The sequence below is a fragment of the Mycobacterium sp. NGS27 genome (assembly GCF_059813005.1).
On the sequence record NZ_JCALDT010000001.1, the window covers coordinates 461373 to 517319 of the forward strand.

General features: G+C 67.8%; 54 protein-coding genes, 1 tRNA gene and 1 other RNA gene (2 of these 56 running past the window's edge). 24 read left to right on the top strand and 32 right to left on the bottom strand.

The annotated features are described in order from the left end of the window. On the top strand, positions 1-827 hold the 3' portion of the coding sequence (locus AC5Y30_RS01860) for a flavin-containing monooxygenase (protein WP_499915795.1). The gene continues 661 nt to the left of window position 1, outside the view; the window shows 827 of its 1488 coding nt (coding positions 662-1488); its start codon lies beyond the left edge, outside the window; the stop codon is at positions 825-827. On the opposite strand, the gene AC5Y30_RS01865 is transcribed toward AC5Y30_RS01860, so the two are convergent. The 3 genes from AC5Y30_RS01865 to AC5Y30_RS01875 all read right to left on the bottom strand — a co-directional run bounded on the left by AC5Y30_RS01865 (position 824) and on the right by AC5Y30_RS01875 (position 3163). Further along, positions 824-1378, bottom strand: coding sequence for an ester cyclase (locus AC5Y30_RS01865; protein WP_499915797.1), 555 nt, complete (start codon positions 1376-1378; stop codon positions 824-826). The genes AC5Y30_RS01860 and AC5Y30_RS01865 overlap by 4 nt on opposite strands. 92 nt (positions 1379-1470) lie before the next feature. After that, positions 1471-2778: a cytochrome P450 gene (locus AC5Y30_RS01870; protein ID WP_499915799.1), complete on the bottom strand. Its 1308-nt coding sequence runs from the start codon at positions 2776-2778 to the stop codon at positions 1471-1473. A 37-nt stretch (positions 2779-2815) separates the two neighbouring features. Next, the gene (locus AC5Y30_RS01875) at positions 2816-3163 is read right to left on the bottom strand and encodes an MmpS family transport accessory protein (protein WP_499915801.1); all 348 of its coding nucleotides are present in this window, start codon (positions 3161-3163) and stop codon (positions 2816-2818) included. An 82-nt stretch (positions 3164-3245) separates the two neighbouring features. On the opposite strand from AC5Y30_RS01875, the gene AC5Y30_RS01880 reads away from it, so the two are divergent. Together AC5Y30_RS01880 and AC5Y30_RS01885 are read left to right on the top strand one after the other, a co-directional pair. Beyond that, positions 3246-4331: an NAD(P)H-dependent amine dehydrogenase family protein gene (locus AC5Y30_RS01880; protein WP_499915803.1), complete on the top strand. Its 1086-nt coding sequence runs from the start codon at positions 3246-3248 to the stop codon at positions 4329-4331. Between the two features lie 108 nt (positions 4332-4439). Continuing rightward, entirely contained in the window at positions 4440-6110 is a 1671-nt protein-coding gene (locus AC5Y30_RS01885; RefSeq protein WP_499915805.1) for an Hsp70 family protein, read from the top strand. Positions 6111-6131: 21 nt separating this feature from the next. Here the strand turns inward: AC5Y30_RS01885 and AC5Y30_RS01890 are convergent, their stop codons facing one another. The 5 genes from AC5Y30_RS01890 to AC5Y30_RS01910 form a co-directional block, all read right to left on the bottom strand. After that, entirely contained in the window at positions 6132-6596 is a 465-nt protein-coding gene (locus AC5Y30_RS01890; protein WP_499915807.1) for a hypothetical protein, read from the bottom strand. Positions 6597-6667: 71 nt separating this feature from the next. Further along, positions 6668-7765, bottom strand: a complete 1098-nt coding sequence (locus AC5Y30_RS01895) for a class I SAM-dependent methyltransferase (RefSeq protein ID WP_499915809.1) — start codon at positions 7763-7765, stop codon at positions 6668-6670. Between the two features lie 28 nt (positions 7766-7793). Then, positions 7794-8750, bottom strand: a complete 957-nt coding sequence (locus AC5Y30_RS01900; RefSeq protein ID WP_499915811.1) for an SDR family oxidoreductase — start codon at positions 8748-8750, stop codon at positions 7794-7796. 30 nt (positions 8751-8780) lie between these two features. Continuing rightward, positions 8781-9404, bottom strand: a complete 624-nt coding sequence (locus AC5Y30_RS01905; RefSeq protein WP_499915813.1) for an MBL fold metallo-hydrolase — start codon at positions 9402-9404, stop codon at positions 8781-8783. After that, positions 9404-10489 carry an S-(hydroxymethyl)mycothiol dehydrogenase gene (locus AC5Y30_RS01910; RefSeq protein WP_499915815.1) on the bottom strand — a complete coding sequence of 362 codons (1086 nt, stop codon included), beginning with the start codon at positions 10487-10489 and terminating at the stop codon, positions 9404-9406. Before AC5Y30_RS01910 ends, AC5Y30_RS01905 begins: the two co-directional genes overlap by 1 nt. A gap of 117 nt (positions 10490-10606) precedes the next feature. On the opposite strand from AC5Y30_RS01910, the gene AC5Y30_RS01915 reads away from it, so the two are divergent. From AC5Y30_RS01915 to AC5Y30_RS01925, 3 genes are all read left to right on the top strand, one after another. Beyond that, positions 10607-11626 (top strand): class I SAM-dependent methyltransferase, encoded by a 1020-nt coding sequence (locus tag AC5Y30_RS01915; protein WP_499916726.1) that lies wholly within the window; start codon positions 10607-10609, stop codon positions 11624-11626. Further along, positions 11626-12444: a serine hydrolase domain-containing protein gene (locus AC5Y30_RS01920; RefSeq protein ID WP_499915816.1), complete on the top strand. Its 819-nt coding sequence runs from the start codon at positions 11626-11628 to the stop codon at positions 12442-12444. The genes AC5Y30_RS01915 and AC5Y30_RS01920 overlap by 1 nt, the downstream gene beginning before the upstream one ends. A 151-nt stretch (positions 12445-12595) precedes the next feature. Next, positions 12596-13108, top strand: a complete 513-nt coding sequence (locus AC5Y30_RS01925; RefSeq protein ID WP_067132670.1) for a DUF3145 domain-containing protein — start codon at positions 12596-12598, stop codon at positions 13106-13108. On the opposite strand, the gene AC5Y30_RS01930 is transcribed toward AC5Y30_RS01925, so the two are convergent. Both AC5Y30_RS01930 and AC5Y30_RS01935 read right to left on the bottom strand, forming a co-directional pair. Then, positions 13105-14037, bottom strand: coding sequence for a diacylglycerol kinase (locus AC5Y30_RS01930; protein WP_499915819.1), 933 nt, complete (start codon positions 14035-14037; stop codon positions 13105-13107). The two genes, AC5Y30_RS01925 and AC5Y30_RS01930, sit on opposite strands and share 4 nt — an antisense overlap. After that, complete coding sequence (locus tag AC5Y30_RS01935) at positions 14034-15614, bottom strand: FAD-binding oxidoreductase (protein WP_499916728.1); 1581 nt, start codon at positions 15612-15614, stop codon at positions 14034-14036. Before AC5Y30_RS01935 ends, AC5Y30_RS01930 begins: the two co-directional genes overlap by 4 nt. Before the next feature lie 47 nt (positions 15615-15661). On the opposite strand from AC5Y30_RS01935, the gene AC5Y30_RS01940 reads away from it, so the two are divergent. Together AC5Y30_RS01940 and AC5Y30_RS01945 are read left to right on the top strand one after the other, a co-directional pair. After that, positions 15662-16231, top strand: a complete 570-nt coding sequence (locus AC5Y30_RS01940; RefSeq protein WP_499915821.1) for a TetR/AcrR family transcriptional regulator — start codon at positions 15662-15664, stop codon at positions 16229-16231. Next, complete coding sequence (locus tag AC5Y30_RS01945; protein ID WP_499915823.1) at positions 16228-17769, top strand: glycerol-3-phosphate dehydrogenase/oxidase; 1542 nt, start codon at positions 16228-16230, stop codon at positions 17767-17769. Before AC5Y30_RS01940 ends, AC5Y30_RS01945 begins: the two co-directional genes overlap by 4 nt. 14 nt (positions 17770-17783) lie before the next feature. Here AC5Y30_RS01945 and AC5Y30_RS01950 read toward each other — a convergent pair whose 3' ends face one another. Continuing rightward, the gene (locus AC5Y30_RS01950; protein WP_499915825.1) at positions 17784-18155 is read right to left on the bottom strand and encodes a hypothetical protein; all 372 of its coding nucleotides are present in this window, start codon (positions 18153-18155) and stop codon (positions 17784-17786) included. Between the two features lie 192 nt (positions 18156-18347). Here AC5Y30_RS01950 and AC5Y30_RS01955 point away from each other — a divergent pair, with 192 nt between their 5' ends. Continuing rightward, positions 18348-19892, top strand: a complete 1545-nt coding sequence (locus tag AC5Y30_RS01955; RefSeq protein WP_499915827.1) for an FAD-dependent monooxygenase — start codon at positions 18348-18350, stop codon at positions 19890-19892. Positions 19893-19964: 72 nt separating this feature from the next. Here AC5Y30_RS01955 and AC5Y30_RS01960 read toward each other — a convergent pair whose 3' ends face one another. The 7 genes from AC5Y30_RS01960 to aceE all read right to left on the bottom strand — a co-directional run bounded on the left by AC5Y30_RS01960 (position 19965) and on the right by aceE (position 29715). After that, complete coding sequence (locus AC5Y30_RS01960) at positions 19965-21386, bottom strand: acyl-CoA carboxylase subunit beta (protein ID WP_499915829.1); 1422 nt, start codon at positions 21384-21386, stop codon at positions 19965-19967. 33 nt (positions 21387-21419) lie between these two features. Next, a complete protein-coding gene (gene kasB / locus AC5Y30_RS01965) occupies positions 21420-22679 on the bottom strand; it encodes a 3-oxoacyl-ACP synthase KasB (RefSeq protein ID WP_499915831.1) in 1260 nt (419 codons plus the stop codon). A gap of 26 nt (positions 22680-22705) precedes the next feature. Further along, positions 22706-23956, bottom strand: coding sequence for a 3-oxoacyl-ACP synthase KasA (kasA, locus tag AC5Y30_RS01970; RefSeq protein WP_499915833.1), 1251 nt, complete (start codon positions 23954-23956; stop codon positions 22706-22708). Next, positions 23953-24300 carry a meromycolate extension acyl carrier protein AcpM gene (acpM, locus tag AC5Y30_RS01975; protein ID WP_007770614.1) on the bottom strand — a complete coding sequence of 116 codons (348 nt, stop codon included), beginning with the start codon at positions 24298-24300 and terminating at the stop codon, positions 23953-23955. The genes kasA and acpM overlap by 4 nt, the downstream gene beginning before the upstream one ends. Positions 24301-24387: 87 nt before the next feature. Continuing rightward, complete coding sequence (locus tag AC5Y30_RS01980; protein ID WP_499915834.1) at positions 24388-25296, bottom strand: ACP S-malonyltransferase; 909 nt, start codon at positions 25294-25296, stop codon at positions 24388-24390. 143 nt (positions 25297-25439) lie between these two features. Further along, positions 25440-26762, bottom strand: coding sequence for a PucR family transcriptional regulator (locus AC5Y30_RS01985; protein ID WP_499915835.1), 1323 nt, complete (start codon positions 26760-26762; stop codon positions 25440-25442). A gap of 163 nt (positions 26763-26925) precedes the next feature. Beyond that, complete coding sequence (gene aceE / locus AC5Y30_RS01990) at positions 26926-29715, bottom strand: pyruvate dehydrogenase (acetyl-transferring), homodimeric type (RefSeq protein WP_499915837.1); 2790 nt, start codon at positions 29713-29715, stop codon at positions 26926-26928. Between the two features lie 183 nt (positions 29716-29898). On the opposite strand from aceE, the gene AC5Y30_RS01995 reads away from it, so the two are divergent. The 4 genes from AC5Y30_RS01995 (at position 29899) to AC5Y30_RS02010 (ending at position 31582) form a co-directional block, all read left to right on the top strand. After that, positions 29899-30486, top strand: a complete 588-nt coding sequence (locus AC5Y30_RS01995) for an Rv2240c family protein (RefSeq protein WP_499915839.1) — start codon at positions 29899-29901, stop codon at positions 30484-30486. Positions 30487-30569: 83 nt separating this feature from the next. After that, on the top strand, positions 30570-30992 hold the full coding sequence (locus tag AC5Y30_RS02000) for a DUF3052 domain-containing protein (protein WP_499915841.1): 423 nt from the start codon (positions 30570-30572) through the stop codon (positions 30990-30992). Then, positions 30992-31453: a peroxiredoxin gene (locus AC5Y30_RS02005; protein ID WP_499915843.1), complete on the top strand. Its 462-nt coding sequence runs from the start codon at positions 30992-30994 to the stop codon at positions 31451-31453. Before AC5Y30_RS02000 ends, AC5Y30_RS02005 begins: the two co-directional genes overlap by 1 nt. A gap of 57 nt (positions 31454-31510) precedes the next feature. Next, positions 31511-31582 (top strand) — tRNA-Val (locus AC5Y30_RS02010). A 43-nt stretch (positions 31583-31625) separates the two neighbouring features. Here AC5Y30_RS02010 and AC5Y30_RS02015 read toward each other — a convergent pair. Next, a complete protein-coding gene (locus tag AC5Y30_RS02015; protein WP_499915845.1) occupies positions 31626-31928 on the bottom strand; it encodes a DUF732 domain-containing protein in 303 nt (100 codons plus the stop codon). A 163-nt stretch (positions 31929-32091) separates the two neighbouring features. Between AC5Y30_RS02015 and AC5Y30_RS02020 the strand changes: the two genes are divergently transcribed. Both AC5Y30_RS02020 and AC5Y30_RS02025 read left to right on the top strand, forming a co-directional pair. Beyond that, positions 32092-33057, top strand: a complete 966-nt coding sequence (locus tag AC5Y30_RS02020) for a redoxin domain-containing protein (RefSeq protein WP_499915847.1) — start codon at positions 32092-32094, stop codon at positions 33055-33057. Positions 33058-33108: 51 nt separating this feature from the next. Beyond that, complete coding sequence (locus tag AC5Y30_RS02025; RefSeq protein WP_499915849.1) at positions 33109-34239, top strand: epoxide hydrolase family protein; 1131 nt, start codon at positions 33109-33111, stop codon at positions 34237-34239. A gap of 3 nt (positions 34240-34242) precedes the next feature. Here the strand turns inward: AC5Y30_RS02025 and AC5Y30_RS02030 are convergent, their stop codons facing one another. Beyond that, complete coding sequence (locus AC5Y30_RS02030) at positions 34243-34638, bottom strand: VOC family protein (protein WP_499915851.1); 396 nt, start codon at positions 34636-34638, stop codon at positions 34243-34245. 84 nt (positions 34639-34722) lie between these two features. Continuing rightward, positions 34723-35538 carry an oxygenase MpaB family protein gene (locus AC5Y30_RS02035; RefSeq protein ID WP_499915853.1) on the bottom strand — a complete coding sequence of 272 codons (816 nt, stop codon included), beginning with the start codon at positions 35536-35538 and terminating at the stop codon, positions 34723-34725. A 154-nt stretch (positions 35539-35692) separates the two neighbouring features. On the opposite strand from AC5Y30_RS02035, the gene AC5Y30_RS02040 reads away from it, so the two are divergent. Continuing rightward, positions 35693-36649 (top strand): cobalamin biosynthesis protein, encoded by a 957-nt coding sequence (locus AC5Y30_RS02040; RefSeq protein WP_499915854.1) that lies wholly within the window; start codon positions 35693-35695, stop codon positions 36647-36649. Here AC5Y30_RS02040 and AC5Y30_RS02045 read toward each other — a convergent pair. From AC5Y30_RS02045 to AC5Y30_RS02055, 3 genes are read right to left on the bottom strand one after another with little or no spacing between them, the layout of a single operon-like run. After that, a complete protein-coding gene (locus AC5Y30_RS02045) occupies positions 36631-37482 on the bottom strand; it encodes an SURF1 family cytochrome oxidase biogenesis protein (protein WP_499915856.1) in 852 nt (283 codons plus the stop codon). The two genes, AC5Y30_RS02040 and AC5Y30_RS02045, sit on opposite strands and share 19 nt — an antisense overlap. Then, positions 37482-37979 (bottom strand): low molecular weight protein-tyrosine-phosphatase, encoded by a 498-nt coding sequence (locus AC5Y30_RS02050; RefSeq protein WP_499915858.1) that lies wholly within the window; start codon positions 37977-37979, stop codon positions 37482-37484. Before AC5Y30_RS02050 ends, AC5Y30_RS02045 begins: the two co-directional genes overlap by 1 nt. Continuing rightward, positions 37972-38667 carry an HAD-IA family hydrolase gene (locus AC5Y30_RS02055; RefSeq protein WP_499915860.1) on the bottom strand — a complete coding sequence of 232 codons (696 nt, stop codon included), beginning with the start codon at positions 38665-38667 and terminating at the stop codon, positions 37972-37974. Before AC5Y30_RS02055 ends, AC5Y30_RS02050 begins: the two co-directional genes overlap by 8 nt. Positions 38668-38757: 90 nt before the next feature. On the opposite strand from AC5Y30_RS02055, the gene cobC reads away from it, so the two are divergent. Genes cobC through AC5Y30_RS02075 form a run of 4 tightly spaced genes read left to right on the top strand, consistent with a single transcriptional unit; the run spans position 38758 to position 42795 of the window. Next, positions 38758-39804: an Rv2231c family histidinol phosphate aminotransferase CobC gene (gene cobC / locus AC5Y30_RS02060; RefSeq protein ID WP_499915862.1), complete on the top strand. Its 1047-nt coding sequence runs from the start codon at positions 38758-38760 to the stop codon at positions 39802-39804. Then, positions 39801-40949 carry a Nif3-like dinuclear metal center hexameric protein gene (locus tag AC5Y30_RS02065; protein WP_499915864.1) on the top strand — a complete coding sequence of 383 codons (1149 nt, stop codon included), beginning with the start codon at positions 39801-39803 and terminating at the stop codon, positions 40947-40949. The genes cobC and AC5Y30_RS02065 overlap by 4 nt, the downstream gene beginning before the upstream one ends. Further along, a complete protein-coding gene (locus AC5Y30_RS02070; RefSeq protein ID WP_499915866.1) occupies positions 40946-41683 on the top strand; it encodes a zinc ribbon domain-containing protein in 738 nt (245 codons plus the stop codon). Before AC5Y30_RS02065 ends, AC5Y30_RS02070 begins: the two co-directional genes overlap by 4 nt. Then, on the top strand, positions 41680-42795 hold the full coding sequence (locus AC5Y30_RS02075; RefSeq protein ID WP_499915868.1) for a bifunctional RNase H/acid phosphatase: 1116 nt from the start codon (positions 41680-41682) through the stop codon (positions 42793-42795). The genes AC5Y30_RS02070 and AC5Y30_RS02075 overlap by 4 nt, the downstream gene beginning before the upstream one ends. 3 nt (positions 42796-42798) lie before the next feature. Here AC5Y30_RS02075 and AC5Y30_RS02080 read toward each other — a convergent pair whose 3' ends face one another. From AC5Y30_RS02080 to AC5Y30_RS02095, 4 genes are all read right to left on the bottom strand, one after another. Further along, positions 42799-44751, bottom strand: a complete 1953-nt coding sequence (locus tag AC5Y30_RS02080) for an aconitate hydratase (RefSeq protein WP_499915869.1) — start codon at positions 44749-44751, stop codon at positions 42799-42801. Between the two features lie 72 nt (positions 44752-44823). Further along, positions 44824-45018, bottom strand: a complete 195-nt coding sequence (locus AC5Y30_RS02085) for a ferredoxin (protein ID WP_499915871.1) — start codon at positions 45016-45018, stop codon at positions 44824-44826. Next, on the bottom strand, positions 45015-46193 hold the full coding sequence (locus AC5Y30_RS02090) for a cytochrome P450 (protein ID WP_499915873.1): 1179 nt from the start codon (positions 46191-46193) through the stop codon (positions 45015-45017). Before AC5Y30_RS02090 ends, AC5Y30_RS02085 begins: the two co-directional genes overlap by 4 nt. 49 nt (positions 46194-46242) lie before the next feature. Next, positions 46243-46818 carry a helix-turn-helix domain-containing protein gene (locus AC5Y30_RS02095; RefSeq protein ID WP_499915875.1) on the bottom strand — a complete coding sequence of 192 codons (576 nt, stop codon included), beginning with the start codon at positions 46816-46818 and terminating at the stop codon, positions 46243-46245. Between the two features lie 47 nt (positions 46819-46865). Between AC5Y30_RS02095 and AC5Y30_RS02100 the strand changes: the two genes are divergently transcribed. Then, a complete protein-coding gene (locus AC5Y30_RS02100; RefSeq protein ID WP_499915877.1) occupies positions 46866-47498 on the top strand; it encodes a class I SAM-dependent methyltransferase in 633 nt (210 codons plus the stop codon). Positions 47499-47503: 5 nt separating this feature from the next. Here the strand turns inward: AC5Y30_RS02100 and AC5Y30_RS02105 are convergent, their stop codons facing one another. Then, entirely contained in the window at positions 47504-48214 is a 711-nt protein-coding gene (locus tag AC5Y30_RS02105) for a 2OG-Fe(II) oxygenase (protein WP_499915879.1), read from the bottom strand. Between the two features lie 77 nt (positions 48215-48291). Between AC5Y30_RS02105 and rnpB the strand changes: the two genes are divergently transcribed. Next, positions 48292-48692: RNase P RNA component class A (rnpB, locus tag AC5Y30_RS02110), an RNA gene on the top strand. Positions 48693-48696: 4 nt separating this feature from the next. Here rnpB and AC5Y30_RS02115 read toward each other — a convergent pair. The 3 genes from AC5Y30_RS02115 to panB all read right to left on the bottom strand — a co-directional run bounded on the left by AC5Y30_RS02115 (position 48697) and on the right by panB (position 52634). Next, entirely contained in the window at positions 48697-50241 is a 1545-nt protein-coding gene (locus tag AC5Y30_RS02115) for a CYTH and CHAD domain-containing protein (RefSeq protein WP_499915881.1), read from the bottom strand. Positions 50242-50400: 159 nt separating this feature from the next. Continuing rightward, positions 50401-51588 carry a glycoside hydrolase 5 family protein gene (locus tag AC5Y30_RS02120; protein ID WP_499916730.1) on the bottom strand — a complete coding sequence of 396 codons (1188 nt, stop codon included), beginning with the start codon at positions 51586-51588 and terminating at the stop codon, positions 50401-50403. A 197-nt stretch (positions 51589-51785) separates the two neighbouring features. Then, positions 51786-52634 carry a 3-methyl-2-oxobutanoate hydroxymethyltransferase gene (gene panB / locus AC5Y30_RS02125; protein WP_499916732.1) on the bottom strand — a complete coding sequence of 283 codons (849 nt, stop codon included), beginning with the start codon at positions 52632-52634 and terminating at the stop codon, positions 51786-51788. Between the two features lie 229 nt (positions 52635-52863). Between panB and AC5Y30_RS02130 the strand changes: the two genes are divergently transcribed. Both AC5Y30_RS02130 and AC5Y30_RS02135 read left to right on the top strand, forming a co-directional pair. After that, positions 52864-54420 (top strand): alpha/beta hydrolase, encoded by a 1557-nt coding sequence (locus AC5Y30_RS02130; protein ID WP_499915883.1) that lies wholly within the window; start codon positions 52864-52866, stop codon positions 54418-54420. Positions 54421-54558: 138 nt separating this feature from the next. Continuing rightward, a protein-coding gene (locus AC5Y30_RS02135) for an alpha/beta hydrolase (protein WP_499915885.1) crosses the window boundary here: on the top strand, positions 54559-55947 show its 5' portion. 177 nt of this gene lie beyond the right edge of the window; only the first 1389 of its 1566 coding nucleotides appear in the window; it begins with the start codon at positions 54559-54561; the stop codon falls past the right edge of the window.

Consider the following 55947-nt stretch of genomic DNA (forward strand, 5'->3'; position numbering starts at 1 on the left):
GCCTGTTCGCTCGGGTGCCGGCGGCGCAGCGCGCGCTGCGCTGGGTGACCGACATTATCCTCGAGATCATCATGGTCGTGGGCGCGCTGCACTTCCGGGAGTCACGGGGGCGCGGCAACATTTCGGCCTCCGACCTGGCCAAGATGTCCCGATTCCGGTGGATCCGCGACAAGGAACTGCGCGCCAAGTTGACGCCGGACTACGACATGGGCTGCAAGCGGCCCACCTTTTCCAACGGGTTCTATCGCGCTTTCACCAAGCCGCACGTGCACCTGGAGACCAACTCGATCGAACGGATCGAGCACGACGGCATCGTCACCGCAGACGGGCGCAAGACCGTCATCGACACGCTGGTGCTGGCGACCGGGTTCGACCTGTGGGAGGCCAACTTCCCGGCCATCGAGGTGGTCGGGCGCAAGGGCCGCAATCTGGGTAAGTGGTGGCGAGAGACCAGGTTTCAGGCCTACCAGGGCGTCTCCATGCCCTACTTCCCGAACTACCTGGGCTTGGCAAGCCCGTTCGCCTTCTCCGGACTGTCCTTCTTCCACACCATCGAATACCAGATGCGGCACATGGACCGGCTGCTCGGCGAGGTCAAGCGGCGCGGCGCGACGACCTTCGAGGTGACCGAAGAGGCCACCGACCGATTCATGGAGCGGATGACCAAACTGCTGGACAACTCCGTGTTCTACGCCGGTAACTGCGCCACGTCGCGTTCGTACTACTTCAGCCCCAGCGGTGAGGCGTCGCTGCTGCGGCCGACGTCGACGCTCAATTCAGTGCGAGAAGCCCGGGCCTTTCCCCTCAGCGACTACATGATCTCCTAGCCCGCAAAGGCGCGCGTGTCGGTCAGCGCCGGGTCCGGCTTTTCAGACGACATCGACAAGAACCCGCGCAGGCAGCGCGCGGCCAGCCACCAATTGGCCGGCCTCTTCATGTCCAGCCCACCCAGCAGCTGCTTGATCATGGTCAGCGTGTCGAAGTAGATACGTTCGCAGACAAGGGTTTCCGTGTCGTCGAAGACGAAGTAGGCGGTCATGCGGACGCGGAACCGGCTGCCCGTGGGCGGGACCTTGCCCAGGTATCCGCGGTGCGTGCCCATCAGCCAGAACTCCACGATCACCGCGTCGGCGCTGTGGCGCACCGCGATGATTTCGTGGTCCTGGTCCGGAAACGCGGTCCGCGTATAGGCGTAGTACTCGCGCACCGCCTCGTCGCCGTCGTGCACCAGCATCTGGGGGATCAGCTCGTAACGCGGATGGGGAAAGGTCGACAAGACATCGTCCCAGGCTTGGCGAACCTCGTCGTGGAAGTGGTCGAGCACGAGTTTTTGGCGGGCGGCCAGCACCTCGGCGGCCGGAAACGCGGGAATGGTCACGTGGTCAGCGTAAGCCCCGATTCCGCTCGCGCATGCGCTGTCGGATTCGAGAAGGCGATATAGCTTCGCACAGAGGGGAATTGGGCCCGGGGCTACCGAGGCGGGGTCCAGGCCACCGGCAGGGTTTTGATGCCGTGGATGAACTGCGACAGCAGGCGCGCGGGCTCGTCCGTCGCGACGATGTCGGGTATCTCGCGGCGCAATTCGTCGAAGACGACCCTGATCTCGCGACGGGCCAGGTTGGCGCCGAGGCAGAAATGGGCTCCGCCGCCGCCGAAACCGAAGTGCGGATTGGGTGTGCGGGCGACGTCGAAAACCCAGGGATCGTTGAACGTCGACTCGTCGCGGTTTGCCGAGTTGTACCACAGCGTGGCCTTGTCGCCGGCCTTCATCTTGGTGCCGCCGAGCTTGAAGTCCCGGGTCAAGGTGCGTCGCATATAGATCACCGGGGAGGCCCACCGCACAATCTCCTCGACGGCGGTGGGGGTCAGGCGGTCGAAGTTCGACCACCACTTCTCCCGCTCGGCGGGGTAACGGGACAACGCCAGCACACCGTGGCTGATCGCGTTGCGCGTCGTCTCGTTGCCGGCTACCACCAGCAGGATGAAGAAGGACGCGATCTCCGCCGAGGACAGCCGTTCCCCGTCGACCTCGGCCTCCACCAGGCTGGTGGTCAGGTCGTCGTGGTGGTTGGTTCGCCGGTCCTCGGCCAGCGCGCTGGCGTAGGCGCCGATGTCCGTCGACACCTGAAGGAACTCGTTGAAATCCGTGGCCAGATCCGGGTCGCCGAACCCCAAAATCACATTGGTCCAATGGAATATGCGCTGATGGTCGTCTTCGGGGATGCCCATCATGTCGCAGATGACCTGCAAGGGCAGGGGACCGGCGAGCTCGCTGACCAGCTCGGCCTCTCCGTCGGGATGATTGGCGACCAGCGACGCGACCAGCCGGCGGGCCCGCTCGCGGACCGACGCCTCGATGCGCGCCACCACTTTCGGGGTGAACGCGCGGCTCACGATCGAGCGCAGCCGCTGGTGCCGCGGATCGTCCAGCACGATCATCGAGCCGAAGTATTCGCTGATCTCCGGCGTGTTGTCGTTGATGGTGATGTTGGGGCTGGAGCTGAAGATTTCGGGGTGACGGCTCGCGAAGTACACGTCGTCGTGTTTGGTCAGCACCCAATGCCCGCCACCGGGTTCGAAGCCCTCGTACTCGATCGCGGGCCAGAACGAGATCGGCGCCTCGCGGCGCAGTGTGGCGAAGGCGCCGTCGCGGATGTCGTCGTCCAACCCCCAGAAGTCCAGCGAGTCGAGATGGATGTCGGCGAGCGAAATGTCGGACGGTGGCGCCCCGTTCGTCCGCGGCGCCAGGGCGTTCTTGGGACCCGTCTTGAGGCTCATCTAGACCTCCTTCGAGGTGACAAAGGGGAGCGCTGGGTCAGTGCGTGCAGACCGTTCTGGCGGGCGTACCGGTGGTTGCCGTCGCGGCGCTCACCACGTTGCCGTCCAGCAGGATCTTGCAGGAGATGGGGCCGGGCCCCTGCGCGCTGATGGTGAACACTTCCCCGCCAAAGCCGGTGAACTCCGTCGACCAGGGCAGCGGCGCGTTCACCTGGTGCAGTTGCCCGTCGTCGGTTTGGTAGTAGATGAATTCGGCGACCGCGGGCCCGTTGACCTCATAGCGGACCTTCGGCATCTGGGGCAGGGCGTGGGCCACGCCGCACGCGTTCGCGAATCCGAAACCGACGGCCAACAGGACCGAAGGTCCGGTGAGGTGCTTCATCATGAATTGCATCGTGTCACCACGAGCGACGGTAGGGAAGCTTAATGTGAAGTTCGGCTGGTAACCGGAAAGGTGGCGTAAACGCATGGCGGAACACGGCTCAAAGCGAGTGGTGGTGTACGGAACCGGCTTCGTCGGCAAGATGGTGATCGCCGAGATCGTCAAGCATCCGTTGTTCGAGTTGGTCGGCGTCGGCGTCAGCAATCCCGGCAAGGTCGGCCGCGATGTGGGCGAGATCTGCGGGCTGCCCGAGCCGGTCGGGATCACCGCCACCGACGACGTCGATGCGCTGATCGCTTTCAAGCCCGACGCGCTGGTTCACTACGGCCCGACCGCGATGCATGCCAAGGAGAACATCTCGCTGATCACCCGGTTCCTGCGGGCCGGCATCGACGTGTGCTCGACGGCGATGACGCCGTGGGTCTGGCCGACCATGAGCCTCAACCCCCCGAACTGGATCCAGCCGATCACCGAGGCGTGCGAGTTGGGGGAGTCGTCCTGCTTCACCACCGGCATCGATCCCGGATTCGCCAACGACCTGTTCCCGATGACCTTGATGGGCCTGTGCTCGGAGGTGCGCCGGGTCCGGGCTTCGGAGTTGCTGGACTACACCAACTACGAGGGCGACTACGAATTCGAGATGGGCATCGGCCGCGAGCCCGAGTTCAAGCCGATGCTGGAAGACCGCGACATGCTGATCTTCGCCTGGGGCGCCACCGTCCCGATGATCGCGCACGCCGCCGGCATCATGCTCGACGAAATCACCACCACCTGGGACAAGTGGGTGACCCCGACGGAGCGCAACTCGGCCAGGGGCGTCATCAAGCCAGGGCACGTGGCCGCGGTCCGGTTCACCATCAACGGCGTCTACCGGGGCGAGACCCGCATCCAGCTCGAGCACGTCAACCGGATCGGGCTCGACGCGGCCCCCGACTGGCCCACCGGCCACGACAACGACGTCTACCGCGTGGACATCGAGGGCACCCCGAGCATCTTCCAGGAGACGGCGTTCCGCTTCACCGACGGTTCGGGCCGGGACGCGGCCGCGGCCGGATGCCTGGCGACCGGCCTGCGCGCACTCAATGCCGTCCCCGCCGTCAACGACCTGCGGCCGGGCTGGGTCACCCCCCTCGACCTGCCGCTGATCGCCGGCGAGGGCAGCATCCGCTGACGGCGCACAGCGGGCGCATAGCCGCCGCTGACACGGAATACAGACTGCGACGGCACAATGACGCCTAGCCGGATGCGAGTTGGTGCTGTGGATACGGGGAATCGGGATATGGCCAATGGAGTCGGGACAGCGCTGGGCTTGTCGATCGGAACCACCAACCTCGCGGCCGTCACCAGCGACAACGCCATCACTCGCAAGCCCGTTCTGACGCTCTATCCGGATCGTCCCGCCGAGGTCGGCATCCCCGCGGAGAACCCCGGACTGCGGGGGCCCGGCGTGGTGATCACCGGCTTCGTCAACCGTGTCGGCGACGCGCGTGGCGTCGTGGCGGTCGACGGCTCCGTGCACCGCAGCGAGATATTGATCGCCGACGCGTTGCGGGCGCTCGCGCACGCCGCCACCGGCGGCCATGCCGTGCCCGAGGACGTCGCGGTGACGTATCCGGCGCACTGGGAGTCACACGCTGTGGATGCCCTCGGCGCCGCCCTGAGCGAGGTCCCCGAATGGTCGCAACGGGCGCGCCCCATCCTGCTGATCCCCGACGCCGCGGCGACGCTGCTCGCCGTGCGCGCCAATCCGGGCATACCGCCGGGCGGAACCGTGGCGGTCTGCGATTTCGGCGGCAGCGGCACCAACATCACGTTGATGGACGCCGGCGGGGACTACCGCGCGCTGGCCCCGACCGTTCGGCACCGCGATTTCTCCGGCGACCTGGTCGATCAGGCGCTGCTGGGCGTCGCCATCGCCAACATGCCGACCACCGGTGCGTTCCCGACGGGCACCGCGGCGATCGGCTCGCTGAGCCGCCTGCGCAGCGCGTGCCGGATCGCCAAGGAACAGCTGTCCTCGAGCATGGTCGCCACGCTGACCGACGGGCTGACCGGTACGCGCGGTGAAGTCCGGCTCACCCGGCACGAACTTGACGACGCGATCCGCCCTCCGCTGGGCGGCGTGATCGCGGCGTTGGAAGAAGCGTTGACGCGTAACGGAATTCGCGACCTCGTCGCGATAGTCTCGACGGGTGGTGGGGCGAACCTGCCGACGGTCATCACCTCGCTGTCTAGGCATTTCCGCGTTCCCGTGGCAACGACGCCGCGCCCGCAGCTCACGGCCGCGGTCGGCGCCGCGTTGCGGGTGGCGCACGGCCCCGGCGACGCCGGCGCGACGCTTTCGGCACCCGCGGCGCCCGCCGCGCCCGCCGCGCCCGCCGCCGTGACCGCTCGGGCGTCGGCGCGGCCGGATCCGCGCACGGACGCGACCGCGAGCGCCGAGCCGACCCGGGTGGCCGAGGCCGCACCCGAAACCGCCACGCGTAAGAAGCTGTCTTCTCGAGGGCATCTGCTGCCGGCGGCGGCAATAATCATCGCGGTCGCGGCGGTGCTGCTGGTCGGGACCGCCGTGGCGATCGGCCTGACCTCGCAGAACAAATCGGCGACCACACCAACGCCGATCCGGAGCACGGCGCCGGCGGCGCCCAACAGCGCAACCGGCCAACCCGCCGCGCCGCCACCGGAAGTTCCGGTGCCGTCAACTTCCGACACCACGCCACCCGCCGAAACCGAGACGCCGATGACCACCACACCCGGGGCGACTCCCCAGGCGGCCCCACCGGCGGCGCCCGCGCGTCCTGCGACTCCGCGCAGGGTGGCGGCCCCACCGATTCCCCCCATACCGGGCGTCAACGAACCCCTTCCCGGGCTCGACCGGGTCAACGAGATCATTCAGGGGATCGCGGGCAACTTGGGAATCAGCGGATTGGGGCCGCTGCCCGGGCGTTGAGTTCGGGAATTTGCTTCCGGCTCAATCTTTTTCGCCCTTGTTCTCCTCCTGGGCGGCTTCTCTCAGCTTCTCGTTGAGGGCCTTGTCCTTTTCGATCTGCTCCTTCAACGCCTGTTCGTCGCGCTGGCCATCACCCTGCTCCGCGTCAGAATCCTGCGCATCCGAGCCTTGGGCGTCCGAGTTCTGAGCATCCGAACCCTCGGGTTCTTCGTGCTTGGGATTGCCGTCTTCGTCCAGCCAGTCGTTGACCGCGGTGCCGGACACGCTTCCGCCGGTGCCGGGCAGGACGATCGTGGGCTTTTCTTTGTAGGCCTCCATCATTTCGGCGGCCTTCTGCTTATCGTCGTCGTCCGGCTCGGGTTTCTCCGTAACCCGCTGCTCATCGTCCCCTTGATTGGTTTGATCAGCTTGCTTGGCTCGCTCCGACTGCGTATCTTCCTCGGTCGACTTGTCGTTCTCAGTCCCTTTATCGTCTTGCACGCTCATGCGTCTACCCCTTCGCGGTCGCAGGTTGACGATTGCTAGGGGTTACCCGCACTGCCGTTGTGCCGAAACTCTCATCGTTGCGCTGAGTCGCGCTTGACCAGCACGACCAACGCCTGCGGAATCCGCATCGGCTCGGGTGCGCTCGACAGGCGCTCGGCGAGCCCGGCCTCCAGCTGCTCGGCGAACTTCGCCGCTCGCCCGTCGTGGATCCCACCGTCGAGCGCGGCCACCAGGGAGGGGAACAGCGCGAAGCGAGCGAAGACCGCCCACTGCGCGCCGAAAGCCTCTGCGTCGCGGTCCAACCGGTAACGAGCCCAAAATCGATCCTCGGCGTTGAACATCTCGAGGTGCTCGATCATCAGGCCTTCGAACCGGCCCTTCGGCGCGAACGGGGCACGAAAATCCTTCTCGGCACGGGGAAACGCCGGAATCGTCATGCGCCGCAGCTCATCTGAGCTCAGCAGGCCGTCGCGCACCTGGTCGCCCAGCGCATCGACGATGGCATCGAGCAGCGGGGCGAAGCCCGCCGTGTCGTCCTCGTCGGCGGCCGGCGTCAACGCCACCAGTCGGCCCTCGGGGGCCAACTCGCGGCCGCGGAAGGCGACGAAGTTATGCCAATCCAGCGCGGCCTGGTCGGCGAAGGCCGACCGCACGGCCTCGTCCCTGCTGTGCGAGACGTGCACGTGATCGTGCACCTCGCACGGAGTTCGGCTCAGCCATTGGATTGCCCACGACGTCCAACCCAGGTTGACCGTCTTGGACGGCACGATCTGGTCATAGAACGATCGGCCGACCGCCGAGGTGAACGTCGCGGTGTCCGAGTGTAGATAGCTTTCCGGATCGTCGGCCACCGTCGAGAACAGCGCCGCGAAGTCGTTTCGTGGTACGTCGGTGTGCGCCACCAGGATTGCGTGATCGTGGCGGGTGCGGCGACGCAACACCGCGATTGCCGCCGACAGCGGCTTCAGCGAATTGTGGCCGTTGGCGGCGCCGTAGTCGGCGATGACGATGGGCTGCGGGGCTTTGGGCAGCGTCACCTCTTCGGCGGCCCGCTCGAACGCCGCGATCGCCTGTGCCAAACCGGCGGCCCGCAGCCGCGACGCCTCGGCGTAGTCGGGTTCGGGCCGCACCACGATGCTCGATTCGGGCATCTGGGGTTCGGGCCGCATGGATCAACGATAATCGTTGCGCTGATTATCAGTTCGTCGTCGGATAGCTCACGCCGGTAAGCTGCGCCGAAAGCTCCCACAGCCGCCGGCAGTCGTCTTCGTTGCGCGCGCGCTGGGGAACCTTCGCCAAAGCCACCCCGCCGCCGGCGGCCTCGAAGGGTCCCCGGGGCCCATAGAACGCGCCGCCTTCGGCGTGCGGCGCGGCCGCCGCGTACAACGCCGGCAGAATCCCCTCGTCGATCTCCTGCCACAGGAACGGCGTGAAGCGCCAGGACGCCTTGTACAACCGCTCCATCAGCGCGGGCTTCTCGCGACCGTGTGAAGGGCCGGCGACCTGCAGGTTGGTCTTGGTCAGGCCGGGGTGTGCGGCGTTGGACATGATGCCCCAGCCGGCCGCCCGGCTGCGCCGGTCCAACTCGAGGGCGAACATCAACACCGCGAGCTTCGACTGGCCGTAGGCCGACATCGCCGCGTAGGACTGCTCGAACTGCGGGTCGTCGAAGTGGATCTTGCCGCTTTGGCGCGCCGCGAGGCTGCTCAGCGAGACGACGCGAGGGCCCTGGGCGGCGCGCAACAGCGGCAGCAGATGCCCGGTCAGCGCGAAGTGCCCGAGATGGTTACTGCCGAACTGCAATTCGAAGCCGTCCGCGGTGGTGTCGCGCTCCGGCGGCGTCATGACCCCGGCGTTGTTGATCAGGATGTCGATCGGTCGGCCGTCGGCATTGAGCTGCTCGCCGAGCGCGGCGACGGAGGCCAGCGACGACAGGTCGAGCGATTTGATGGTCAGCTTGGCCCCGGGAACCGTGGTGCGGATCTCCTCGATCGCCCTTTCCCCTTTGGCCCGGTTACGAATGGCCATGACGACGTCGGCGCCCGAGGCCGAGAGTCGCCGAGCGAGCCCGAAGCCCAAACCGCTGTTCGCTCCGGTGACGACCGCCAGTTTTCCGGACAGATCGGGCAGGGTGGCGACGAGGTTGCTGGCCATGCGTATCACTCCTTAAACAGTGTGGAGTACTCAGTGGCCGCGGGCCACCCATTCCTCGTAGTGCACGATCTCCTCGCCGATCGTGGTGCTGTCCCCATGGCCGGTATGCACGACGGTCTCGCCGGGCAGCTTGCCCAGCCGCCCGGAAATCGACTCCAGAATCGTCGGGAAGTCGGAGTGCGAACGCCCCGTCGCGCCGGGGCCGCCGGCGAACAAGGTGTCGCCGCTGAATACGACGCCTAGGTCGTGCACGTACCAACACACCGATCCAGGGGAGTGACCCGGAGTGTGCAACGCTTTCAACTCGGTGCCGGCGATCTTCAACGTCTCACCATCGGATATGGTGCGAAAATCCTTGTCCGGGTGGGTCATTCGCCACAGAACGTCGTCGGCGGGGTGCAGCAGCACAGGTGCGTCCAGCGTCTTGCCGAGTTCGGGCGCCACCGTGACGTGATCGTTGTGGCCGTGCGTGCACACGACCGCCACCACATGGCGACCCCCCACCGCCTCGATGATCGGCGCCGCATCGTGGGCAGCGTCGAACACCACGACATTCGAGTTGTCGCCGACCAGCCAGATGTTGTTGTCGACTTCCCAACTGCCGCCGTCGAGTTCAAAGGTGCCGTGGGTGACCACCCGATCGATGTCGACCATCAGAGCACAACCACCGATCGCAGTACCTTGCCGCCATGCATCTTCTCGAACGCCTCCTCGATGCCGTCTAGCCCGATTCGCTCGGAGACAAACTTCTCGAGGGGAAGCCGGCCCTGCAGATACAGGTCGATCAGGGTGGGGAAGTCGCGTTCGGGCAGGCAATCGCCGTACCACGACGACTTCAACGCCCCGCCGTGGCTGAACAAGTCCACCAGCGGCATGTCCAGGCGCATGTCGGGGGTCGGAACACCCACCAGCACAACGGTTCCGGCGAGGTCGCGGGCGTAGAAGGCCTGCTTCCAGGTTTCGGGCCGGCCCACCGCGTCGATCACCACGTTGGCGCCGAACCCGTCGGTGAGGTCCTTGATCGCCTCGACCGCGTCGAGTTCGCGGGCGTTGACGGTGTGGGTGGCGCCGAACTTGCGGGCCCAGTCCAGTTTCGTGTTGTCGGTGTCGACGGCGATGATGCGCCGCGCGCCCACCAGCGCCGCACCGGCGATCGCGGCGTCACCGACGCCGCCGCAACCGATCACCGCGACGGTGTCATCCCGGGTGACCGCCCCGGTGTTGATCGCCGCGCCGAGTCCGGCCATCACCCCGCAACCCAGCAGGCCCGCCACCGCCGGGTCGGCCTCGGGATTGACCTTGGTGCACTGGCCGGCGGCCACCAGCGTCTTGTCGGCGAACGCCCCGATGCCCAGGGCGGGTGTGAGTTCGGTGCCGTCGGTCAGCGTCATCTTCTGCGTGGCATTGAAGGTGTCGAAGCACAGCTGCGGCCGGCCGCGCTTGCAGGCCCGGCACTGCCCGCACACCGCGCGCCAGTTCAACACGACGAAGTCGCCTGGCGCGACGGCGGTCACGTCCGGCCCAACGGCCTCGACCCGGCCGGCGGCCTCGTGGCCGAGCAGGAACGGATACTCGTCGTTGATGCCGCCCTCGCGGTAGGTCAGATCGGTGTGGCAGACCCCGCAGGCGATGACGTCGACCAGAGCCTCGCCGGGCCCGGGGTCCGGGACGACGATGTCGACCAGTTCGACGGGCTCGCCCTTCTTACGTGAAATCACGCCGCGCACTGTCTGACTCATGGGCTCCAACCTACTGACCGCCGCCATACATCTCTCGGCGGGTTGTCCAGCCATGGACCGGGTGTAGCGTCGCTGTGCGTGACGGCTTTGGAAACCACCGAAGAATTCACCGAACGGATGACCGCGGCGATCGACGGCGCCAGCCTGTCGCTGTTGCTGAGCATCGGGCATCAGACCGGCCTGCTGGACACGATGGCCGGGATGGCACCCTCCACCAGCGAGCAGATCGCCTCGGCTGCCGGGTTGAACGAGCGCTACGTCCGAGAGTGGTTGGCCGGCATGACCACCGGCCGCGTGGTCGAGTACGACCCCGGCACCGCCAGTTACTCGTTGCCCGCGGAGCGCGCCAAGGTGCTGACGCGCGAGGCCGGACCGGACAACCTGGCCCTGGTGACCCTGCTGTTTCCGGTGCTCGCCGAGGTCGAACAGAAAATCATCGGGTGCTTCCGCGCCGGCGGCGGTCTGCCCTACAGCGAGTTTCCCCGCTTTCACGCGTTGATGGCCGAGCAGAGCGGCGTCGTGTACGACACCGCGTTGGTCGACGTGGTGTTGCCGTTGGTGGGCGGCCTGGTGGAGCGCCTGCGGTCCGGAGCCGAGGTCGCGGATTTCGGCTGCGGCAGCGGACACGCCATCAACGTGATGGCACAAGCGTTTCCGGCCAGCCGCTTCACCGGGATCGACTTTTCCGAGCAGGCGATTGCCACCGGGATCCGGGAGGCCGAGGAGCTCGGCCTGACCAATGCGGCCTTCGAGAGCCACAATCTGGCTGACCTGGACAAGGCGGACGCCTACGACGTCATCACCGTCTTCGACGCCATCCACGATCAGGCGCAACCGGCGCGCGTCCTGGAGAACATCTACCGGGCGCTGCGGCCCCGCGGCGTGCTGCTGATGGCCGACATCAAGGCGTCGAGCCGGCTCGAGGAGAACGTCGGCGTGCCGATGAGCACCTACCTGTACACGACGTCGCTGATGCACTGCATGACGGTGTCGCTGGCGCTGGACGGGGCCGGACTGGGCACCGCCTGGGGGACGCAATTGGCCGTCTCGATGCTGGGCAATGCCGGATTCGCCGACGTGAGCGTGGCCGAGATCGAGTCGGACCCGATCAACAACTACTACATCGCCCGGAAGTGATGGCGGCCCTCGACGCCCTGAACGACTGGCCCGTCGGGGCCGCCGCCGCGGCGGTAATCGGACCCGATGGTGTGCTGGCCAGCCACGGCGACACCGGGCGGGTGTTCGAACTGGCGTCGGTGACCAAGCCGCTGGCCGCCCGGGCCGTGCAGGTCGCTATCGAGGAAGGGGCGGTCGACCTCGACACGGCCGCCGGGCCGCCCGGCGCGACCGTCCGCCACCTGTTGGCCCACACCTCCGGTCTGTCGATGCACTCCGACCAGGTGCTGGCCGCGCCCGGTGCCCGCCGGATCTATTCCAACCAGGGCTTCACCGTGTTGGGTCAGACCGTGGAGCAACAGACCGGCATCGAGTTCGCGCGCTACCTGACCGAGGCGGTATGCGAACCGCTGGGCATGGCGGCGACCGTCCTGGAGGGCGGCGCGGTGGCCGCCGGATTCGGGGCGAGGTCGACGGTGGCGGACCTGGCGGCGTTCGCCGGGGACCTGTTGCGCCCGGTGACGGTCTCGCCGGACCTGCACGCCGAGGCGACGACCGTGCAGTTTCCCGGTCTGGACGGCGTTCTGCCCGGTTACGGGGTGCAGCGGCCCAACGATTGGGGGCTGGGTTTTGAGCTCCGGGACACGAAATCGCCGCACTGGACGGGCGCGGGTAATTCCGCGCGAACGTACGGACATTTTGGCCAAGCAGGCGGTTTCATCTGGGCAGATCCCCAAAAAGACCTGGCGCTGGTGGTGCTCACGGACCGGGAATTCGGGGACTGGGCGCTGGGGCCGTGGCCGGCGATTTCTGACGCCGTGATAGCCGCTTACAGCTAGTGGGAAACGCACACTAGCGCAACAGGGGTATCACAAGGCACAATAGACACGCACGACACACAAAAAATCGAAGAATTCAGCACGCTGCCCTGTTTGTCGGGTCCGCAGGTCGTTGGGGAAGACGTCCCTCGTGGAACCGAAGGAGCAGGATATGCGAGCGTCGAACCAATTCGCCGACGTGACGACCGGCGTGGTGTACGTGCACGCGTCACCCGCGGCGGTTTGCCCGCATGTCGAGTGGGCGTTGTCGTCGTCCCTGGGCGCCAAGGCGAATCTGACCTGGACGCCCCAGCCGGCGATGCCCGGGCAGCTGCGCGCGGTCACCAACTGGGTCGGTCCGGTGGGCACCGGCGCCAAACTGGCCAACGCGCTGCGGTCCTGGTCCGTGCTGCGGTTCGAGGTCACCGAGGACCCCAGCCCCGGAGTCGACGGCCACCGCTTCAGCCACACCCCACAGCTCGGCCTGTGGAGCGGCGCGATGAGCGCCAACGGCGACGTCATGGTCGGGGAGATGCGCCTGCGGTCGATGATGGCCCAGGGCGCCGACACCTTGGCGGCGGAACTGGACTCGGTGCTGGGCACCGCCTGGGATGAGGCACTCGAGCCCTACCGCGACGGCGGCGACGTCGGAGAGGTGACCTGGCTGAGCCGGGGCGTCGGTTAGGTTTCCCGCTCGCCAGTGGGCCGCAGGATCTGCAGCGCGCCCGGCACCGCCGAGATCTCGGCCGGCAGCGCGCAGGCGAAGTCGCCGTCGGCGTAGACGTTGATGCCGGGGCACTCCACGTGGATTGACCGGGCCCTGGCCGTGCTCACCTCATCGAGGTTGACGTGGGTGCCCTTCATCACGGTGGGGAACAGTCGGACCAGCTTGGTGCGGGATGCCTCGTGCACCATGGTGATGTCGAGCAGACCGTCGGTGTAGTCGGCGCCGGGGCAGATCCGCATCCCCCCGCCGTAGCTGCGGGTGTTGCCGAAGGCGGCCAGCGTGATGTCCGCGTCGACCTCTTTGATGCCGTCGAGAATTAGGCGGAATGGCAAAAGCCGCAGCTGCGACAGCTCGGCGAGCATCGCGACGTAGTAGCGCAGCCGGCCGTGTGGCCAGGTCATCCGGTTGGCGCGGTCGGTGACCAGCGAATCGAAGCCGGTGGCCGCCACCGTGCCGAACCATTTCTCGACGCCGTTGCTGTCCCGAATCAGGCCCAGGTCAATGGATTCCGTGCAGCCGTCGACGACGATGTCCGCGGCGGCCTCGGCATCCTTGGTGGGAATGCCGAATTCGCGGGCGTGGTCGTTGCCCGTGCCGGCCGGAATGACGCCCAGCGGGATGTCGGTGCCGGCCATCACCTGCAGGGCGTTGGAGACGACGCCGTCGCCTCCGGTCACCATGACCGCGTCGGCGCCCTTCTCCAGGGCGGCGCCGACCAGGTGCCGCGCGTCTTGCGCATCGTCGCCGATGATTTCGACTACTTCCACGCCCCGGCGGTGCAGCCGGGCGATCGCGAGCTGGGCGGCGCGGACCGCGGCGCCGTGGCCCGACACGGGGTTGGTCAGCGCGATCACCTTGGCGATTTCTCGGCGGCGCGGCGGTGTCACGGAATCAGCTTGCCGGGGTTGAGAATTCCGGCCGGATCCAATGTCTGCTTGACCGCGCGTAACACCTGCACTCCCAGCTCGCCGATCTCGTCGCGCATCCACGGGCGGTGGTCGGCACCGACCGCATGGTGGTGGGTGATGGTCCCGCCGGTGGCCATGATGGCATCCGACGCCGCCTTTTTGGCGGCCTTCCATTGCTCGATCGGGTTGCCCCGTTGCCCGGCGACGACGGTGAAGTACAACGAGGCGCCTTCTGCGTAGACGTGGGAGATGTGGCACATCACCAAGGCGGGAGTGCCTGTCGCGGCGAGCGCGTCGGTAAGTGCTTGGGTGACAGCGGCTTTGAGCGCGGGAACGTTCGACCAGTTGGTGGCGGTCTCCAGCGTTTCGCACAGCGCACCCGCCGCGAGCAGGGAATCGCGCAGGTACGGTGCGCCGAACCGGCCGCGCTCCCACGCCTGCGCCGGACCGTCGCCAAACGAGGTTCCGCCCCGCGCCGCCAGCAGAGCGCTGGTTTCGGCGTGCCGGCTTTCGACGTGTTCCTTGGTGCCCTCGAAGGCGGTGATGGCCAGGCATCCGCCGGTGATCTGGGACTCGCCGATCGACTCGGTGGTGGCCAGGTTCACTCCGGTCTCGGCTTCGTCGGAGAGCCGAATGACGGTGGGGCCGGTGGCATTCTGGGTGACGGCGCGCAGGGCCGCGGCCCCGGTCTCGAAATCGGGGAACGACCACGCCTCGTAGCGGACGGCTTCCGGCGCGCGGTGCACGCGCAGCCGTACCTGGGTGATGACGCCCAGGGTGCCCTCCGAGCCGATCAACAGCTGGCGCAGGTCGGGACCCGCGGCGGATTCCGGCGCGCGACCCAGGTCCATGGTGCCCACCGGAGTGACCACCCGTAGCCCGCGCACCATGTCGTTGAACCGGCCGTAGCCCGCCGAGTCCTGACCGGAGGAGCGCGTCGCGGCGAAGCCGCCGATGGTGGCGTACTCGAAGCTCTGCGGGAAATGGCCGAGCGAAAAGCCTTGTGCGCCAAGGAGTCGTTCGGCTTCCGGGCCGGTGACCCCGGCCCCGAAAACGGCCTGGCCGGACACGTCGTCCAGCGAGATCAGTTGGTCGAAGCGCCGCAGATCCAGCGAGACGACGGCGGAGAACTCCCCACGGTCGGGGTTGAGGCCGCCGACCACACTGGTGCCTCCGCCGAAGGGCACGACGGCGATGCGGTGTTGCGTGCAGTGGCGCAGGATCGCGGCAACGGCGTCGTCGTCACCTGGCAGCAAAATCGCGTCGGGCGCATCCTGCACGCCACGCTGCGCGCGGTTGAGCAGGTCAATGGTTGACTTGCCGCCCGCATGCAGCAACCGATCGGGGTCCGCGGTCCGACAGTATTCGGCGCCGACGATGGCGGCCAGGGCCTTGTGATCGGACTGCGACAACGCCGACGGGCGCAATTGCACCTGGTCGGGTTGCAGTTCGGCCGTGCGGGACCCCTCGACCCCCACGGCCTGTTGCAGCAATGACCGGATCCCCTCCGACAGCGGCTTGGCCGCGGCGGGATCTCCCCATGCGTTCCATTTCATCGGTGGCAAAAGCCCCTGAGGGTCGGTCATGCGTTACAGTATTACACATGCTGTCAATCCGTAACAAAGAGCTGGACACCGGCGAGCGGATCCTCGCGGCGGCGGGCAGCTGCGTGGTGGACTTCGGCGTGGACCGGGTGACGCTAGCCGAAATAGCCCGACGCGCCGGCGTCAGCAGGCCGACGGTGTACCGGCGGTGGCCGGACACACAGTCGATCGTGGCGGCGCTGTTGACCCAGCACATCACCGAAGCGATGCGCGACGCGCCGTTACTCGGGGAGGATCGCGAATCGCTTGTGCGACAAATAGTCACGGTGACCAATCTGTTGCGGGCCGACCGATTGGTGATGTCGGTACTGCACTCGGATCTCGCGTCGACGTACATCACCGAACGCCTGGGGACGAGCCAGCGCATGCTGATCGACGCGCTTGCCGCCCGGCTGCGGGCGGCTCAACGGCACGGTAGCGTCCGGCGCGGGGACCCCGTCCAGATGGCGACCATGGTGCTGCTGATCGCGCAATCGACCATTCAGTCGGCCGGGATCGTCGAGTCGATGCTCGACGCCGATGCGCTGGTCACCGAACTTGCCCACGCACTGAATGGATATCTGTCGTGATACCTGACCCGACCGCCTTGAATGCCACGCGCCGCGCGGCCGATCTGACCGCACTCGCCGACGGTGAGCCGTTGGACGTGGTGGTGATCGGCGGCGGCATCACCGGTGCCGGGATCGCGTTGGATGCCGCGGCGCGCGGGTTGCGGGTGGCGCTGGTGGAAAAGCACGATCTCGCGTTCGGCACCAGCCGGTGGAGTTCCAAGCTGGTCCACGGCGGGCTGCGCTACCTGGCGACTGGCAACGTCGGCATTGCCCGCCGGAGCGCCATCGAGCGGGGAATCTTGATGACGCGCAACGCCCCTCACCTGGTTCGTGCGATGCCCCAATTGGTGCCGTTGCTGCCGTCGATGAGTTCGGGCAAGCGGGCGCTGGTGCGCGGCGGGTTTTTGGCCGGTGACGCGTTGCGGTTCCTCGCCGGCACCCCGGCGTCGACCCTGCCCCGCTCGCGCCGGATCTCGCCAGGGCGTGTCGTGCAGATGGCGCCCACCGTGCGACGCGACGGTCTGGACGGTGGCTTCCTGGCCTACGACGGTCAACTGATCGACGACGCCCGACTGGTCACCGCGGTCGCCCGTACCGCGGCGCAGCATGGCGCCCGAGTTTTGACCCACGTGTCGGCATCGCGGGCCACCGGGACCTCGGTGCGACTGACCGACATGCGCGGAGGGGGATCGTTCGACGTGTCGGCGGGCGCCGTCATCAACGCGGCCGGGGTGTGGGCGGCCGAGATCGACGGCTCGCTGCGGTTGCGGCCCAGCCGCGGCACGCACCTGGTGTTCGATGCCCAGGCCTTCGGGAATCCGACTGCGGCGCTGACCATTCCGATTCCCGGTGAACTCAACCGCTTCGTTTTCGCCATGCCCGAACAGCTGGGCCGCGTCTATCTGGGGCTGACCGACGAGGCGGCTCCCGGCGCCATTCCCGATGTGCCCGAACCCTCGGTCGAGGAGATCACGTTCCTGCTCGACACGGTGAACACCGGATTGGGGACCGGGCTCACCGCCACCGACGTGATCGGCGCCTACGCCGGGCTACGGCCCTTGATCGACACCGGCGAAGGCCGCACCGCCGACGTCTCCCGCGAACATGCCGTCGTGGAGTCGGCGTCGGGGGTGATCAGCGTGATCGGCGGCAAGCTCACCGAATACCGCTATATGGCACAGGATGTGCTGGACCGCGCGATCCGGGTACGGCGGCTGCGCGCCGCGAAATGCCGGACCCGCAATCTGCCGCTGATCGGAGCGCCGGCGAACCCCGGGGTGATCGCCGCGACGGACACCGCGCTGCCGGTGTCACTGGTGCAGCGTTACGGGGCTGAGGCGTCCAAGGTGATTGCCTCCGCCACCTGCGAACGCCCCACCGAACCGGTCGTCGAGGGAATCGACGTCAGCAGGGCGGAATTCGAATACGCGATAACCCATGAGGGCGCGCTGGATGTCTCCGACATCGTCGATCGGCGGACCCGGATCGGGTTGGTGGCGCGCGACCGGGAGCGCGTTGTTCCGGTGGCAACCGAGTTCTTGGCGCGCGTCGGCTAAGCGGCGCCAGGCGCCTAGTCCGACGACTTCTTGGAGTCCTTGGAGTCCTCGTCGTCCTCGTCGTCCTCGGAGTCATCGTCGTCGGAGTCGTCCTCGTCGTCATCGTCATTGGAGTCTTTGGAGTCGTCGTCCTTGGAGTCCTTGGAGTCCTCGTCGTCCTTCGAGTCCTTGGAGTCGTCGCCGCCCTTCGAGCCCTCGGTCTCGTCGGAATCCGCGGCCTCTTCGAGCTTGGTTGCGAACTTCGTCAACAGGCCGGCGAGGTCACGGGCCTCTTCGGCCGAGAGCGAATCATCGAATACACGCTCGTCGCCATCGGAGATGCGCTCGAGGCGAACCGCATTGTCCTGGATGCCGACGTCCCACCGGCCACCCTCTTCACGACCCATCCGATGCCCCTTTCGATTAGGACGTCACCAACTGCAGACGCGTTGAGCGTTGTTTACCCACTCCTGCTGATGGCGCAACGGCCTTTAGCTGGAATTTCTGGAAGCCGTCCGACACGCAGCAAACTGCGGCTATATGAGAGTCAATATCGAATGGTAGTCTCTGTCAAAATACTGCCTTCGGAGGTGAATGCGATGACGACGCGTGTCCCGGTTTTGATCGTCGGAGCCGGCGTCGGCGGCCTCGCGACGTCGACGCTGCTGGCCCAGCACGGCGTGCGCTCGCTCCTGGTCGAGAAGCGACGGGAATTCTTCCTCTACCCGAAGGCCCGCAACCTGAGTTTCCGCAGCTCGGAGATTCTGCGCGGCTTGGGGCTTGGCGACGAGGTGCGAGAAGTCGCCGAACACGTCTCGGCGCTGGTGCTCAAGCGCACGCTCAACAGCGCCGCGCAAGAGCCGGCGCTCGACGTCGACGCGATCTTCGCCGGCCTGGACGAGGTCAGCCCCGAGCCGGCGGCGCAGTATTGCCCGCAGAGCCGGCTCGAGCCGATCCTGCGCGACGCGACGAGACGGGGCGGCAGCGAAGTGCGCTATGGCACGGCACTGTCCTCGATCGAGATGGACGAAACCGGAGTCACCGCGGTGGTGCACGACGCGGAGTCGGGAGAGTCGGAGACCATCCGCGCCGACTATCTGGTGGCCGCCGACGGCGTGCACAGCCCCATCCGCGAATGGCTGGGCATCACCACATCCGGGTACGGCGCCCTGCCCATCTATGTCGTGTTCGTCTACTTCCGGGCGCCATGGCGGCACTTCATCCCGGAGTTGCACGACGGTGACGGCGTGCAGGTCAAAAACGACGACGTGGATGGCATATTCCTGGTCGCCGAGGGCGATCTCGGCATGTTCATCACCACCTACTTTCCCGGCGCAGGCGAGACGGCCGAACAGTTCACCCCGCAGCGCTGCCGCGAGGTGCTGACCAAGGCGATCGGCGAACCGATCGACATCGACATCATCGAGGTCGCGGCGTGGCAACCATACGAACGAGTGGCCGACCAATTCGATTGCGGGCGAGCATTTCTCGTCGGCGATTCGGCGCATACCATGCCGCCGTTCAAAGCCGGAGGTGCCAACACCGCCATCCAAAGCGCACACAACCTGGCGTGGAAACTCGCTGCCGTCCTGCGCGGCACCGCCGCGCCGGAGCTGTTGGCGACTTACCAGGCCGAGCGTCATCCGGTGGGCCGATTCGCCGCGCGTCAGTCGCTCACCGGGCCGTCGGCGGCGCTGCTGCGGGCGGGTGGCGATGCGCCGCAATTGCCGGCCGACGAGGAGCGCTCGATGTTCGCCCTGCTCATCGGGTACCGGTACCGTTCGGCCGCGGTGGTGACAGCTGACGCGGACGGCGGCGGCTTGGTGGAGGAATTGCGCGCCCAGCCCGGCACCCGGCTGCCGCACGTCTGGGTGCGCGAGGGAGTCTCGACGCTCGATCTGCTGGGACCCCGATTCACCGTGCTGTCCGGGGACGAGCGCTGGTGTGCGGCAGCGACTTCGGCGTCGCTGGCCGCGCACCGCTTCTACAGCGACGAGTGGGCGGCGGTCACCGGGCTGCCGCCGGAGGGCGCGCTGCTGATCCGGCCGGACGACTTCGTCGGGTGGCGCGCCGAGGAACTCCCCGTCGATCCCGAAGGGGAACTGCGGCAAGCCCTTTCGGCGATCCTGGGCCGCGGGCGCTAGGGCGCGAGCAGACGCAAAAGCCCCGCGACACGCCGTGCGTCGGGGGCTTTTGCGTCTGCTCGCGAGAAAAAGTTACAGCGGGATGTTCTTGTGGCGACCGCGGCGGGCGGGCGCCTGGGCCAGCGCCTCGGTGAGCTTGCTGCGGGTGTGCGACGGGTCGATCTTCTCGTCGACGACGCCGATCTCGATGGCGCTGTCCACGCCGCCCGCGATCCGCTCGTGCTCGGCGGCCAGCTCGTCGTGCAGCGCTTCGCGCTCGTGGTCCGCCGCGGCGGCCAGCTTCTTCTTGTGCAGAATGCCGACGGCGGCCTTGGCGCCCATCACCGCGACCTCGGCGTCCGGCCACGCGTACACCTTGGTCGCGTTGAGCGACCGTGAGTTCATCGCGATGTAGGCCCCGCCGTAGGTCTTTCGGGTGACCAGAGTGACACGCGGAACCGTGCACTCGCCGAACGCATGCAACAGCTTGGCGCCGCGGCGCACCACGCCGCCCCACTCCTGGTCGACACCGGGCAGGTAGCCGGGCACGTCGACGACCACGACCAGCGGAATGCCGAAGGCGTCGCAGAGTCGCACGAAACGTGCCGCCTTCTCGGCACTTTCGGAGTTCAGGCAACCGCCCAACCGCAGCGGGTTGTTGGCCAGCACGCCGACCGTGCGGCCGGACAGCCGGCCCAGGCCGATCACCATCGACGGCGCCCAGTTGGCCTGGAACTCGTCGAACGGCGTCTCGGCGTCGAGGATCGCGGCCACGATTGGGCGCACGTCGTAGGCGCGCCGCGACGACTCGGGCAACAGCGCGTGGATGTCGGTGTCACCGGCCTCGGCCTTGTCCCGGTCGAAATGCCCTTGCTGGCAGAACAACCCGACCAACCGGCGGCCGCGCTCGTAGGCGTCGAGCTCGTCGTCGGCGACGATGTGGCACACCCCGGACTTCTTGTGGTGGGTTTCCGGGCCGCCGAGCGAGCACATGTCCACGTCCTCGCCGGTGACGCTGCGCACCACGTCGGGCCCGGTGACGAACACCCGGCTTTCCGGGGCCATCACGATGACGTCGGTCAGGGCCGGCCCGTAGGCGGCGCCGCCGGCGGCGAAGCCGACGACCACCGAGATCTGCGGGATGTAGCCGGACGCCCGGATCATCGCCTCGAAGACCAGGCCGACCGCGTGGAGTGCCTTGACACCCTCGGCCAGCCGGGCACCGCCGGAGTGCCAGATGCCCACGATCGGGCTCTGCTCCTCGATGGCGGTGTCGTAGGCGTTGACGATGTGCGTGCACCCCTCGATGCCCATCGCGCCGCCCATGACGGTGCCGTCGGTGCAGAACGCGATGGTGCGCACGCCGTTCACGGTTCCCGCGGCGGCAAGCACGCCGGAACGATCGCGCTCGTGCAGCAGCTCGACGGAGTCATCGTCGAAGAAATTGCTCAAGCGCAACAGCGGGTCGCGAGGGTCGAGCGACTCGCCAACCGTCTCGGGGGCCGTGATTGTCATCGCAGGTCTCCTGATATTCGGTGTTGCTCGGGTTTAGTACCGCCCGAAGGCGATGGCCACGTTGTGTCCGCCGAACCCGAACGAGTTGTTGATCGCGTACTCGTAGTTGCCCGGCCGTGTTTTGCCGGCCACGACGTCGAGGTCGATTTCGGGGTCGAGGTTTTCCAGGTTGAGCGTGGGCGGGACCACCTGGTCGCGCAGCGCGAGCACGGTCAGGATGGATTCCACGGCTCCGACCGCGCCCACCGAGTGGCCCAGCGCGGCTTTGGGGGCATAGACGGCCGCGTTGCCGCCGTGAGCGCCCAGCGCGTTGTTGATGGCCTTGCTCTCGGCGACGTCACCGACGGAGGTGCCGGTGGCGTGGGCGTTGACGTGGTGAATATCGCTGGGGGACAGGCCCGCGAGCTGGATGGCCCGGCTCATGGCGTGCCCGGCGCGTTCGCCGTTGGGGTCCGGCGCCACCATGTGGTAGCCGTCGGAGGTGATGCTGGCGCCCATGATGCGGGCCAAGATGTTGGCGCCGCGGGCTTTGGCGTGTTCCTCGGTCTCGATGACCATCAGCGCGCCGGCCTCGCCGAACACGAAGCCGGTGCGGTCGCGGTCGAACGGGCGACACGCGCCCGCCGGGTCGTCGTTCTTGGTCGACATCACGATGCGCATCTGGGCGAACGCCGCAATGGGCACCGCTTCGATACGCGTTTCCACACCGCCGCAGATCGCGATGTCGGCCTCGCCGAACACGATGTTGCGCCACGCCTGCGCCACGCCCTCAGAACCCGACGCGCAGGCCGACACCGGCGTGATCACCCCGGCCTTGGCCTGGCGCTCGAGTCCCACCGCCGCCGAGGCGCCGTTGGGCATGTACTTCTGAACGCCCAGCGGAGAAACGGCCTTCATGCCACGAGCGCGCATGTCGTCGTAGCTGAAGACCATCTCCTCCGACGAACCCAGACCGGTTCCGATCGACACCATCAGGCGATTGCTGTCGACCTCGGGGGAGCCGGCGTTCTCCCAGACCCGGCGGCCCAGAATGGTGGACATCCGCTGCAGGTAGCCCGTCCGGCGCAACTCGATGCGGGTCATTTGGCTGTCGAATTCCTCCAGCAAATGCCCGCCGATGCGCACCGGCAGGTCGAACTCCTCGACGAACGGATCCTCGAGTTTGCGGATACCACTTTGGCTGTCCAACAACAGCTTCCAGGTGTTCTCGGCATCAGTAGCCAACGCGGTCGTCATGGCGATGCCAGTGACGACCACGTTCGGGAGCGTTTTCCCGGTAACCAGCTCTGTCATGGGTCTTGCGAACGTTCCTTCCGTGCTCAGTAACGCCCGAAGGCGAGTGCCACGTTGTGGCCACCGAACCCGAATGAGTTGTTGATCGCGTAACGGAAATCGCCGTAGCGGGGTTCGCCCGCGACAACGTCCAAATCGATCTCGGGATCGGGTGTTTCGTAGTTGAGTGTTGGCGGTATCACGCCGTCCCGAAGGCTCAATACCGTGAGAACAGACTCCAGAGCTCCGACGGCACCAATGGAGTGCCCCAGAGCCGACTTCGGTGCGTACACCGCCGCTTCCTGGCAACCGGCGACCCGAATGGCGTTGGCCTCGGCCGTGTCGCCGATCGGCGTCGCGGTGCCGTGCGCGTTGACGTGGTCAATGTCCGCCGGCGACAACCCCGCCAGCTCGAGCGACCTCGTCATCGCCCGGCCGGCACGGACGCCGTCCGCCGCGGGCGCCACCATGTGGAAGGCGTCCGAGGTGATGCCGGCACCCAGCAACCGGGCCAGTGGCTTGGCGCCCCGGGCCTTGGCGTGCTCTTCGGTCTCGATGATCATCATCGCCCCGGCTTCACCGAACACGAAGCCGTCGCGGTCCTTGTCGAACGGCCGCGATGCGCGCTCAGGCTCATCGTTGCGCGTCGACATGGCCCGCATCATCGAGAACGCCGCGATCGGCAGCGCTTCGATGGGACCCTCGACACCGCCGCAGACGGCGAAGTCGGCGTCGCCCATGACGATCTGACGCCACGCGTGCGCGATCGCCTCCGAGCCCGACGAGCAGGCCGAGACCGGGGTGATGACCCCGGCGCGAGCGCCGAGCTGCAGGCCCACCACCGCCGCGGCGCCGTTGGGCATGATCATCTGAACCGCGAGCGGCGACACCTTGCGGGGGCCACCCTCGTTCATCAGGTCGTAGCTCTCCACGATCCGTTCGGCGCCGCCGAGCCCGGTGCCGACCACGACCGAGAACCGGTCGGGGTCGACCTCCGGACTGCCGGCGCTCTCCCACAACTGACCGCTGAGCAGTTTGGCCAACCGCTGTACGTAGGACATGCGGCGCAAGTCGAGCCTGCTCATGTGTTCGTCGATGGGCTCCTTGAGGTGTCCACCGATCTTGACGGGCAGGTCCCACTTGGTGATGAACTCGTCTTCGAGGACGTGGATGCCGCTCTCGCCGGCCAACAAACCCTTCCACGTGCTCTCGATGTCCGGCGCGATCGATGTCGTCGCCGAGACGGCGGTTACCACAACGCTGGGGTAACCGCCATTAGCAGTGGAAGGCTTGCTCACTTGCTGTCCGCTTCCAGCCTCGACTTGACGTTCGCGACCGCCTCGGGGTTCTCGGTCTCCAGCTTGGCGCGCAGCGCCTCGGCAGCCTCGGGGTTCTCTTCCTCGAGCTTCTGGATGTAGGAGACGACGTCACCGACGGTGCGAAGACCGGCGAGGTCCTCGTCGGGGATCTTGACGCCGTACTTGTCCTCGGTCTGAACGGCGATCTCGACCATCGACAGCGAGTCGATGTCCAGGTCGTCGACGAAGGACTTCTCCGGGGTGACCTCGGAGGGCTCGATACCGGTTACCTCTTCGATGATCTCGGCGATACCGGCGATGATTTCTTCCTGGCTGACGGCCACAGCGTGCTTCCCTTCGTAATGTGTTGTGTGTTAGTCGAATTGACGTGCTATGCGGTTGTACTGGTTGTGCAACTGGTCGAGCTGGCTTTAGAGCTCGGCCAATGCGTCCAGGTCTGCGGGAGACTTGACGGCGCGAGCCGTGATCCCCCGAAGTTCTCGTTTGGCGATGCCGGTGAGCGTGCCCGCGGGCGGGAACTCCACGGCCGCAGTGACTTCCAGGTCACGCAGCGTCGCGGTGCACAGGTCCCAGCGCACCGGCTGGGTCAGCTGGGCGACCAGCGCCTCCATCGCCGCGGCCGCCGACGCGACCGGCTTGCCGTCGCGGTTCGACAGCAGGGTGGCGGTTGGCTCGGACGTCTGGACAGCGGCCGCCGCGGCGGCGTAGCCGTCGAGCGCCGACGCCATGTACTTGGTGTGGAACGCTCCGGCCACACCCAGGGCGCGCACCCGGGCCTTCTCCGGCGGGTCCTCGGCCAGCTTCTCCAGCGCGGACAGCGAGCCGGCGGCGACTATCTGGCCCGCGGCGTTGCGGTTGGCGGGAAACAGGTCGAGCTGCTCGAGCCGGGCAAGAACCTCGCCCTCGTCCCCGCCGAGCACCGCCGACATGCCGGTGGGCTCGACGGCGCAAGCCTTGGCCATCTCGGCGCCACGGGTGGCGGCCAGCGCGACGGCGTCGTCGGCGGCGATCACGCCGGCGATCGCGTATGCGGCGATCTCGCCGACCGAGTGGCCGGCGACGACCAGTTCCGCATCCGACAGCAGGCCACGTTTGGTCAGCTCCTGATGGGCCAGCAGCGTGGCGGCGACGACCAGCGGCTGGGTGACCGCAGTGTCGGTGATCTCTTCGGTCGATGCAGTGGTGCCCAGGCGCACGAGGTCGAGGCCACTGGCCTTGGACCACAGCGCCAACTGGTCAGCAGCGCCGGCGAGTTCGAGCCACGGCGACAGCATCCCCTCGGTCTGCGAACCCTGTCCGGGCGCAAGCAATGCAATCACGTGTTTAAGAGAACACTGTGGAAACGGTTTTGGCGGGTGTATCAGATTATGAACCTCGTCTTAGGTTTTTGTGAACTCCCTACAAAACAGCTCCTTAAGCTACGGGTTTGATATCGCGCCGCGATCTGTTGCCTGGGTCACTGTCACCCGGATTGGCGCGCGGCGACCCCTCTGACCGGCAGCGGAACCGCCGGCATGGCGTTGTTGTCGGCGCTTGGCGGATTGATGGGGTAGTTGAGCTGGCCGACCGTCGCCGCCACTCGCAGCACATATGCGTCTCGCGGCTGCATGGGATCGCGGCCGGTGAAGTCGGTGATCCGCTTGAGTCGGTAGCGCACGGTGTTTGGATGAACGAACAACTTTCTGGCACAGGCCTCAATCGCGCCGCCACAATCTAAGTAAGCGTCAAGCGTCTCGATCAGCGTGGGACCCGCGTCGGCCAGCGGGCCCATCACGTCGGTATGCAGGGCCACGATCGCGGACGCGTCGCCCATCAGGGCCCGTTCGGGCAGCAGCTCGCGGGCCGGCACCGGCCGCGGCGCACCGCGCCAGCCACCCACGGCGTTCATGCCGGAGATCGCCTCGCTGGCGCTGTGGTAGGCCGCCGTCAGCATCGGCGCGGTGGGTCCGACGACCACGGGGCCGTCGGCGAAGGCCGCCAGCAGGTCGCCGAGGAATTTGTCGGTTGGTGACAGTTGGCCGGACACGATCGCCACCAGCCAGGTGCCGTGCACGTCGGTGAGGGCCGCGCGCCCGTGCTGGGCCGCGATATCGCGGACGTGCTGACTGGCGCGCTCGCTGTCGTCCGGGCCGGTCGATCCGTCGCGGCCGGGGGCCGGGGTGCCGACGACGACCGTCGCCGGGGCGGTGGTGTCCCAGTTCAGCGCCGCGGCGCGGGACAGCAGCTCGGGGCCGGTGTCGCCGCGGACCACCGCGTCGACGACGCTGGCTTCCATCCGGCTGTCCCAGGTGCCGCGTGCTTCGGCCGCGTTCGCGTAGGCGGTGGCGGCGGTGAACGCCAGGTCGCGGCTGTATTTGAGGATGCCCACGGTCAGCGCGGTCAGCTGCTCTTCGGAGCGGGCCAGCAGCGGGACCACTTCCTCGAAGAAGTCCATGGTCACGCGCGCCATGTCGACGCTGTGGCGCAGCGCGATGCGGCGGGCGAGGTCTTGGGGTACCAGTTCGAAGGCCTGCGCGGTGTGGCTGACGTTGCTGTGCGGGTCCTGCATCCACTCCGCGAAGTTGTTGATGGCCGTCTGCACGACCAGCGCCATGCTGGCCCGCTGCGAGGCTTCCAGGTCGGCGAAGAACGGCAACCGGTCGCCCATCACCGAGACCGCTTCGGTGGCCAGCCGGCCGGAGTACTGCTTCAGCCGGCGCAGGACGGAGTCCGGCACGGTATCCAGCAGCTCCAGTGGCGATCGCGGCTGCTTGGCGAACGGACCGGCGAAGGGGTTGTCATTCACCCCTAAAACCTACGCGCCATTTCTGGAAGTTTCCCCCAAAGCCGGCGCGTGTTGTTCGCGGCGTTGGGGGCGGACGTCGAGCGTGAAGTTATCTTCACGCTCGGTGCCCAGCGTGAAGATAACTTCACGCTGGGCGGGCGGGTGGCCGGGGCCGTGCCGCCCGTCAGGCCACCCCCGGGTCCGACGTCTGCTCGGGGGCGGCCTGTACGTCGTCGATCTGGTACTGGCGGGCCGCGGCGATCGGCACCGAGGGGTCGATCTCACCGTCGCGCGCCAGCGCCTCCAGCACCGCGACGACCTGCGATTCGGCGTCGGTGTTGAAATACCGCCGCGCCGCCGGCCGGGTGTCCGAGAAGCCGAACCCGTCGGTGCCCAGGGTGACGTAGGTGCCTGGGACCCAGGGCCGGATCTGCTCGGGAACGGCACGCATCCAATCCGACACCGCGACAATCGGCCCGCTCGCGTTCTCGAGGGCCTCGGTGACGTACGGGACGCCGGCCGGCCGGTCCGGATGGCGCAGCCTCGCCCTGTCGACGGCCACACCGTCGCGGTTCAGCTCGCCCCAGCTGGTCACCGACCACACGTCGGCGGCGACGTCCCACTCCGCGGCGAGCATGTCGGCGGCATTGAGCGCCGACGGCATTGCCACCCCGGACGCCAGGATCTGCGCCTTATTGGTCCGCTGCTCGGTGGCGACGCGGTAACGGTAGAGGCCGCGCAGCACGCCCTCGGGGTCGAAGTTCTCCGGCTCGGGCGGCTGCACGTACGGCTCGTTGTAGACGGTGATGTAGAAGAACACGTCTTCGGGGTTCTCCCCGAACATTCGCGCCAGGCCGCTCTCCACGATGTAGGCGATCTCGTAGGCGAAGGCCGGGTCGTAGGCGACCACGGCGGGGTTGGTGCTGGCGAGCAGCAGCGAGTGGCCGTCGGCGTGCTGCAGGCCCTCGCCCGTCAGCGTGGTGCGCCCCGCGGTGGCCCCGAGCAAGAACCCGCGTGTCATCTGGTCGGCGGCGGCCCACAGGCCGTCGCCGGTGCGCTGGAAGCCGAACATCGAATAGAAGATGTAGATCGGGATCATCGGCTCGTTGTGCGTCGCATACGACGTGCCGACCGCAATGAACGACCCCACCGACCCGGCCTCGTTGATGCCCTCGTGCAGGATGTGGCCGCCTTCGCTTTCCTTGTAGGCCAGCATCAGCTCGGCGTCCACTGCGGTGTACAGCTGGCCGTTGCGGTTGTAGATCTTCAGCGACGGGAACCAGGAGTCCATCCCGAAGGTGCGCGCCTCGTCGGGGATTATCGGCACGATCCGCGGGCCAACTTCTTTGTCCCGCAACACTTCCTTGAAGGTCCGCACCGTCGCCATGGTGGTCGCGACCTCCTGGTTTCCCGACCCCTTTTTCAGCGCGGCGTAGGTTTCGCGGCCTGGCAGCCGCAGCGCCTTCGCCTTGGTCCGCCGCTCGGGCAAAAAGCCCCCGAGGGTGCGCCGGCGGTCGACCATGTAGCGGATCTCCTCGGCGTCGGAGCCGGGGTGATAGTAGGGCGGCAGGTAGGGATCCTCTTCCAGCTGGGCGTCGCTGATCGGGATCCGGATCGCATCGCGGAAGTCCTTAAGGTCTTGCAGCGCAAGCTTTTTCATCTGGTGGGTGGCGTTGCGGCCCTGGAAATGTGCGCCCAGCGAATAGCCCTTGATGGTCTTGGCCAGGATGACCGTGGGCTGGCCCTTGTGGTCGACGGCGGCGCGGTAGGCGGCGTAGACCTTGCGGTAGTCGTGGCCGCCGCGCTTGAGGTTCCAGATCTCGGAATCGCTCATGTGCTCCACGAGCGCCTTGGTGCGCGGGTCGCGGCCGAAGAAGTGATCGCGCACGTACGCACCGTCATTGGCCTTGTACGTCTGGTAGTCGCCGTCCGGGGTGGTGTTCATCAGATTGACCAGCGCGCCGTCGCGGTCGGCATGCAGCAGGGCGTCCCACTCGCGGCCCCAGACCACCTTGATGACGTTCCAGCCGGCGCCACGGAAAAACGACTCCAGCTCCTGAATGATCTTGCCGTTGCCGCGCACCGGGCCGTCGAGGCGCTGCAGGTTGCAGTTGATCACGAACGTCAGGTTGTCCAAGCCCTCCAGCGCGCCCACGTGCGCCAGGCCCCGGCTCTCCGGCTCGTCCATCTCGCCGTCGCCCAGGAAGCACCACACGTGCTGGTCGGACGTGTCCTTGATGCCGCGGTCGTGCAGGTAGTGGTTGAACCGCGCCTGGTAGATCGCGTTGAGCGGACCGAGCCCCATCGAGACCGTGGGGAACTCCCAGAAGTCGGGCATCAACCGCGGGTGCGGGTACGACGGCAGCCCGCCGCCGGCGTGGCTGTGCTCCTGCCGGAAGCCGTCCATCCGGTCGGCGGTCAACCGGCCTTCCAGGAACGCGCGGGCATAGATGCCCGGGGACGCGTGGCCCTGGATGAACACCTGGTCGCCGCCGCCGGGGTGCGATTTACCGCGAAAGAAGTGGTTGAACCCGACCTCGTAGAGCGCCGCCGACGAGGCGTAAGTCGAAATGTGGCCGCCCACACCGACTCCCGGGCGCTGGGCGCGGTGCACCATGATCGCCGCGTTCCACCGGATCCACGCGCGATAGCGCCGCTCCACGTCCTCGTCGCCGGGGAACCACGGCTCGAGTTCGGTCGGAATGGTGTTGACGTAGTCGGTGGACGTCAGCGACGGGACCGCGACGCGCTGCTCGCCGGCCCGTTCCAGCAATCGCAGCATCAGGTAACGCGCCCGCGACGGGCCGGAGCGCTCCAGCAGCTCATCGAAGGACTCCAGCCACTCCGACGTCTCTTCGGGATCGATGTCGGGCAGGTAGGAGGCCACCCCCTCGCGGATCACCCGAACGCGGTCGGGTTCGGTTGCGCTGTGGGGGTTTGTGGCCAGATCGTGGCGCACGAACTCAGTTGTCAACGCACTACTCCTGTTGTTGGCGGAATGTGTGCCGTAACGGGTGGGTCGCACCCTGCCACCATCGTGCCGCACCCGTGTCTCGCGCGGATAGCCGACGTCGGCTCGCCGGCGAAGCGTGGCGCGGCGAACACGAACTCGGCGGGTATGGGGCAGTCGGGCAACCCACCCGGTAACGTCAGCCGTGTGCTCATCCGGTGGGGTGCCGTCCCTCAGACGCAGGTGAAGGCTTTGCCCCAGCGCGGGGCCTTGGCGCTGGGATGTGTGGCCGTGGCCCTGATGGGCATCGTCGGGTGCACCTCCGTCACCAACGGCACGGCCACGCCCGACACCAAGGTGGCGCCGGCCTACCGGCAGTCGGTGTCCGCGTCGGTGTCGGCGTCGTCGGTGACCTCGAGCGTGCGGGAGTCACAGCGGCAGCAATCGCTGACCACCAAGGCCGTGCGCACCGCCTGCGCCACGCTGATCACCACCAGCAAGAACGCGATCGACAAGACCAACGAGTTCGTGAAGGCGTTCAACGCCGGCCGCGGCACCGGCCCGACCGAAGGCCCGGCCATCGACGCCCTCAACGACAGCGCCACCACGGTGGGCAATAGCTTCAGCGATGCGATGTCGCAGCAGATAAAGGACGCCTTCAACGCCTACATCGACGCCGCGCGCGCGGTGGCCAACGCCATCGGGACGCACGCGGGAACCGGCGAATTCAACAAACGGGTCGACCAGCTCAACGACACGAAGAAGAACGCGGTGAAACTGTGTCTGGCAACGTGATGGTGCGGAAGTATGGACCGGGTTCTGGCTGTGCGACGATAATCCTCAATCGCATCGCGTGCGGACATTAAGGAGGCTCCACGGTGGTCGCGGCGGATCACGCCCCGAGCTACGCTCGCAAATTGGGCATCCAACCCGACCAAGTTGTCCAGGAGTGGGGCTGGGATGAAGACACCGATGACGAGATCCGCGCCGCGGTCGAGGAGGCCTGCGGCAGCGACTTGCTCGACGAAGACACCGACGAGGTAGTCGACGTCGTTCTGCTGTGGTGGCGAGACGGTGACGGCGACCTGGTGGACACCCTGATGGATGCGATCGGCCCGCTGGCCGAGGACGGCGTGATCTGGGTGCTGACGCCCAAAACCGGCAAGCCCGGGCATGTGTTGCCGGCCGAAATCGCTGAGGCCGCGCCCACCGCCGGTTTGATGCCGACCTCGTCGGTCAACCTGGGGGACTGGAGCGCCAGCCGGCTGGTGCAGCCCAAATCCCGTGCCGGGAAGCGTTGATGCTGCCCGTCGGCACAGCCGCCCCGGATTTCACCTTGCGCGACCAGAATCAACAACGCGTCACGCTGAGCTCCTATCGGGACGCCAAGAACGTACTGCTGGTGTTCTTCCCGCTGGCATTCACCGGGATTTGCCAGGGCGAGCTGGACCTGTTGCGCGACCACCTGCCCGATTTCGAAAACGACGACAGCGCGGCGCTGGCGATCTCGGTGGGACCTCCGCCGACCCACCGGGTCTGGTCGCTGGACAGCGGTTTCACCTTCCCGGTGTTGTCGGACTTCTGGCCCCATGGCGCGGTCAGCCAGAGCTATGGCGTGTTCAACGAGGACGCCGGTTACTCCAACCGCGGGACGTTCGTCGTCGATCGGTCCGGGATCATCCGCTTCGCCGAGATGAAACAGCCCGGCGAGTCCCGCGATCAGCGGCTCTGGACCGATGCCCTGGCCGCACTGCGGGGCTGAGCGGGGCTGGAAATTTTGGGAACTTGGCCTTCGGACGGGTAGCCTGCCCGGGGCAACGGGCGCGTAGCTCAGTGGTAGAGCTCTGGTTTTACACACCAGCGGTCGGCGGTTCGATACCGTCCGCGCCCACCGACATTTGCGCGCGGCGGCGTGACCGCGCCGAATCGCTCGCTTACGAACTGGCGGCCGTCGTCGTGGTGGTCGACGAGATCGCGTCCGGACAGTAGGCGCTGGCCGCGATCGCGGTGAATTTCTCCGCTTTCTCTTCGGTCAGTGCGGCCGCCTTCGACGTCATCGCCTTGGCGATATCCGCCATCGCCGTGCCGCCCCCAGCCGCCGAGCACACATAGTGGGCGGCCTGGATGACCTGCGCCGGATCGTTATAGGTGAAGCCGGCCGAATTGAGCGACGCGAGGAACGCGTCGTCGGTGTCATCGGCGTGCGCGGGCACCGCCAAGCCAATGACGGCCGCCACGCCGGAAATCATCAGAACGAGCTTCATAAATTCGAAATCGTCCCAGATGCGCTGGGCGGTTCGTGGCCGACGAAACAATTTGTAACAATCGGCAACCTCCGGTTGACAGACCGAATTATCCGAGTGTGCTTCGCGCAAAGCGCCCCGGCGTTAGTCTTTGCCGATGATCGCGGGCGAGAAGGCGCCTGACTTCACTTTGTTTGATCACACCGGTCGGCCCCGGGCGCTGTCCGCGCTCCTTGCCGAAGGGCCGGTTGTGCTGTTCTTCTTCCCACTCGCATCATCACCGATCTGTACGGCCCAGGCCTGTCATTTTCGGGACCTCAGCAACGAATTCGTGACGGTGGGCGCCCAGCGGGTGGGTATCAGCACCGACACCGTCGACAGGCAGGCCCACTTCGCCCAACAGCGCTCGTTCGACTATCCGCTGCTCTCCGACGCGGACGGCGTGGTGTCCGAGCTGTTCGGGGTGCGCCGAGGCAGGTTCGCCAAGCTGCGTAGATCCGTCGCCGCGCGTGACGAGGCCCGGCGCGGCCGGCACACCCGGCGCCGTGGCCTGCTGGCCCGGTTGCTCCCGGTCAGACGGACCACGTTCGTCATCGACACCGATCGGACCGTGCTCAAGGTGGTCTCCAGCGAGCTGCGGGCATCGGTGCATGCCGACCAGACCTTGTGGTTCCTGCAGCACCACATGGGTGCCCATAGTTCGCCGCATGCCGGGGGGAAGCATTCCGACGCGCCTCGGCAGTCGGAGGACAAAGGCACGGAATCAGAGACCGCGAACGAGCCGAGCCTGGTCCGGCCGTACGCGCTGACGGGAGGCCGCACCGACGCCGGTGTCGAACTCGCACTCGAGGCTCCGGTCGAAGCGCTCGACACCACAGCGAAGCCGCCGCGCTGGCCGAGAAACGATGTGCGGGGCCAGATCCTGACCTATTGCGTGCAGAGTCCCTCGGTCGCAGAGATCGCCGCTCGGCTGTCCCTGCCGCTCGGTGCGACGCGGTTCCTGGTCGGCGAACTGGTGACACAGGGCTATCTGAGGGTGCACGCACCCCTCGGTGACTCGATGTCGATCGACGAACGACGTGAACTGATCGGCCGGACCCTCAGCGGCCTGCGAGCGCTCTGACGGCGCCGGGGTGCGTGCCGCCGGTCACGCGGCCGCAGGCACTATGAACGCGTGAAACCGTTCCGCATCGAGGTTCCTGACGACGTTCTCGACGATCTGCGATCGCGGCTGGCCCGTACGCGTTGGCCGGAGGCCGAATGCGTGGACGACTGGAGCCAGGGCGTGCCGTTGGCCTACACCCGCGAGCTGGCCGACTACTGGGCCAACCACTACGATTGGCGAGCGCGGGAGGCCGCGCTCAACCGTTTCGATCAGTTCACCACCGAAATCGACGGCCTGGACATCCATTTCATCCATCAGCGGTCGCCGCACGCCGACGCCTTCCCGCTCGTGATCACGCACGGCTGGCCGGGTTCGATCGTGGAGTTCCACAAGGTGATCGAGCCGTTGACCAATCCCGCGTCGGGCCGCGCCGAGGACGCCTTCCACGTGGTATGTCCATCGCTTCCGGGATATGGGTTCTCCGGAAAACCCACCGAGACCGGCTGGGGCGTGGAAAAGATTGCCGAGGCGTGGGAAACGCTCATGCTGCGCTTGGGGTACGACCGCTACGGCGCCCAGGGCGGCGACTGGGGCGCCGCCGTCACGACACAGATCGGCCGCAACAGTAGCCACAGGGGAGGCCACTGCCTGGCGATCCACCTGAACATGCCGGTCGGCCGGCCCACCAAGGACTCGCTGACCAACCCGACCGACGAGGAGCAACGGGCGCTCGCTGGGTTGGCCAACCACCGCAAGTGGGGCACCGGCTATTCCAAGCAACAGTCCACCCGGCCGCAGACACTGGGCTACGGCTTGGCTGATTCGCCTGTGGGGCAGCTGGCCTGGATCGTCGAAAAGTTCTGGGACTGGGCCGATTGCGACGGGCATCCCGAGAACGCGGTCAGCCGCGACGAGCTGCTCGACAATGTGATGGTGTACTGGGTGACCAACACCGCCGCGTCCTCGGCCCGCCTGTACTGGGAGAGCTTTGCGGTCTGGGGCGGCGGGGATCGCGTCGAATTGCCAACGGGCGTCGCGGCTTTCCCCGGTGAGCTGCTCAAGGCGCCTCGTAGCTGGTGCGAGCCGGTCTACAACATCACCCACTGGACGGACATGCCGCGGGGCGGGCATTTCGCTGCGTTCGAACAACCGGAGCTGTTCGTCGAGGACGTGCGCGCGTTCTTCGCGACGGTGCGCTGACGATCAGCCGGGTGGGGCGAACAACTCCAGGGCGATGCCGTCGGGGTCGCGGAAACTCAGCCCGGAGCCGTACGGCGCATCCACGATGCCGCCGTGCTCGATGCCCAGTTCACCCAGCCGGGTGACCCAGTTCTCCAGCTCGGCGCGGCTGGCGCAACCGAAGCCGACATGGTCGAGACCGACGCGATGTTCGCTGAACTTTTCGTCGGGTGCCTCGCGGTCGTGCTGATGGATGCCGAATATCGTGCCCCCGTCGAGCATCCACACCTGATGGTGAAATCCGGCATCGGTGTGTTCGTCGAGGATCGGGTCGGCGCCGAGCAGGTTGCGATACCACGGGCCGCTGATGTCGATGTCGCGCACCGTGACCGCGACGTGGTTGAGCGGTGGAAACGTCATGCCTTGCCACGCTAGTCCGCTTTGCGCGGTACGGGCTCGCCTATTGACGAGGAAGATTTTCCCCTCGAAACGACCCTGTGCCCGCTAGACGATCCGCCAGCCGCGCCGGGCGCGAAACCGCATGTCCCACAGGTAGATTCGATACAGGAGGATCCAGGCGTCATGGAGGATGAACAGGTCGGCCAGCCGCAGCGCCGAAAGCAGCCATTCGAACCGGCGCTGCTGGCGCGGCGACCAGTCCAGCTGCATCATCGCCCGAAACTGCGGAGCCAAAAAGCCAGTCGTCGCGAACAGGTTGAGCGGCCCCCCCAGCACCCGCAAGGGCCAGGGCAGAAACGCCATGGCAGCCACCCCGTGCAGATGTTCGCGCACCGGGGGGTCGATGCGCAGTTCTTCGAGCGAACGCTTCCAGTACGCATCAAAGGCGGCCCGGTCTGGCGGCCACATGCTCTCGGGCACCTGCAACGTGGTGCCTAGCCGCTTGCCGTCTTGATAGACGGCGTCGGCGGTCGCGTCGTCCAGCGGGCCGTACAGGAACTCGTGTTGCTCAACGAAGTACCGGTACAGGCAGGCCGCCACCCACAGCTGCAGCTTCGGGTCGAATGCGTTGTAGGACACCGGACTTGACGACGTCGATCGCACTTGCCGGTGCGCGCCGTCGACGGCGGCGCGGATCATCGCCCGGTCGGACTCGGTCCCGATGGCCGCGACCGCCAGATAGGTGCCGGTGGTGCGGGCCCGCTTGAAGGGATGCTTGTAGACGTTGCCGCTGTCCACCGGGCTTTCCAGCACGCCATAGCCGACGCCGGGCAACGACAACTGCATGATGACGTTCGCGGCGGGCAACAACAACGCCGCCGGGTTCAGCAGGTCGGCGACGCGGGTCGCGGGCCGCTTCACCGCCGACCTCGCCTGCTGGGCCTCATGCCTTCGAGTAGACCATCGCCGGATCGGCACGATCAATGATCTGACGTTATATCCGCCTGATAATGGGCGCGCCTGGGCGGTCAGCACCTAGCCGAGGCGGGGCGCGAGGGTGTGAGACGCTGCCGAGGTGGTTGCGAGGCAGGCTCGAGTCGCGGGCGTGGCGATCGGCTATTTGGCCGACCGCGCGCTGGGCGACCCGCGACGGGGCCATCCCGTCGCGCTGTTCGGCCGTACCGCCGCCGCGCTGGAGAAGGTGACCTATCGCGACAGCCGGATCGCCGGCGCGGTCCATGTCGGGGCGCTGATCGGGGCGGTGGGCGTGCTCGGCCTGGCGATGCAGCAGGCCGCCGCGCGGAGCGCCCGGGTGTGGCCGATCGCGGCGACGGCCGCGGCCACCTGGGTCTCGCTGGGTGGCACCTCGTTGGCCCGCACCGGACTGGACATGTCGGAGCGGCTGGGACATGGCGACGTCGAGGCCGCGCGTGCGCTGCTGCCGTCGTTGTGCGGGCGTGACCCGGCGTCGCTGAACGGCGCGGGCCTGACCCGTGCGTCGCTGGAATCGATCGCCGAGAACACCTCCGACGCCCAAGTGGCACCGCTGCTGTTCGCGGCGGTCGGCGGCTTGCCCGCGGTCCTGGTATATCGCGGCATCAACACCCTGGACTCGATGGTCGGCTATCGCTCGCCGCGGTATCTCCGGTTCGGTTGGGCCGCGGCGAGATTGGATGACACCGCCAACTTCCTCGCCGCGCGGGTGACCGCGTCGCTGACGGTGCTGCTGGCGCCGGTGGTCGGGGGATCACCGGCGGGCGCGGCCCGGGCCTGGCGCCGCGATGCCGCCCGTCACCCCAGCCCCAACGCCGGCGTCGTCGAGGCCGCCTTCGCCGGGGCGCTGGGCGTGCGCCTGGGCGGTCCCACGCACTACCAGCACGGACTGCAGATCCGGCCCACGCTCGGCGATGGCCGCGAGCCGACGGTGGCCGACCTGCGGCGCGCCGTGACGCTGTCGTCGCTGGTGCAAGCGGGTGCCGCGGTGTTGGCCGGACTGTTGACGTATCTGTCGGGTTACCGCCGGCGGCCGTAGCGGTCGGCGAGTTTGGCCTCGACGGACTGCGGCGCCTCGGGCGCCTGGGTCGCTTCGGGGGTGGGCGCTGCCTCGGGCGCCGGCCGGGGTTGTTTCTCCTGTCGCCGGGCGCGGATCTCCGAGTAGGCGAAGTAGCCCAAGCCGATGGGTGCGAGGATGCCGAACGCGATCCACTGGATGCCGTAGGACAGGAACGGGCCCGCGTCCAGCTGCGGCACGCCTACCACGCCGAGCCCACCGGGCTGACCGTCGATCAGTTGCAGGTAGGACCCGGCCAGTGGGGTCTTGGTCAGCACGGCGACCTGTTCGGTGTCGATCGAATAGACCTGCTGCACACCGTCGCCCACGAACGGATCCTTGTTCGCCGCGGCGGTCTCGGAGTTGCGCAGCCGCGCCGTGATGGTCACCGTCTGCGCGGGCGGGCGGGGTATCGGCGGGACGTGAGACCCCTCCAAAGGACGCACATAGCCGCGGTCGACCAGGACGGTCGGTCCGCCGTCGACGACGAACGGCGCCAGCACCTCGAACGCCGGCTTCGAGTCGATCACCCGCAACCGGGCCAGCACTTGCACGTCCGGCAGATAGTGCCCGGTTGCGGTGACCTGGCGCCACTGCGCGCCGGGAGCCGCCGAATTCTGCTGCGGCAGTAGCGTTTTCAACGGAACCGGCGCGGTGTTCAGCGAAGCTTCGATCTGGCGGTTCTCCTGCGACGTCCTGCTGTGCTTGCCCAGCTGCCAGGGCGCGAGCACCGTGAAGCACAGGTACGCGAAGGCGAGGACCACCAGCGCCAGCACGATCCAGCCCGGGCGCAGCGGGAAGGGCAACCGGCGCATCAAGGGGATCCGTTCTGCGCGAGCCGTTCGTCGACCCAGTCGTGCAGGCCGGGCAGCGCGGCCTCGATGACGGCGTAGACGCGTTCGAAGTCTTCGGTGTCGCCGTAGTAGGGATCGTCCACGTCGGGGGTGTGGGCGCCGCTGCGCGGGTCGAAGGACCGCAGCATCCGGACGCGATCCTCGTCCGCGCCCAGGTGCCGCAGCATCCGGGCGTGGTTGCGGTCCAGGGCCACCACCAGATCGGCGCCCAGGTGCTCGGCGTCGACCTGTGCGGCGCGGTGCTCGCACGCGTAGCCGTGGGCGCGCAGCACGCCGGCCGCCCGCTCGTCGGCGCGCTCGCCCACATGCCAGTTGCCGGTGCCGGCGCTGCTCACCCGCACCGCGTCGGCCAGGCCCCGCCGGCGCAGCTGGTCGGCGAACATCTTCTCGGCCATCACCGAACGGCAGATGTTGCCGGTGCACACGAACGTGACGTGCAGCGCCTCGCGACTAGACACCCAGTGCCCTCCGCAGTTCGTCGATGGTCGAGGCGTGCGTCACGCCGGATTCGGCGGCGTCGCTCGCGGCTGCGCGGTCGGGGAAATCGGCTTTGCCGTAGCCCCAGCCGACCACCACCGTGTCGATGCCGTGCGCGGCCGCGCCGTGCACGTCGTGGCTGCGGTCGCCGACCATGCGCACCCGCTCGGGCAGGGGCCGCAGCTGCGCCAGGGCATGGGCCAGCACGTCGACCTTGGTCTTGCGCGAACCGTCGGGGCTGGCGCCGGCGATGACCTCGAAGTGCTGGTCGAGCCCGAAATGAGCGAGGATGCGCCGCGCCGTGGGCTCCAGCTTCGAGGTGGCGACCGCCAGCCGGACGCCGGCGGCGCGCAGATCCACCAGCAGCGCCTCGATCCCGTCGAAGAGCGCGTTCATCGCCCAGCCCCGAGCGCCGTATTCGGCGCGAAACGCGGCGATGGCCTCCTCGGCGTCGGCGCCGAGCTCCATCGCCCGGAACGTGTCGTCCATCGGCGGGCCGACGATCTGCGCGACGAGGTCGCCGGGCGGCACCGGGGCGCCGATGTGGTCGAGCGCATGCAGGAAGCTGGCGACGATCCCCTCCGCGGAGTCGGTCAGCGTGCCGTCGAGATCGAAGATCACCAGCTGCGCCCCGGGGGCCTCGCGTTCGGCCGGCCTTGTGCCTGTCACCTCACCATTGTCCTTGATGGGCGGGGCCGGGTGTGACGGTGTTGCCGATGCATCGCCGGGCGGACCGGCCGGCGCACTAGTGTTTCACGGATGGCGAGTCTGAACCTGAGCCCGCCTGCGGCGCGCTACCACGGTGATCAGGCCGTCGCGCCCGGGATGCTGGATTTCGCCGTCAACGTCAGGCACGGCCGCCCGCCGGAGTGGCTGCTGCGACGACTGGCCGAGCGGCTGCCCGATCTGGCGCGCTACCCGAGCCTCGACGACGTCCACCGGGCCCAGGACGCGGCCGCCGAGCGGCACGGCCGGACCCGCGACGAGGTGCTGCCGCTGGCCGGCGTGGCCGAGGCCTTCGCGCTGCTGGCCAACCTGCGTCCGCGCCGGGCGGCGATCATCGCGCCGGCGTTCACCGAGCCCGCCGTCGCCCTGACCGCGGCCGGGGTGCCGGTGCACCACGTCGTGCTGGAGCCGCCGTTCGGCCTGGCCGGTGCGGCCGTCCCCGACGACGCCGACCTCGTCGTGGTGGGTAACCCGACCAACCCCACCTCGGTGTTGCACACCCGCGAACAACTGCTGGCGTTGCGCCGGCCCGGGCGGATCCTGGTGGTCGACGAGGCCTTCGCCGACTCGATTCCCGGTGAGCCGCAGTCGCTGGCCGGCGACGCGCTGCCCGACGTGCTGGTGTTGCGCAGCCTGACCAAGACGTGGGCACTGGCCGGGTTGCGGGTGGGCTACGCGCTCGGTTCCCCCGAGGTGTTGGCGCGGCTGACCGTGCAGCGGGCGCACTGGCCGGTGGGCACGCTGCAACTGACGGCCATCGCGCAGTGTTGCGGTCGGCAGGCGGTCAGCGCCGCGGCGGCCGGCGCGACGCGATTGGCGCGGCTGCGCGCCCAGATGGTGGCGGGCCTGGCGTCGGTGGGCGCCGAGGTGGTCGACGGCCAGGCGCCGTTCGTGCTGTTCCGCACGCCGGACGCGGTCCGGCTCCGAAAAAGTCTGCATGACAGGGGAATTGCCGTTCGCCGCTGTGATACGTTCGTCGGCTTGGACGAGCGGTACCTGCGGGCGGCGGTGCGTAGCGAGTGGCCGCGGTTGGTGCAAGCCATCTCGGAAGCGACGGGACACCTCGGGGGGCAGCGGTGAGCGTGAAGCTGGCCGAGGTCATCGCGGTGCTCGACGAGGCCTACCCGCCGCGGCTCGCGGAATCGTGGGATTCGGTGGGGCTGGTGTGCGGTGACCCCGACGACGAGCTGCACTCGGTGACCGTCGCGGTCGACCCGACGCCGGCCGTCGTCGACGCGGTTCCCCGGGCGAGCCTGCTGTTGGCCCATCACCCACTGCTGTTGCGCGGGGTGGACTCCGTGGCGGCCAGCACCCCCAAGGGCGCGCTGGTGCACCGGTTGATCCAGACGGGGCGTTCTCTGTTCACCGCGCACACCAATGCCGATTCGGCTCGCCCGGGCGTCTCCGATGCGCTGGCCGAGGCGCTGAGCCTGACCGTCGAGGCCGTGCTCGAACCGGCGACGGGCGCGCCCGACCTCGACAAGTGGGTCGTCTACGTGCCCGGCGAGAACGCGGAAGCGGTGCGGGAGGCGGTGTTTGCGGCCGGCGCCGGCCACATCGGGGACTATTCGCACTGCAGCTGGACCGTCAGCGGCATCGGGCAGTTCCTGCCGCACGAAGGCGCCTCGCCCGCGCTGGGCAGCGTCGGGAAGGTCGAGCGGGTGGCCGAAGACCGGTTCGAGGTCGTCGCGCCCGCGCGATCCCGGGCCGCGGTGCTGGCGGCGATGCGCGCCGCCCACCCCTACGAGGAGCCCGCGTTCGACATCTTCGCGCTGGTGCCCCCACCCGGCGACACCGGGCTGGGCCGCATCGCGACGCTGGCACGCCCGGAACCGTTGCGCGACTTCGTCTCCCGTGTGCAGACGGCGTTGCCGCGGACATCCTGGGGAGTGCGAGCGGCGGGCGACCCCGATACGCCGGTGTCGCGGGTCGCCGTCTGCGGTGGCGCCGGAGATTCGTTGCTGGCCGCGGCGGCCGGTGCCGGTGTGCAGGCCTATGTCACGGCCGACCTGCGGCACCATCCGGCCGACGAACATCGCCGCGCCTCCGATGTGGCTCTGATCGATGTGGCACATTGGGCAAGTGAATTCCCTTGGTGTGAACAGGCCGCCGGGTTGCTGCGGTCGCGTTTCGGTGCGGAACTCCCGGTGCGAGTGAGCTCGATTCGCACCGACCCGTGGAACGTCGAGCACGCTGACAACGAGTCCGGGGGGGACGGGTCATGAAAGCCGAAGTGGCACAGCAGCGTTCGTTGCTGGAATTATCGAAATTGGATGCCGAGCTGTCCCGGATCACGCACCGGGCCACGCATCTGCCGGAACAAGAGACCTGCGAGCGGTTGCAGAAGGAAGTCGAAGCGGCGGGCGACCGGCTGGCCACGCTGCGCATCGCCTTGGAAGACATCGACGCCCACGCCTCGCGGCTCGAGGCCGAGATCGACGCGGTGCGCAAGCGGGAAGACCGCGACCGCTCGCTGCTGCAGTCGGGCGCGACCGACGCCAAGCAACTGTCGGATCTACAGCACGAGCTGGAGACCCTGCAGCGTCGTCAAACCAGCCTGGAGGACTCGCTGCTGGAGGTGATGGAACGTCGCGAGGAGCTGCAATCTGAGCTGGACCGTGAGCAGCAGACGCTGACGTCACTGGAGGCCGAGATGGCCGGCGCGCGCGAGGCTCTCGACGCCGCGGTCGCCGAGATCAGCGAGGCCCGCGAGCTGCAGTCCTCGCGGCGTGACTCGCTGAGCGCCGAGCTGGATCCGGCGCTGGCCGCCCTGTACGAACGCCAGCGCGCCGGGGGAGGCGCGGGCGCGGGACAGCTGATCGGGCGCCGGTGCGGGGCCTGCCGACTCGAGATCGACCGCGGCGAGTTGTCCCGCATCTCGGCGGCGGCCGAAGACGATGTGGTGCGCTGCCCCGAATGTGGCGCGATCCTGTTGCGGGTCAAGGGTTTCGACCAGTGAAGGTCGTCATCGAGGCCGACGGCGGGTCACGCGGTAACCCCGGGCCCGCCGGATACGGTGCGGTGGTATGGACCCAGGACCGAGCGACCGTGCTGGCGGAGGCCAAGCAGGCGATCGGCCGGGCAACCAACAACGTTGCCGAATACCGTGGTCTGATAGCCGGTTTGGACGACGCCCTGAATTTGGGCGCCACCGAGGCCGCGGTGTACCTGGATTCCAAGCTGCTGGTGGAACAGATGTCGGGTCGGTGGAAGGTCAAGCACCCCGACCTGGTCGAGCTGCATGCCGAAGCCCGGAACCGGGCGCGACGCTTCGAGCGGATCAGCTACTCGTGGATTCCGCGGGAGCGCAACACGCACGCCGACCGGTTGGCCAACGAGGCGATGGACGCCGCGGCCGAGGTCGACGACGCGACGCAAAAGCCCGAGCCGGCACAACAATCCGCCCCGGCGGCAAAACCCGAACCCGCCCCGTCGGCGCCCGGCTGGACCGGCGCGCGCGGCACCCCGACCCGACTGCTGCTGCTGCGGCACGGCCAGACCGAGTTGTCGGTGCAGCGCCGGTATTCGGGTCGCGGCAACCCGGCGCTGACCGAGCTGGGGCGGCGGCAGGCCGACGCGGCTGCGCGCTATCTGGCGCAGCGGGGCGGGATTTCGGCGGTGTTCGCCTCGCCGCTGCAACGGGCTTATGACACCGCGGCGGCGGCGGCCAAGGCACTGGGCCTGGACGTGACCGTCGACGACGACTTGATCGAGACGGATTTCGGCTCCTGGGAGGGGCTGACGTTCGCCGAGGCGGCCGAGCGCGATCCCGAGCTGCATGGTCGCTGGCTGCGCGACACCGGCACCGCACCCCCGGGCGGGGAGAGCTTCGACGCGGTGGCCGAGCGCGTGTCGCGGCTTCGTGACCGGATCGTCGCCGCCCAGCAGGGCACGACGGTGCTGGTGGTGTCGCACGTGACACCGATCAAGATGTTGCTCCGCGAGGCGCTGGACGCCGGCCCCGGCATCCTGTACCGCCTGCACCTCGACCTGGCATCGTTGAGCATCGCCGAGTTCTATTCCGACGGAGCGTCTTCGGTGCGGTTGGTGAACCAGACGGACTACCTGTAGACGTCACTCCTGCTCCTGGTTGAGTCGCGGGATCAGCCCGCCGGCCAACACGTCCTTGACCTGTCGTGGCGAGAGTCGATGCCGCACCGCGAATGATGAATCCTTGCCGGCATTGTCGACCTGCAGCACATTGTCTTTGTCGATCGCGTTCAGATTCTGGAAGCGCAGCGTGTCGTCCTGGTCGATCGAGTCGTAGTCATCGGGGTTTTCGAACTCGAGCGCCAAAATTCCATAGTTGGCCAGGTTTTGCCAGTGGATGCGCGCGAAGGACTTGGCGATGACAACGCGCAACCCGAGGTAACGCGGTGCGATCGCGGCATGCTCGCGCGAGGAGCCTTGGCCGTAGTTCTCCCCGGCGACGATGACGTGCCCGCTGTCGTCGGCCTGTTGAGCCCGCTCGGGGTAGGAGTCGTCGATCCGGGTGAAGCTGAACATTGCGAGCTTCGGGATGTTGGACCGAAGCGGAAGCGCCTGCACGCCGGCCGGCGAGATCTCGTCGGTGGAGATGTTGTCGCCGACCTTGAGTAGCACCGGAGCCTCGAGTTCGTCTGGCAGCGGCGACAACTCGGGCAGGCTGGAGATGTTGGGCCCCTTCACCGGTTCGACACGTTGTGCCTCTTCGATGTCGAGCGGAGGAACCAGCATTGCGGTGTTGACGGAGTTGTGCTCGGGCAGATCGAGTTTCGGGTACTCCATCTGCTCCTCTTTGGCCCAGTCCCGCGGATCGGTGATCACTCCCGTCAGCGCCGATGCCGCCGCGGTCTCGGGGGAGCACAGCCAGACCGCGTCCTCCTTGGTGCCAGACCGGCCGGGGAAGTTGCGGGGCATCGTGCGTAGCGAGTTGCGACCGACCGCGGGCGCCTGGCCCATGCCGATGCACCCCATGCAGCCCGCCTGGTGGATGCGCGCCCCGGCCACCACCAAGTCCAGCGTCGCGCCCATCTTGGTCAGATCGGCCAGGATCTCGCGCGACGTCGGGTTGATGTCGAAGCTGACCTGCGGGGCCGTCTGGCGTCCCGCCACCATCGCGGCCGCGATCGCGAAATCGCGCAGCCCGGGGTTGGCGCTCGAACCGATCACCGCCTGGGCGATCTCCTCGCCGGCCACCTCGCGAACCGGTACCACGTTGCCCGGCGACGACGGTTTGGCGATCAGCGGCTCGATCTGCGACAGGTCGATCGTGTCCTCGACGTCGTAGCCCGCGTCGTCGTCGGCCTGCAACTCCATCCAGTCGTCCTCGCGTTCCTCGGCGCGCAAAAACTCGCGAACGGCGTCGTCGCTGGGAAACACCGTCGTCGTCGCGCCGAGTTCGGCTCCCATGTTGGCGATGACGTGGCGGTCCATCGCCGTCAGCGTCGCCAGGCCGGGGCCGTGATACTCGATGATCCGGTTCACCCCGCCCTTGACGTCGTGGCGGCGCAACATCTCCAGGATCACGTCTTTGGCCGAACACCATTGGGGCAGCTCGCCGTCGAGCCGCACACCCCATACCTCGGGCATCCGGATGTGCAGGGGCCGCCCGGTAATCGCGAGCGCCACCTCGAGGCCGCCGACGCCGATCGCGAGCATGCCCAGCGATCCGGCCGCCGGAGTGTGGGAGTCGGAGCCCACCATCGTCTTGCCGGGGATGCCGAAGCGCTGCATGTGAGTCGGGTGCGAGACTCCGTTGCCCGGTTTGGAGAACCACAGCCCGAAGCGTTGCGCCGCGGTGCGCAGGTATTCGTGATCCTCGGCGTTCTTCTCGTCGCCCTGTAGCAGGTTGTGGTCGACGTACTGGACGCTCACCTCGGTGCGGGCGCGATCCAGCCCGAGCGCCTCGAGTTCCTGCATCACCAGCGTGCCGGTCGCATCCTGGGTCAGCGTCTGATCGATGCGGATCGCGATCTCTTCTCCCGGCGACATCTCCCCGGATTCCAGATGTGAACTGATCAGCTTGTGAGCGACGTTCATGGCCATACCCGGGGGTTACCCCGGCGCGGCGTGTTCTAGCGCGATGCCACAGCCGACGTTTGGCCTCGGACCCACGCGTCAACGACCCAGCGTGATGGCACTTTCGGGGCAGTTCTGTTCGGCGGTGACGGCCTGCGATTCCAGCTCGCCGGACACCTCGTCGACGAGCACCACGCAATGTCCGACCTCGTCGGCGTCAAAGACGTCGGGCGCCAGGGTGTAGCAGCGTCCGTGCCCGGTGCAGCGGTCGGGATCGACGGCTACGCGGGTCATGACACCGGAAAGACCAGCGGCAGCGACTCGACCGAGCGCAGCGCCGCGGTGTAGGACAGCTCGGCGCCGGGCTTGATCTCGTAATCCGGTATCCGCCGGTGGAATTCGCGCAGCGCCACCCGCAGCTCCATGCGGGCCAGGTGCGAGCCGAGGCAACGGTGCGGCCCGCCGCCGAACGCCCGGTGCCGGTTGGGGTTGCGGGTGAAGTCCACCAGCTCCGGGTCGGGGAACTCGGCCGGGTCGGTGTTGGCCGCCCCCAGCAATGGGCTGACCCGTTCGCCCTTGCTGATCGGACACCCGCCGACCTCGACGTCCTGGATGGCGACCCGGGCGACGCCGGGCACAGGTGTTTCCCAACGCAACAACTCCTCGACCGCACCGGGCAGGACGTCGGGCCGCTCGACAAGTTGACGACGGTGATGGGGGTGGCGCGCCAGGTACACGAAGAAGCAGTCGAGCGAGTCGGTGACCGTGTCCAGTCCGGCGATGAGGAACAGGAAGCAGATGTCGAGCAGCTCGTCGCGCGACAGCGGTTGGGCCGCGTCTTCTTTGAAGTTCGCCGCGATCATTGCGGACAACACATCGTCGCGGGGGCTGGCGATGTGGTCGTCGATGGCCCGGTCGAAGTATTCGTAGATTTGCTGGGCCATGCCCGCCGAGCTTTCGTGGCGGCGGTCGAAACCGGAGTCGCCCTCCGGGCGGATCACGCCGTCCTTCCACACCAGGAATTTGTCGAGGTCGTCGAGCGGCAAGCCGAGCAGCTGCAGAAAGACGGTGCAGGGCAGCGGCACCGCGAACTCGGTGTGGAAGTCGCACTCGCCCCGGTCGGCGAAGCGATCGATCATCTCGTTGACCAGCTCGGTGACGCCTGGTTCGCGTCGGGCCATCTCCCGCGGAGTGAAGAGGGGATCGAGAATGCGCCGGTACTTCGCATGCTCGGGCGGATCGATTTGGAGCGGGATCAGCGGCCGCACGTTACCCAGGTCGACCGCGTCCATGTTCGACGAGAACAGCTCGGTGTGTTTGAGCGCCATCTCGATGTCGGCCAGGCGGCTGAGAACGACCGCCTGCGGCGACCGGAATACGGGGCTGGTTTCGCGCAGCGCCTTATACATCGGTTGCGGCTCCGCGAGTCCCGTCCGCGTCTGATCGACGAAACTTTCGGCTTCTGTCATGCGGTCAGCCTGGCACCGACGCGCCTATTGGGCAATGGGCTAATACGGGTCAACTATGCAGGTGGAGCCGCTCGCCGTGCGGTCCGAAGATGACGATGGCCTCCACCGGCCCGTCCACCACACCGAACCAGTGCGGCGTCCACGTCGAGAACTCGACGGCTTGGCCGGGGTCGATGGTGAAGTCGCGTTCGCCCAGGATGAGCCGCATCCGGCCGGAAAGCACATACATCCAGTCCTGGCCCTCGTGTACCGGCAGCTCGGCGGGCGGGGTGCGGCGCCGCGCGCTGACCCGGACCTTGAATGCGTGCAGGCCCCCGGCGGGGCCCTGGCGGGTGAGCGGCCAGTAGGTGACGCCGTGGTGGGTATGCGCGGTCCCGCGCACCCGCGGGTCGGGCGTGGGCGGCGCCTGCAACAGCTCGTCGGTGCTGACGGACAGGGCCCGGGCCAGGCGCGGCAGGTGATCCAGTGCCAGCCGGCGCTTCCCGGATTCGAGGCGGCTGAGTGTCGAGACGTCGATCCCGGCGCGCTCGCCCACCTCTTGCAGCGTGAGGCCGCGCTGCACGCGCAGTTCTCGTAGTCGCCGGCGCACCAGGAGGTCGATGTCGGGTGTGCTTTTTGCCTGCATGGCAATTCAGCTTGGCAAACGCCGTGCCGGGTGGGCAAGCTCGCGGTGTGGAGAATTCATGCAAATCAGATGATGCCCAGCGGTTCTGGGAGGAGCGCTACCGCTCGGCGGAGCGGGTGTGGAGCGGACGGGTCAATCCCCGCCTGGCCGAGGCGGCCACCGATCTGCCGGTCGGCCGGGCCCTCGATCTGGGCTGCGGGGAAGGGGCCGACGCGCTATGGCTGGCCGAGCGGGGCTGGGAAGTGGTGGCCGTCGACATCTCGGCCACCGCGTTGCAGCGCGCCACCCAGGCTGCGTCGGCTCGGAACATGCTCGCTCACATCGACTTTCAGCGGCATGACCTCAACGAGAGCTTCCCCGACGGGACCTTCGACCTGGTGTCCGCGCAGTACTTGCACTCGCCGGCGCGACTGGAGCGTGACGGGGTACTGCAACGGGCGGCCGAGCGCGTGAATCGCGGCGGTGTGCTGTTGATCGTCGACCACGGAGCGCCCCCGCCGTGGGCGGAACATCACGATCACCACTTCGAAGACATTGAGGAGGTCCTCGCGTCGCTGCACCTGAACGCGCCGCGCTGGACGCGGGTGCGCACCGAGGCCGTCGAGCGAGAAATGGTGGGTCCGAATGGGGAAGTCGGCACCATGGCCGACAACGTGATGATCCTGCGACGATCCGGCTAGCCCGCCTACGCCGCGTCGTGAAAAATCAGCCCCATGGCGTAACGCTCACCGGAGCGAACGACCGAGACGCCGTGGCGCACCGGCGCCGCGGACCAACCCCGGGCCGAGGGCACCGGTCGTTCCCGGGTGGTGAACACATACCCGTGTCCCTGCGGCAGTTGTGTTGCCATGCCGCGGGATTGGGCCCGCAGCCGTTGTTCGACGAGCAGGAACTCGCCGCCGGTGTAGTCGGTTTCGGGATTGCTAAGATTGATGACCACCTGGAGCGGAAAAACTAACTCACCGTACAGATCCCGATGCAACGCATTCCAGTCGCCCGCACCGTATTTCAGCATCAGCGCGGTCGATCTACCCTGGCCGGCCGCGTGACAGGTCGCCAGCCAGTCGTCGAGGCTGTCCGGCCAAGGTGCTTCCCGGCCGAGCTTGCCCCACCAGTCGCGCGCTATCGGCAGCAGCCGGGGGTAGAGCGCCTGTTTGAGCCGTTCGATCGGTTCGGGATAGGGCGCGCGGAAATAGCGGTATTGGCCTGCGCCATAGCGTTTGGGCGCCATGTCGATGGTCGAGCGGAACAGGTCGTCGTGGGCGTAGAGCTTGCGCAGCCGGGCCGCTTCGGCGGGCGTGACCAGCCGCGGCAACAGCGCGCCGCCGTATTCGTCGGCCGCGGTGGCGATGGCGTCCCAATCGCCTGTGTCGACGCGCTTTTTCCACTGGTCCATCTGGTCCACCATAGAGCCGCGCAAGCGGTTGTTGCTGGCACCGGCATGCCGCAGGTAGTACCGTGGTTCGTCGCGGACGAGTTGGCCGGGCGGCCGCGGACCGCGCAAGCGGTTCGAGGAAAGTCCGGACTTCACAGAGCAGGGTGATTGCTAACGGCAATCCGAGGTGACTCGCGGGAAAGTGCCACAGAAAACAGACCGCCACCCCCGCGGTGGTAAGGGTGAAACGGTGCGGTAAGAGCGCACCAGCATCCCGGGTGACCGGGGTGGCTAGGCAAACCCCACCCGAAGCAAGGCCAAGAAGGCCGCACCGGAAGGTGCGGCCGCGCAGGCGTTCGAGGGCTGCTCGCCCGAGCCTGCGGGTAGGCCGCTCGAGGCACCCGGTGACGGTGTGTCCAGATGGATGGTCGCCGCCGCGCCGCCGTTGCTTATGCGCGGCGGCGGGGAACAGAATCCGGCTTACAGGCCAACTCGTCCGCCTCCTAATGCCCCGCCTTGCGGACCGCCTTGGCGAGTTTGCGCAAGGCGTCGTCGAGTTCGTCGCGGCACCGGTCGGCCAAGTCGGCCTCGCGCTGATACAGCAGCCCGTAGGTGAAGGTGTCCTCGCCGGCGGCATGCGCGGCTTCGGCCTCCTGACGCAGATGCTCGCGGCTGACGACGCTGTCTTGATGGTCACCGAGCAGCGACTGCACCGCCTTGGCCTCTTCGGACACCCCGACGGCGCCGGTGGCGGCGGCGGTATAGCGAAGTCGCTTGGCGCGCTTACGGATTCGATGTATTGCCTCGTCGCGTTGGTGCCGGTCGTCCGGGTGTTCTCGGTCGACCCGCGCGGCGGCCTTCTGAGCCTTGCGTACCTTCTTATACGCGGCGTCGATGGTTACCGGGGCCTGTTCGTCGACCACGGCGGCGCCGGGGGTCTCGGCCGCTATCAGATCGAGGGAGTCCAGCAGGCGGAAGTATCGCTGCGACCGCATGGCGATCAAGGACCGGCGCAGCCCGATCTGGTAGCGCCGCTGGGCACCCCCGACCAGGCGTTCGCGCACCGGTCCGCGCACCAATTCCGGTGCGAGCGCGTCCAAACCGCGCTCGTATCGCTCGGCGAGCACCTCGGCGTCGCGGGCCACACCCAGAATTCCGGCGAGCTCCCGCAACTCGTCCATGACCCACCCCTCGTCGGGCAGGGCGAACGACTCCTGGTAGTCGCGCAGCAGGCTGCGCAGCTTGCGGGTGGTCACCCGCATCTGGTGAATGGCGTCGTGGGCGTCGGCACGAACGGCGCGATCCCACACCACAAGCTCGCGAACCTGCTCGGCGATCGCGCGCTGCAGCGGATCCTCGGACGGCTGGGCGCCGTCGGGCGGCGCGGCGCCGAGCACGCGCGCCAGCTTGGACCCGTGACCCGCCGGTACGGCGCCGGCGTCCAACAGCCGGTTGCCCAATCGGTTCAGCAGCTCAACGCCGGCTGTCCCGTTCGCGAGCCCGCTCGCTTCGAGGAGCTCCAATTCCCACTCCCGCCATTCCTGTTCGGTTGGCGCCGAGTCGGTGTCGTCGGATCCGCGGGTCGACCACGCGGTGACATGGTCGTTGCTGAACTCGGCCAGCGCGGTGCCCGCGGCGTCGTAGAGCACTTGGCTCTCGCGCCGGGTGGTGATGCGCGCGACCGGCTGCATCGGACGGTCGCGGACGATTGCCAGCACCACATCCGTCAGCTCGTTGGGCACCGAGTCGTTTCCGCCCGAGGCGTCCAGCGGGAGGCGGACCTCGGTTCGGGAGTCCGGACCGGCCGGCAGCTTCAGGTGCCAGCCCGCGTCCGAGCCACCGGTACGGCGGCGCAGTGTGATCTTGTTGCGCGCCAAATCGTGGATGGGGGTGTCGAAGTACGTCGCGTCCAGGGTGTGCGCCGGCGACTTCTCGACGTGGGCAACCGCGGCGATCCCGTCGAACGACGGTGACACGGTGGATTCCACTACGTCGAACTTGCGCTCGACCTCGAGATAACGCGAGGGCTGCGGCGCTTTTGCAGGCATCTTCTTCGGCTCCGTTGCGGACGCGTCACGGCGGCCGTGAACATGGTGGACGGTGGGAGATGAGCACCCATAGCCTGCCATACCGAAGCGACGCGCCCGCCGCGGATCGGACGGTCAGTGAGGCGCCCAGCCGTAACGGCGGCCGCTGACCGATCGTCCTCAGCCGGCCGGTGGTGGCGGCGGCTGCAGGTGCATCGCCAGGTCGCTCAACTCCAGAATCGTCTGCATCTCGGCGTCGCGGAATGGCCGTCCGTCCGGACCCAGCAGGTCGTGAAACCACTCCTGCGGCATCGCCGGGTCCGGGTCCGGGTGGTCCCAGGAATCCCAGGGGAAGAAGGTCTGCGTCTTTCCGGCGACCAGACCCCAATTGAACGCGCCGACTCCGGCACGCTTCGCGATCGGCAGGACGCCCTGCACCGTGCTGCCCAGTGGCCGGGCCATGTACTCGGTGCACAGGATCGGGCGGCCCAGCGGGACGAGCTCGGCGATGCGTCTCTCGAACTCCGCCGGCTCGCCATAGTTGTGGAACGTGATGATGTCGGAGTTGTCGAGCTGGATGCCACTGATGACGCTGCGGCGTCCCACGTCGGCCCACTCGCCGTGCCAGACGCCACTGGTCAACGGCTGGCAGGGATCAACCAGCCGCGCCCACTCGAACACCTGGGGCAGCAACTGGGCGACCAGGTCCACCTTGTCTTTGCGTTCGACCGAGGCGTAGGCGTCGGCGGGGTTGTCGGGCTCGTTCCACAGGTCCCAGCCCAGGATGCGATCGTCACCGCGGAACTGCGTCAGTACTCCGGTGACATAGCCGCGCATGGTGTGCAGGTAGCCGCGATCGTCCAGGCGCGCCGCGCCCGGGCTCTGCACCCAGCCGGAGTTGTGGATGCCCGGCCGAGGCGCACGCTGTGGACCCGCCTGGGGGAACGGATCCCAGCACGAATCGAACAAGACGAACAGCGGTTTGATGCCGTGACGGGCGGCGATGTCGACGAACTGGGACAGACGGCCCTGAAACCCGCGATGATCCTGCGCCCAGAGCTGGTCGTGCAGGAAGACCCGGATCGCGTTGAACCCGTTGACCCGCGCCCAGCCCAGTTCGGTGTCGATGCGCCGGGGGTCGAAGGTTTCGCGCTGGAACATCTCCAGCTGATTAATGGCATTGGAGGTGATGTAGTTCGCGCCGACCGGCCAGCCTTGCGCCTGATACCAGCGGTTGGCGCGCTCGGGAGTCCACCTGCTTGCTTGCGGCGAGGTCCGAGGCGGTTCGGCGGACGCCCGCGGTGTTGGGGCCAAAGCCATGCCTCCCGCCATCAGCAGCGGCAACGTCAGCACCATGCGACGGTGCACGAAGCCACCGCGGTTCCCCCGGTCGATGTGGTCCACCCCTGATAGTTCGGATCGCCCCCGCGAGCCATCGTACATCCATGTACCGCAACGCTTTTCAGCGGTTCGGTTGCGACGGCAATAACGTGGTCAACCAGGCGCTGACCGTGAATCGCAGCCAGGAGCGTGCAAACTAGCGCGTTGACGCGCCAGGGGTGGATCTAAAAGCAGTGCTCGTCGGCGGGGAACACCCCGGCGGCCACCTCTTGGGCATATTGCGTTGCCGCGCGGCGCAATTCCCCACCGATGTCCGCGAACCGCTTGACGAAGCGGGCCGCTTTGCCGCCGCTCATACCGGCCATGTCCTGCCAAACCAGCACCTGGCCATCGCAGTTCGGTCCGGCGCCGATCCCGATGGTCGGGATGGTCAGCTTGCCCGTGATCTGGGTGGCCAGCTCGGCCGGCACCATCTCCATGACGACGGAGAACGCGCCGGCCTCGGCGACGGCGATCGCGTCGTGCACCGTCTGCTCCGCCGCGTCACCGCGTCCCTGCACCCGGAACCCGCCGAGGCTGTTGACGCTCTGCGGGGTGAACCCGATGTGCGCCATCACCGGGATGCCGGCGGCGGTCAGGCAAGCGATCTGCTCGGCCACCCGCTCGCCACCCTCCAGCTTGACCGCGTGCGCGCCGCCCTCCTTCATGAACCGGGTGGCGGCGGCCAGGGCCGCGGCGGGCCCGGCCTCGTAGCTGCCGAACGGCAGGTCGGCGACGACGAGCGCGTGCGGGGCACCCCGCACCACGCCGCGCACCAGCGGAATCAACTCGTCGATCGACACGGGCACGGTGGTGTCGTAGCCGTAGACCACGTTGGCCGCGGAGTCGCCGACCAGCAGGACCGGGATGCCCGCCTCGTCGAAAATGCGGGCGGTCGAATAGTCGTAGGCCGTGAGCATGGCCCACTTGTGGCCTTCGGCCTTCATCTTCTGCAGGTGATGGGTGCGGATCTTGGGTCTCGCCTTTTCGGGCTGCGCGGGCGAGTTGGCACCGTAAACGTTGTGCTCAGACATCATTGTCCCTAAGGGTGGTCGGTTCGATCCTCGAGGCCTTTGAAGGTCCCCGGGTTCGTTTGACCCTCTGATTCTGCCATTTCTTTTACGCGGTCGCACCGTCGCGGCGGTGTGAGACATACCATGCGCGCCGGTTCCGGGGGAGGGAGGAGTTGCTCGCTCGCGGGGTGACCGGGCGGCGGGTGCCGCTAATCATGATCTCAGGTTTCCTCTGGCAGCATAGGTTGGCATGGGGCTGTCTCGCCGCGGCGATATCGCGCGCACGCTGCTGATCTGGACGTCGATGGCTGCCGTCGCGCTGCTGCTGGCGGGCTGTGTCCGCGTCGTGGTGGGACGCGCCGTCATGTCCGGGCCGAAGCTGGGCCAGGCCGTCGAGTGGACGCCGTGCCGCGCCGCGAACCCCAAGGTCAAACTCCCCGCCGGCGCGTTGTGCGGCAAACTGGCCGTGCCGGTCGACTACGACCACCTCGACGGCGACGTGGCAACGCTGGCCATGATTCGTTTCCCCGCGACCGGAGACAAGATCGGCTCGCTGGTGATCAACCCCGGCGGGCCGGGCGAGTCCGGCATCGAGGCGGCGCTGGGCGTCGTCCAGTCGTTGCCGAAGAAGGTTCGCGAGCGATTCGACCTCGTCGGCTTCGACCCCCGCGGGGTGGGGTCGTCGCGGCCGGCGGTCTGGTGCAACTCCGACGCCGACAACGATCGGCTGCGCACGGAGCCCAACGTCGACTACAGCCCGGCCGGCGTCGCCCACATGGAGGACGAAACGAAGCAGTTCGTGAGTCGCTGCGTCGACAAGATGGGTAAGGACTTTCTGGCCAATGTCGGCACCGTCAACGTCGCACGGGATCTCGACGCCATCCGCGCGGCGGTCGGTGACGAAAAGCTCACCTACCTCGGCTACTCCTATGGCACCCGGATCGGCTCGGCCTACGCGGAAGCCTTCCCGCACAACGTGCGGGCCATGATCCTGGACGGAGCCGTCGACCCCAACGCCGATCAGATCGAAGCCGACCTCCGTCAGGCCAAGGGATTCCAGGACGCCTTCAACAACTACGCCGCCGACTGCGCGAAGCAGCCGACCTGCCCGCTGGGCACCGACCCGGCCAAGGCGGTGGACGTCTACCACAGCCTGGTCGACCCGCTGGTCGACCCGAACAACCCCATGGTCGGCCGGCCCGTCCCGACGAACGATCCCCGCGGCCTGGGCTACAGCGACGCGATCATCGGCACCATCATGGCCCTGTATTCGCCGAACCTGTGGCATCACCTGACCGACGGTCTTTCCGAGCTCGTCGACCACCACGGCGACACCCTGCTCGCCCTGGCCGACATGTACATGCGCCGCGACTCGCACGGCCACTACACCAACGCGACCGACGCGCGGGTCGCGGTCAACTGCGTCGACCAGCCGCCGATCACCGACCGCGCCAAGGTGATTGACGAAGACCGCCGCTCCCGCGAGGTCGCACCGTTCATGAGCTACGGGCAGTTCACCGGCAACGCGCCGCTGGGCACCTGCGCATTCTGGCCGGTGCCGCCGACCAGCAAGCCGCACACCATTTCCGCGCCCGGCCTGGCGCCCACGGTGGTCGTGTCCACGACCCACGATCCGGCCACCCCGTACAAGGCCGGCGTCGATCTGGCCAACGAGCTGCGCAGCTCGCTGCTCACCTACGACGGCACTCAACACACCGTCGTCTTCCAGGGCGACGGCTGCATCGACAACTACGTGACGGCGTATCTGGTCGGCGGTTCCATTCCGCCCGACGGCGCCAAGTGTTAGGCAGGCCGCCGGCGCCGAACGTGCACTCACGGCGAGCTTTTCGCCGATTCTTCGCCGTCAGTGCACGCTCGGCGACGCCGGCAGCCGAGACCAAGGCGTAACCGTTTCGCGCTGCCACGGGTACCCGGGCCTGCAACGATGACAGCCATGTCGCGCCTGAGATCGTTGAGCTCGGCGCTGTTCTCCTTGCTGATCGTCAGCGGTCCGTGCGTCGTCGTGTCGCCCCCTGCCGGTGCCACGCCGGAACCGGGTGCCGGGCAGACGCCGACCCCGAATCCGCCGTCGGCCGCGGTGCCGCAAGGGTGGGGCAGCTGCAGCCAATTCGTCGGTGACACAAGCGATATCCCCACCGCGCAGTGCACCACCGTGTCGGTACCGATCGACTACAGCAACCCCGCCGGCGCGCAGGCCAAGCTGGCGGTGATCCGGATACCCGCGACGGGACAACGGATCGGATCCCTTCTGGTCAATCCCGGCGGTCCCGGCGGCTCGGCGGTCGACATGGTGTCCTCGATGGCCCCGAACCTCGAGGACTCTTCAATCAGGCGCAATTTCGACCTGGTCGGCTTCGATCCGCGCGGCGTGGGCCATTCGACCCCCTCGCTGCGCTGCCGCACCGACGCCGAATTCGACGCGTACCGGCGTGAGCCGATGGTCGACTACAGCCCGGGCGGCGTGGCGCACATCGAGCAGCTCTACCGCCAGCTGGCCCAGCAATGCGTCGACCGGATGGGTACTGCGTTTTTGGCCAACGCCGGCACCGCCTCGGTCGCCCGCGACATGGATGCCGTCCGCCAAACGCTGGGCGACGACCAGATCAACTACCTGGGCTACAGCTACGGCACCGAGCTGGGCACCGCCTACCTGGAGAAGTTCAGCAACCACGTGCGCACGATGGTGCTCGACGGCGCCATCGACCCGACCGTCGGGCCGATCGACGAGAACGTCAACCAAATGGCGGGATTCCAAACCGCTTTCAACGACTACGCCGCCGACTGCGCCCGCTCACCGGGCTGCCCGCTGGGCACCGACCCGGCCCAATTCGTCAACCGATACCACGCGCTGGTCAACCCGCTGGCGACCAAGCCCGGTCGCACCGCGGACCCGCGCGGCCTGAGCTATGCCGACGCGACCACCGGCACCATCAACGCCCTTTACACGCCCGCGCACTGGAAATACCTGACCAGCGGCCTGCTCGGCCTGGCCCGCGGCACCGACGCGGGCGACCTGCTGCTGCTCGCCGACGACTACGACGGCCGCGACAAAGACGGGCACTACTCCAACGACCAGGACGCATTCAACGCGATCCGCTGCGTCGACGCGCCGAACCCGACCGACCAGGCCAGCTGGGTGAGTGCCGATCAGCGCATCCGCCAGGCCGCGCCGTTCCTGAGCTACGGGCAGTTCACCGGCAACGCTCCCCGCGATGTCTGCGCGCTGTGGCCGGTGCCGCCCACGTCGGCGCCGCACGCCGCGCCGCCGATGGCGCCCGGCAAGGTCGTCGTCGTCTCCACCACGCATGATCCG

Excerpts from the sequence above, each read along its gene's own strand:
- AC5Y30_RS01870 (WP_499915799.1), bottom strand. The coding sequence starts at position 2,778 with ATGAGCCTCAAGACGGGTCCCAAGAACGCCCTGGCGCCGCGGACGAAC.
- AC5Y30_RS01875 (WP_499915801.1), bottom strand. The coding sequence starts at position 3,163 with ATGATGAAGCACCTCACCGGACCTTCGGTCCTGTTGGCCGTCGGTTTC.
- AC5Y30_RS01880 (WP_499915803.1), top strand. The coding sequence starts at position 3,246 with ATGGCGGAACACGGCTCAAAGCGAGTGGTGGTGTACGGAACCGGCTTC.
- AC5Y30_RS01885 (WP_499915805.1), top strand. The coding sequence starts at position 4,440 with ATGGCCAATGGAGTCGGGACAGCGCTGGGCTTGTCGATCGGAACCACC.
- AC5Y30_RS01890 (WP_499915807.1), bottom strand. The coding sequence starts at position 6,596 with ATGAGCGTGCAAGACGATAAAGGGACTGAGAACGACAAGTCGACCGAG.
- AC5Y30_RS01895 (WP_499915809.1), bottom strand. The coding sequence starts at position 7,765 with ATGCGGCCCGAACCCCAGATGCCCGAATCGAGCATCGTGGTGCGGCCC.
- AC5Y30_RS01900 (WP_499915811.1), bottom strand. The coding sequence starts at position 8,750 with ATGGCCAGCAACCTCGTCGCCACCCTGCCCGATCTGTCCGGAAAACTG.
- AC5Y30_RS01905 (WP_499915813.1), bottom strand. The coding sequence starts at position 9,404 with ATGGTCGACATCGATCGGGTGGTCACCCACGGCACCTTTGAACTCGAC.
- AC5Y30_RS01910 (WP_499915815.1), bottom strand. The coding sequence starts at position 10,489 with ATGAGTCAGACAGTGCGCGGCGTGATTTCACGTAAGAAGGGCGAGCCC.
- AC5Y30_RS01915 (WP_499916726.1), top strand. The coding sequence starts at position 10,607 with ATGACCGCGGCGATCGACGGCGCCAGCCTGTCGCTGTTGCTGAGCATC.
- AC5Y30_RS01920 (WP_499915816.1), top strand. The coding sequence starts at position 11,626 with ATGGCGGCCCTCGACGCCCTGAACGACTGGCCCGTCGGGGCCGCCGCC.
- AC5Y30_RS01925 (WP_067132670.1), top strand. The coding sequence starts at position 12,596 with ATGCGAGCGTCGAACCAATTCGCCGACGTGACGACCGGCGTGGTGTAC.
- AC5Y30_RS01935 (WP_499916728.1), bottom strand. The coding sequence starts at position 15,614 with ATGAAATGGAACGCATGGGGAGATCCCGCCGCGGCCAAGCCGCTGTCG.
- AC5Y30_RS01940 (WP_499915821.1), top strand. The coding sequence starts at position 15,662 with ATGCTGTCAATCCGTAACAAAGAGCTGGACACCGGCGAGCGGATCCTC.
- AC5Y30_RS01950 (WP_499915825.1), bottom strand. The coding sequence starts at position 18,155 with ATGGGTCGTGAAGAGGGTGGCCGGTGGGACGTCGGCATCCAGGACAAT.
- AC5Y30_RS01955 (WP_499915827.1), top strand. The coding sequence starts at position 18,348 with ATGACGACGCGTGTCCCGGTTTTGATCGTCGGAGCCGGCGTCGGCGGC.
- AC5Y30_RS01960 (WP_499915829.1), bottom strand. The coding sequence starts at position 21,386 with ATGACAATCACGGCCCCCGAGACGGTTGGCGAGTCGCTCGACCCTCGC.
- kasB (WP_499915831.1), bottom strand. The coding sequence starts at position 22,679 with ATGACAGAGCTGGTTACCGGGAAAACGCTCCCGAACGTGGTCGTCACT.
- AC5Y30_RS02005 (WP_499915843.1), top strand. The coding sequence starts at position 30,992 with ATGCTGCCCGTCGGCACAGCCGCCCCGGATTTCACCTTGCGCGACCAG.
- AC5Y30_RS02020 (WP_499915847.1), top strand. The coding sequence starts at position 32,092 with ATGATCGCGGGCGAGAAGGCGCCTGACTTCACTTTGTTTGATCACACC.
- AC5Y30_RS02030 (WP_499915851.1), bottom strand. The coding sequence starts at position 34,638 with ATGACGTTTCCACCGCTCAACCACGTCGCGGTCACGGTGCGCGACATC.
- AC5Y30_RS02045 (WP_499915856.1), bottom strand. The coding sequence starts at position 37,482 with ATGCGCCGGTTGCCCTTCCCGCTGCGCCCGGGCTGGATCGTGCTGGCG.
- cobC (WP_499915862.1), top strand. The coding sequence starts at position 38,758 with ATGGCGAGTCTGAACCTGAGCCCGCCTGCGGCGCGCTACCACGGTGAT.
- AC5Y30_RS02070 (WP_499915866.1), top strand. The coding sequence starts at position 40,946 with ATGAAAGCCGAAGTGGCACAGCAGCGTTCGTTGCTGGAATTATCGAAA.
- AC5Y30_RS02080 (WP_499915869.1), bottom strand. The coding sequence starts at position 44,751 with ATGGCCATGAACGTCGCTCACAAGCTGATCAGTTCACATCTGGAATCC.
- AC5Y30_RS02085 (WP_499915871.1), bottom strand. The coding sequence starts at position 45,018 with ATGACCCGCGTAGCCGTCGATCCCGACCGCTGCACCGGGCACGGACGC.
- AC5Y30_RS02090 (WP_499915873.1), bottom strand. The coding sequence starts at position 46,193 with ATGACAGAAGCCGAAAGTTTCGTCGATCAGACGCGGACGGGACTCGCG.
- AC5Y30_RS02095 (WP_499915875.1), bottom strand. The coding sequence starts at position 46,818 with ATGCAGGCAAAAAGCACACCCGACATCGACCTCCTGGTGCGCCGGCGA.
- AC5Y30_RS02105 (WP_499915879.1), bottom strand. The coding sequence starts at position 48,214 with ATGGACCAGTGGAAAAAGCGCGTCGACACAGGCGATTGGGACGCCATC.
- AC5Y30_RS02115 (WP_499915881.1), bottom strand. The coding sequence starts at position 50,241 with ATGCCTGCAAAAGCGCCGCAGCCCTCGCGTTATCTCGAGGTCGAGCGC.
- panB (WP_499916732.1), bottom strand. The coding sequence starts at position 52,634 with ATGTCTGAGCACAACGTTTACGGTGCCAACTCGCCCGCGCAGCCCGAA.
- AC5Y30_RS02130 (WP_499915883.1), top strand. The coding sequence starts at position 52,864 with ATGGGGCTGTCTCGCCGCGGCGATATCGCGCGCACGCTGCTGATCTGG.